General features: G+C 67.9%; 52 protein-coding genes, 3 tRNA genes and 1 pseudogene (1 of these 56 cut by a window edge). 25 read left to right on the forward strand and 31 right to left on the reverse strand.

Annotation, left to right across the window (positions count from 1 at the left end):
• On the forward strand, positions 1-965 hold the 3' portion of the coding sequence (locus AAHB17_RS03120; RefSeq protein ID WP_342129003.1) for a DEAD/DEAH box helicase. The gene continues 880 nt to the left of window position 1, outside the view; only the last 965 of its 1,845 coding nucleotides appear in the window; the start codon falls outside the window, past its left edge; it ends in the stop codon at positions 963-965.
• 9 nt (positions 966-974) lie between these two features.
• On the opposite strand, the gene AAHB17_RS03125 is transcribed toward AAHB17_RS03120, so the two are convergent.
• The 7 genes from AAHB17_RS03125 to AAHB17_RS03155 form a co-directional block, all read right to left on the reverse strand.
• Positions 975-1,799, reverse strand: coding sequence for a DUF3037 domain-containing protein (locus tag AAHB17_RS03125; protein WP_342129004.1), 825 nt, complete (start codon positions 1,797-1,799; stop codon positions 975-977).
• On the reverse strand, positions 1,796-2,533 hold the full coding sequence (locus tag AAHB17_RS03130) for a HipA family kinase (protein WP_342129005.1): 738 nt from the start codon (positions 2,531-2,533) through the stop codon (positions 1,796-1,798). The genes AAHB17_RS03125 and AAHB17_RS03130 overlap by 4 nt, the downstream gene beginning before the upstream one ends.
• A 14-nt stretch (positions 2,534-2,547) precedes the next feature.
• Positions 2,548-5,382, reverse strand: a complete 2,835-nt coding sequence (locus tag AAHB17_RS03135) for a DNA methyltransferase (protein WP_342129006.1) — start codon at positions 5,380-5,382, stop codon at positions 2,548-2,550.
• Positions 5,383-5,428: 46 nt separating this feature from the next.
• On the reverse strand, positions 5,429-7,243 hold the full coding sequence (locus AAHB17_RS03140) for a glutamine--tRNA ligase/YqeY domain fusion protein (RefSeq protein ID WP_342129007.1): 1,815 nt from the start codon (positions 7,241-7,243) through the stop codon (positions 5,429-5,431).
• Between the two features lie 62 nt (positions 7,244-7,305).
• Positions 7,306-7,665, reverse strand: coding sequence for a hypothetical protein (locus AAHB17_RS03145; RefSeq protein ID WP_342129008.1), 360 nt, complete (start codon positions 7,663-7,665; stop codon positions 7,306-7,308).
• The gene (locus AAHB17_RS03150; RefSeq protein ID WP_342129009.1) at positions 7,662-8,348 is read right to left on the reverse strand and encodes an RNA polymerase sigma factor; all 687 of its coding nucleotides are present in this window, start codon (positions 8,346-8,348) and stop codon (positions 7,662-7,664) included. Before AAHB17_RS03150 ends, AAHB17_RS03145 begins: the two co-directional genes overlap by 4 nt.
• A complete protein-coding gene (locus AAHB17_RS03155) occupies positions 8,345-8,851 on the reverse strand; it encodes a hypothetical protein (protein ID WP_342129010.1) in 507 nt (168 codons plus the stop codon). The genes AAHB17_RS03150 and AAHB17_RS03155 overlap by 4 nt, the downstream gene beginning before the upstream one ends.
• Before the next feature lie 162 nt (positions 8,852-9,013).
• Between AAHB17_RS03155 and AAHB17_RS03160 the strand changes: the two genes are divergently transcribed.
• On the forward strand, positions 9,014-9,373 hold the full coding sequence (locus tag AAHB17_RS03160) for a hypothetical protein (protein ID WP_342129011.1): 360 nt from the start codon (positions 9,014-9,016) through the stop codon (positions 9,371-9,373).
• 21 nt (positions 9,374-9,394) lie between these two features.
• Here AAHB17_RS03160 and AAHB17_RS03165 read toward each other — a convergent pair whose 3' ends face one another.
• Positions 9,395-10,009 carry a DUF924 family protein gene (locus AAHB17_RS03165; protein ID WP_342129012.1) on the reverse strand — a complete coding sequence of 205 codons (615 nt, stop codon included), beginning with the start codon at positions 10,007-10,009 and terminating at the stop codon, positions 9,395-9,397.
• Between the two features lie 106 nt (positions 10,010-10,115).
• Here AAHB17_RS03165 and AAHB17_RS03170 point away from each other — a divergent pair, with 106 nt between their 5' ends.
• From AAHB17_RS03170 to AAHB17_RS03200, 7 genes are all read left to right on the forward strand, one after another.
• Entirely contained in the window at positions 10,116-11,171 is a 1,056-nt protein-coding gene (locus AAHB17_RS03170; RefSeq protein WP_342129013.1) for an acyltransferase family protein, read from the forward strand.
• A gap of 125 nt (positions 11,172-11,296) precedes the next feature.
• On the forward strand, positions 11,297-11,710 hold the full coding sequence (locus tag AAHB17_RS03175) for a hypothetical protein (protein WP_342129014.1): 414 nt from the start codon (positions 11,297-11,299) through the stop codon (positions 11,708-11,710).
• A gap of 157 nt (positions 11,711-11,867) precedes the next feature.
• Positions 11,868-13,445, forward strand: a complete 1,578-nt coding sequence (locus tag AAHB17_RS03180) for an efflux RND transporter periplasmic adaptor subunit (RefSeq protein WP_342129016.1) — start codon at positions 11,868-11,870, stop codon at positions 13,443-13,445.
• A gap of 13 nt (positions 13,446-13,458) precedes the next feature.
• Entirely contained in the window at positions 13,459-14,178 is a 720-nt protein-coding gene (locus AAHB17_RS03185; RefSeq protein WP_342129017.1) for an ABC transporter ATP-binding protein, read from the forward strand.
• Between the two features lie 74 nt (positions 14,179-14,252).
• Positions 14,253-15,479, forward strand: coding sequence for an ABC transporter permease (locus tag AAHB17_RS03190; RefSeq protein WP_342129018.1), 1,227 nt, complete (start codon positions 14,253-14,255; stop codon positions 15,477-15,479).
• 12 nt (positions 15,480-15,491) lie between these two features.
• Positions 15,492-16,091: a hypothetical protein gene (locus AAHB17_RS03195; protein WP_342129019.1), complete on the forward strand. Its 600-nt coding sequence runs from the start codon at positions 15,492-15,494 to the stop codon at positions 16,089-16,091.
• Between the two features lie 11 nt (positions 16,092-16,102).
• Positions 16,103-16,933 carry an undecaprenyl-diphosphate phosphatase gene (locus tag AAHB17_RS03200; RefSeq protein ID WP_342129020.1) on the forward strand — a complete coding sequence of 277 codons (831 nt, stop codon included), beginning with the start codon at positions 16,103-16,105 and terminating at the stop codon, positions 16,931-16,933.
• Here AAHB17_RS03200 and AAHB17_RS03205 read toward each other — a convergent pair.
• From AAHB17_RS03205 to AAHB17_RS03240, 8 genes are all read right to left on the reverse strand, one after another.
• Positions 16,887-17,894, reverse strand: coding sequence for a sensor domain-containing diguanylate cyclase (locus AAHB17_RS03205; RefSeq protein WP_342129021.1), 1,008 nt, complete (start codon positions 17,892-17,894; stop codon positions 16,887-16,889). The genes AAHB17_RS03200 and AAHB17_RS03205 overlap by 47 nt on opposite strands.
• Before the next feature lie 88 nt (positions 17,895-17,982).
• Entirely contained in the window at positions 17,983-18,855 is an 873-nt protein-coding gene (locus tag AAHB17_RS03210; RefSeq protein WP_342129022.1) for an alpha/beta hydrolase, read from the reverse strand.
• A gap of 5 nt (positions 18,856-18,860) precedes the next feature.
• On the reverse strand, positions 18,861-19,685 hold the full coding sequence (locus tag AAHB17_RS03215) for a proteasome-type protease (RefSeq protein WP_342129023.1): 825 nt from the start codon (positions 19,683-19,685) through the stop codon (positions 18,861-18,863).
• Positions 19,682-22,333, reverse strand: coding sequence for a DNA mismatch repair protein MutS (gene mutS / locus AAHB17_RS03220; RefSeq protein WP_342129024.1), 2,652 nt, complete (start codon positions 22,331-22,333; stop codon positions 19,682-19,684). The genes AAHB17_RS03215 and mutS overlap by 4 nt, the downstream gene beginning before the upstream one ends.
• 130 nt (positions 22,334-22,463) lie before the next feature.
• Positions 22,464-23,336 carry an LOG family protein gene (locus tag AAHB17_RS03225; protein WP_342129026.1) on the reverse strand — a complete coding sequence of 291 codons (873 nt, stop codon included), beginning with the start codon at positions 23,334-23,336 and terminating at the stop codon, positions 22,464-22,466.
• 89 nt (positions 23,337-23,425) lie between these two features.
• A complete protein-coding gene (efp, locus tag AAHB17_RS03230; protein ID WP_342129027.1) occupies positions 23,426-23,980 on the reverse strand; it encodes an elongation factor P in 555 nt (184 codons plus the stop codon).
• A 249-nt stretch (positions 23,981-24,229) separates the two neighbouring features.
• Positions 24,230-25,456 (reverse strand): CaiB/BaiF CoA transferase family protein, encoded by a 1,227-nt coding sequence (locus AAHB17_RS03235; RefSeq protein WP_342129028.1) that lies wholly within the window; start codon positions 25,454-25,456, stop codon positions 24,230-24,232.
• A 124-nt stretch (positions 25,457-25,580) separates the two neighbouring features.
• Complete coding sequence (locus AAHB17_RS03240) at positions 25,581-26,561, reverse strand: Bug family tripartite tricarboxylate transporter substrate binding protein (RefSeq protein ID WP_342129029.1); 981 nt, start codon at positions 26,559-26,561, stop codon at positions 25,581-25,583.
• Positions 26,562-26,677: 116 nt separating this feature from the next.
• Between AAHB17_RS03240 and AAHB17_RS03245 the strand changes: the two genes are divergently transcribed.
• Positions 26,678-27,625, forward strand: coding sequence for a LysR substrate-binding domain-containing protein (locus AAHB17_RS03245; protein WP_342129031.1), 948 nt, complete (start codon positions 26,678-26,680; stop codon positions 27,623-27,625).
• A 22-nt stretch (positions 27,626-27,647) separates the two neighbouring features.
• On the opposite strand, the gene earP is transcribed toward AAHB17_RS03245, so the two are convergent.
• Entirely contained in the window at positions 27,648-28,709 is a 1,062-nt protein-coding gene (gene earP / locus AAHB17_RS03250) for an elongation factor P maturation arginine rhamnosyltransferase EarP (protein WP_342129033.1), read from the reverse strand.
• Positions 28,710-28,734: 25 nt separating this feature from the next.
• On the opposite strand from earP, the gene uvrC reads away from it, so the two are divergent.
• From uvrC to AAHB17_RS03265, 3 genes are read left to right on the forward strand one after another with little or no spacing between them, the layout of a single operon-like run.
• Positions 28,735-30,726, forward strand: coding sequence for an excinuclease ABC subunit UvrC (uvrC, locus tag AAHB17_RS03255; RefSeq protein WP_342129036.1), 1,992 nt, complete (start codon positions 28,735-28,737; stop codon positions 30,724-30,726).
• A gap of 39 nt (positions 30,727-30,765) precedes the next feature.
• Complete coding sequence (gene pgsA / locus AAHB17_RS03260; RefSeq protein WP_342129038.1) at positions 30,766-31,335, forward strand: CDP-diacylglycerol--glycerol-3-phosphate 3-phosphatidyltransferase; 570 nt, start codon at positions 30,766-30,768, stop codon at positions 31,333-31,335.
• A 32-nt stretch (positions 31,336-31,367) separates the two neighbouring features.
• Entirely contained in the window at positions 31,368-32,219 is an 852-nt protein-coding gene (locus AAHB17_RS03265; RefSeq protein ID WP_342129080.1) for a DMT family transporter, read from the forward strand.
• On the opposite strand, the gene AAHB17_RS03270 is transcribed toward AAHB17_RS03265, so the two are convergent.
• Positions 32,176-33,165: a LysR family transcriptional regulator gene (locus tag AAHB17_RS03270; RefSeq protein ID WP_342129039.1), complete on the reverse strand. Its 990-nt coding sequence runs from the start codon at positions 33,163-33,165 to the stop codon at positions 32,176-32,178. The two genes, AAHB17_RS03265 and AAHB17_RS03270, sit on opposite strands and share 44 nt — an antisense overlap.
• A gap of 65 nt (positions 33,166-33,230) precedes the next feature.
• On the opposite strand from AAHB17_RS03270, the gene AAHB17_RS03275 reads away from it, so the two are divergent.
• The 7 genes from AAHB17_RS03275 (at position 33,231) to AAHB17_RS03305 (ending at position 38,363) form a co-directional block, all read left to right on the forward strand.
• Positions 33,231-34,109 (forward strand): alpha/beta fold hydrolase, encoded by an 879-nt coding sequence (locus AAHB17_RS03275; RefSeq protein ID WP_342129081.1) that lies wholly within the window; start codon positions 33,231-33,233, stop codon positions 34,107-34,109.
• A gap of 11 nt (positions 34,110-34,120) precedes the next feature.
• Entirely contained in the window at positions 34,121-35,239 is a 1,119-nt protein-coding gene (locus tag AAHB17_RS03280; RefSeq protein ID WP_342129040.1) for a tartrate dehydrogenase, read from the forward strand.
• 252 nt (positions 35,240-35,491) lie between these two features.
• The gene (locus AAHB17_RS03285) at positions 35,492-35,764 is read left to right on the forward strand and encodes an HU family DNA-binding protein (protein ID WP_342129041.1); all 273 of its coding nucleotides are present in this window, start codon (positions 35,492-35,494) and stop codon (positions 35,762-35,764) included.
• Between the two features lie 24 nt (positions 35,765-35,788).
• Positions 35,789-35,864 (forward strand) — tRNA-Val (locus tag AAHB17_RS03290).
• 78 nt (positions 35,865-35,942) lie between these two features.
• The gene (locus AAHB17_RS03295) at positions 35,943-37,853 is read left to right on the forward strand and encodes a SurA N-terminal domain-containing protein (protein ID WP_342129042.1); all 1,911 of its coding nucleotides are present in this window, start codon (positions 35,943-35,945) and stop codon (positions 37,851-37,853) included.
• A 34-nt stretch (positions 37,854-37,887) separates the two neighbouring features.
• Positions 37,888-37,963, forward strand: a tRNA-His gene (locus AAHB17_RS03300).
• Between the two features lie 151 nt (positions 37,964-38,114).
• Positions 38,115-38,363, forward strand: coding sequence for a hypothetical protein (locus AAHB17_RS03305; RefSeq protein ID WP_342129044.1), 249 nt, complete (start codon positions 38,115-38,117; stop codon positions 38,361-38,363).
• A 15-nt stretch (positions 38,364-38,378) separates the two neighbouring features.
• Here AAHB17_RS03305 and AAHB17_RS03310 read toward each other — a convergent pair whose 3' ends face one another.
• From AAHB17_RS03310 to AAHB17_RS03325, 4 genes are all read right to left on the reverse strand, one after another.
• On the reverse strand, positions 38,379-38,726 hold the full coding sequence (locus tag AAHB17_RS03310) for a single-stranded DNA-binding protein (protein WP_342129045.1): 348 nt from the start codon (positions 38,724-38,726) through the stop codon (positions 38,379-38,381).
• A gap of 48 nt (positions 38,727-38,774) precedes the next feature.
• Positions 38,775-39,251, reverse strand: a complete 477-nt coding sequence (locus AAHB17_RS03315; protein WP_342129047.1) for a hypothetical protein — start codon at positions 39,249-39,251, stop codon at positions 38,775-38,777.
• Positions 39,252-39,312: 61 nt separating this feature from the next.
• Positions 39,313-39,528 (reverse strand): heavy-metal-associated domain-containing protein, encoded by a 216-nt coding sequence (locus AAHB17_RS03320; RefSeq protein ID WP_342129049.1) that lies wholly within the window; start codon positions 39,526-39,528, stop codon positions 39,313-39,315.
• Entirely contained in the window at positions 39,492-39,998 is a 507-nt protein-coding gene (locus AAHB17_RS03325; RefSeq protein ID WP_342129050.1) for an NUDIX hydrolase, read from the reverse strand. Before AAHB17_RS03325 ends, AAHB17_RS03320 begins: the two co-directional genes overlap by 37 nt.
• An 86-nt stretch (positions 39,999-40,084) precedes the next feature.
• On the opposite strand from AAHB17_RS03325, the gene AAHB17_RS03330 reads away from it, so the two are divergent.
• Positions 40,085-40,612, forward strand: a complete 528-nt coding sequence (locus AAHB17_RS03330; RefSeq protein ID WP_342129053.1) for a nucleoside 2-deoxyribosyltransferase — start codon at positions 40,085-40,087, stop codon at positions 40,610-40,612.
• A 22-nt stretch (positions 40,613-40,634) separates the two neighbouring features.
• Here AAHB17_RS03330 and AAHB17_RS03335 read toward each other — a convergent pair.
• The 8 genes and pseudogenes from AAHB17_RS03335 to AAHB17_RS03370 form a co-directional block, all read right to left on the reverse strand.
• Positions 40,635-40,722: transfer RNA gene (locus tag AAHB17_RS03335), tRNA-Ser, on the reverse strand.
• Positions 40,723-40,748: 26 nt separating this feature from the next.
• On the reverse strand, positions 40,749-41,417 hold the full coding sequence (gene ureG / locus AAHB17_RS03340) for an urease accessory protein UreG (RefSeq protein ID WP_342129054.1): 669 nt from the start codon (positions 41,415-41,417) through the stop codon (positions 40,749-40,751).
• The gene (locus tag AAHB17_RS03345) at positions 41,414-42,175 is read right to left on the reverse strand and encodes an urease accessory protein UreF (protein WP_342129056.1); all 762 of its coding nucleotides are present in this window, start codon (positions 42,173-42,175) and stop codon (positions 41,414-41,416) included. Before AAHB17_RS03345 ends, ureG begins: the two co-directional genes overlap by 4 nt.
• Positions 42,176-42,177: 2 nt before the next feature.
• A pseudogene (ureE, locus tag AAHB17_RS03350) lies at positions 42,178-42,708 on the reverse strand (urease accessory protein UreE); the annotation flags it as partial.
• A gap of 2 nt (positions 42,709-42,710) precedes the next feature.
• Complete coding sequence (gene ureC / locus AAHB17_RS03355; RefSeq protein ID WP_342129058.1) at positions 42,711-44,429, reverse strand: urease subunit alpha; 1,719 nt, start codon at positions 44,427-44,429, stop codon at positions 42,711-42,713.
• A 3-nt stretch (positions 44,430-44,432) separates the two neighbouring features.
• On the reverse strand, positions 44,433-44,738 hold the full coding sequence (locus AAHB17_RS03360; protein WP_342129059.1) for an urease subunit beta: 306 nt from the start codon (positions 44,736-44,738) through the stop codon (positions 44,433-44,435).
• On the reverse strand, positions 44,735-44,902 hold the full coding sequence (locus AAHB17_RS03365; RefSeq protein ID WP_342129061.1) for a hypothetical protein: 168 nt from the start codon (positions 44,900-44,902) through the stop codon (positions 44,735-44,737). The genes AAHB17_RS03360 and AAHB17_RS03365 overlap by 4 nt, the downstream gene beginning before the upstream one ends.
• An 8-nt stretch (positions 44,903-44,910) precedes the next feature.
• Positions 44,911-45,213, reverse strand: a complete 303-nt coding sequence (locus tag AAHB17_RS03370; protein WP_342129063.1) for an urease subunit gamma — start codon at positions 45,211-45,213, stop codon at positions 44,911-44,913.
• 57 nt (positions 45,214-45,270) lie between these two features.
• Between AAHB17_RS03370 and AAHB17_RS03375 the strand changes: the two genes are divergently transcribed.
• From AAHB17_RS03375 to AAHB17_RS03385, 3 genes are all read left to right on the forward strand, one after another.
• The gene (locus tag AAHB17_RS03375) at positions 45,271-48,669 is read left to right on the forward strand and encodes a hybrid sensor histidine kinase/response regulator (protein WP_342129064.1); all 3,399 of its coding nucleotides are present in this window, start codon (positions 45,271-45,273) and stop codon (positions 48,667-48,669) included.
• Positions 48,650-49,687, forward strand: a complete 1,038-nt coding sequence (locus tag AAHB17_RS03380) for a response regulator transcription factor (protein ID WP_342129066.1) — start codon at positions 48,650-48,652, stop codon at positions 49,685-49,687. The genes AAHB17_RS03375 and AAHB17_RS03380 overlap by 20 nt, the downstream gene beginning before the upstream one ends.
• A gap of 216 nt (positions 49,688-49,903) precedes the next feature.
• Positions 49,904-50,689 carry an N-acyl amino acid synthase FeeM domain-containing protein gene (locus AAHB17_RS03385; protein ID WP_342129069.1) on the forward strand — a complete coding sequence of 262 codons (786 nt, stop codon included), beginning with the start codon at positions 49,904-49,906 and terminating at the stop codon, positions 50,687-50,689.
• A gap of 207 nt (positions 50,690-50,896) precedes the next feature.
• Here AAHB17_RS03385 and AAHB17_RS03390 read toward each other — a convergent pair whose 3' ends face one another.
• Entirely contained in the window at positions 50,897-53,863 is a 2,967-nt protein-coding gene (locus AAHB17_RS03390) for an EAL domain-containing protein (protein WP_342129071.1), read from the reverse strand.
• A 281-nt stretch (positions 53,864-54,144) separates the two neighbouring features.
• On the opposite strand from AAHB17_RS03390, the gene urtA reads away from it, so the two are divergent.
• A partial coding sequence (urtA, locus tag AAHB17_RS03395; protein ID WP_342129082.1) for an urea ABC transporter substrate-binding protein occupies positions 54,145-55,407 on the forward strand: 1,263 nt, incomplete at its 3' end.

A 55,407-nucleotide genomic window follows, 5' to 3' on the forward strand; every position in this document is an offset into this window, starting at 1 on the left:
AGCAGCTCGCCCGCGTGATGGCCGCCAAAGGCATCGCCGACCGCGTGCACGCGGTGCACTTTCACAAATGGTGCCGCGACCAGCTCGTCGCCTTTGGCCAGACCCTGCCCGCCAACAACCAGTCCGTCGCTGACAAGATGGCCGACATGGTTCAGCGCGTCATCACCGGCGTGGACCGCAAACAGATCCCCAGCGGGCAATACCAGGCCCTGCTCATTGACGAAGGCCACGACTTCGCGCCCGAGTGGCTCAAGCTCATCACGCAGATGGTGGACCCCGCCACCAACAGCCTGCTCGTGCTGTACGACGACGCGCAGAGCATCTACGAACGCAGCCGCAGCAAGCAGTTCAGCTTCAAGAGCGTGGGCATCCAGGCGCAGGGGCGCACCACCATCCTCAAGATCAACTACCGCAACACGCGGCAGATTCTGCAAACCGCCAGCCTCGTGGCCGCTGATCTGTTGACCGCCGAAGACAAAGACGAAGACGGCATCCCCATGCTCAAGCCCGTGAGCTGCGGGCGCGACGGCGAAGCGCCGCTCATCATCCGCCTCCCCAGCCTGCGGGCCGAAGCCACGCGCGTGGCCGAGCTTTTAGGCTCAGCCCACCAGGAAGGCCACGCCTGGGGCGACATGGCCATCATCTGCCGGCACTACAGCGAGATGGACGAATGCGCCGGCGTGCTGCGCCAGCGCGGCCTGCCGCACCAGGTGCGCAAAGGCGCGGGAAGCTTCGACCCCGCCGCCGACACCATCAAGGTGCTGACCATGCACGCCAGCAAAGGGCTGGAGTTCCCGGTGGTGGCGCTGGTGGGCGCGGGCCACATGCCCGCCCCGGGCGAAGACGAGCGCGAAGAAGCCAAGCTGTTTTACGTGGGCGCTACGCGGGCCACGCAGCGGTTGATCATCGGGATGGGCGGGGAAGGGCGGTTTGGCGCGAGGCTTCAAACCGCCCAGGCGGGCTGAACGGACCTGTCAGTCGAGAGCGAAATCGGCGATCTGCCGTTCCGCGTTTTCGTCCACCGTCTGAACATCCAGCTGCCGCAGGTCGCTACAAATCTCGTTGTAGGCGGCGTGGCGTTTGGCATCGGCTTGCGGCGGTGCCTTGACGGCGAACAGCACAGCATCGGGCAACAGCCTGCGGTCGCGCAGGCGCTTGATTTTCTGCAACCAAGCGTCGCCGTGATCGTAGATGCCCACGGTTTCCGCCTGATTCAGGTGGAAGGGTTTGATGATCTTCGTCAGAACCCCGTCCTGCTCCTGTACCAGCTGGAACCGCGCATGAAACTCATCGTTTCCAACCCGCAGAGGCATGAAGGGCGCCGGTAGCTGCAGCCCGCCCAGCAGGGCCTTGATGCGCTTCTCCATCACCTGCTCCACGTACTCGGGCGTGGCGAACGCTCGATCCACATGGTGATCAAACTGGTTGTTCAGTTCGATCGCAGGGTCGGCCGTCATCACCGCCCGGGGCGCGCTGAAGCGCACCATGGCTTCGCGAGGGTGGATCAGGCTGTCGAAGACTTGACGCAGGTAGTCGGCGCGGCCGTGGCTGGGTGCATCGGCTACCACTTTGGCCATCCGCAGAAGTTCGTCTCTCATCGCCTTGACGGCGCGCACATAAAAATCACGTGGCAGTTCGTCAAAGAAATCGGTGATGCGTTTGGTGCGGCGGGTTTGAAGTTTGAAATCAAAGAAACCCGTCTCAGGGCACATCAGCACCACACCCGCGTTGGCGAACTCCCCCGTTTCGCGGTAAGGCGCGAACTGAACCACGGCGTATCGGCACGCGACCAGTTTCATACCGTTCTCCAGAAGTCAGGGTTTGCACACCGTTCCAGCACCCGCAGCGCCTCGGCGCGGTCAAAACGGGTGGGAATGTCGAACTCGGAATTTTCCCACAGCCACTCCTCTGGTGCACTCGCCAAGGCTTTGTGGGCCATGGGAAAGGCCTCGCTCAGGCGCTGAAGGTATTGCGCCTGCAACACAAGGTCCTGGGTCAGTGCTGGCCATTGGTCGGAAAACACATGCTGCGTCTGGAACTCAGAGGCCTTGAAATCCATGTCCAAAGCCAGGTTGTGGTCAATCACCACCAGCCCCTCGTGCTCGGTGTCCCAGAGCAAGTTGGTGTTGCCCCGCAGGCGGTCGGTGTTGCGCACCCACCAGTCGAACACCAACACATCACGTTGCAGACTGGCCGGCACCCGCTGGCTGATGCCAAGTTCCAGCCAGGTGGTGTGAGGCTGCTCGCGGGAGCCGAAGGCGGGCAACGAACCGATGGCCTGCTGATCCTTTGGCAGCTCTCTCACCAGTTCCGGGTCAAGTTGCACCAAGGCAAAAGGCGGCAGAGGCAGACCCAGCGCCCCGGCCAGGTGTCCACAAATCCACTCCCGCCACAGGCTCGCACGGTTGGTTTGTTGTCCCTTCACGTAGTAGCGGTGCCCATCCGCCCCACGACACAGCAAGGGGATCGACTTGCCTTGGGCGGCAGGGCCAATGACCTCAACTATCTGGATCACAAGAACGGGCGGATTCATCACGTTCCCTCCGGTTAATTTGTTGACACCGGGCGTTTACGTTTCGGTTTGCCGGTTGGCAGCAGGCTAGTGATGCGCTGGTACAGCTCGAACAGAAAGGCCACACGTTCGGCGTCGTTTTTCCAGCTCTTCTTGCCGCCGCACAGGGCGTAGGCGGCGTCCACTGCGGCGTCGAGTTTCTGGTGGGCCTTGAGCAGCGCGGGCGGCATGGTCAGCGGGTCGTACAGGTCGGCCAAGGATGCGTGCTGATCGCCTTGTTGGAACTGCGCGCGGGCATCGAGCACACCTTGTGCAGCCGTTTCGATGGCGGCGCGGGCTTTGTGCGCGGGCGTGCCGGGCGCGGCATCGGCTGGCAGATCGGGCCAGGGGTAGTTGTTGTAGACGATGTCCTTGGAGTAGCGGAAGTCACTCTTCAACCGACCGCATGTGTAGCGGACCCATGCGTTGTGCATGGTGCTGGAAAGCACGCCCAAGTGGTAAAGCGTGGCTTCAGGTGCGACCTTGACCAGGTTGCTGCACAAAGTGGCGGGTTGCTCGAATCCAAAAGGAATGAACGGCCTGCGCTCGGAAGACACTTCCGGCATCACGAGATATGGCTGGTCCGGCATGTTATGTACAAGAAAGCGTGTCGGCGTTGCAGCGATCTTGACGGTGGATGCTCGCTTGCTCTGCTGGCGAAAGCGTTGAACTGCCTGCACTCGTTTCATCGCCTCGGGCATGGCGCGCAGTTCTGCAGGTGGGCAATCACCCAGCCAGAGGCACCAGCGCTCATAGCCATTGAGAAACTCGACTGATCCCAGCCAGCGCCGGAACCACTTCGCGCTGCCTGGCTCTATGGCAATGAAAGCATCGCGCTCTTCAGTGCTGAACAGGTAGTTTCCGTCGTCGATGGGTTGACTGCCAATACCGATTTCGGGGACTTTACTGATCGGCTTGCTCCGTCGGCGCAGCACCACGTCTGGCGCGTCCACCAGATACGGGTTGATGTTGTGTGCCGGCACCGCCAGCGGCTCGCCCTTGATGTCCTCGTACTCATAGATCGTCTTGCCCGGCCGGTCTTCCAGACCGAAGCCGACGATCACGCAGTGCACGGCGGCCTTGCCCTTGGCCTCGTTCGTCCAACTGAAGGTGCGGTGCGCGAATTGGATGTGCACGCCTTGGGCCAGCATCCAGCCCCAGAGCACGCCCACCTGTTCGCCCTGCGAGATGCTGTTGGTGGACACGAAGGCGCACGCGGGTTGTGCCGGTTCGATTCCGGTTCGGGGCACCATCTGAATGTAAAGCGTGGCCTTGACGTACCAGGCCGCCACAAAGTCCAGCAAACCGGCGTTTTCGATGCCAATAAAAACCAGCCGCGTGTCTTCGCGCTGCGCGTCGTCCATGTACTTGGCGCCTACGAACGGCGGATTGCCCAGCACGTAGCTGCAGCGCTCGGCCGGCAGCACGTCGTTCCAGTCCAGTTGCAGCGCGTTGCCGTGCACCACATGCGGCGTGCTCTTGAGCGGGATGCGGGCGAAATACAGGCCGAACTCTTCGCTCACCCGCAGGTTCATCTGGTGGTCCATCAGCCACAGCGCCACCTGCGCAATCTGGGCCGGGAACTCTTCAATTTCGATGCCGTGGAACTGGTCCACGTTCAGGCTGATGAGCTGGTGCACGTCCAGCGTTTGCTGGCCGCTGGTATAGCTGGAGCGCAGCACTTCCAGCTCCAGCAGCCGCAGTTCGCGGTAGCTGATGACCAGGAAATTGCCACACCCGCAGGCGGGGTCAAAAAAGGTCAGCAGGCGCAGCTTTTTGTGGAACTCGAACAGGCGGTTCTTGTTGCTTTTGACCTTGTGGAACTCGGCCCAGAGCTCATCCAGAAACAGGGGCTTGATGAGCTTGAGGATGTTTTCTTCCGACGTGTAGTGCGCGCCCAGGTTGCGGCGGGCCTTTTCGTCCATGATGCTCTGGAACAGGCTGCCAAAGATGGCCGGGCTGATGGCCGACCAGTCGAGCGAGCAGGCGTCCAGAAACGCTTCGCGCATGGCGCGGCTGAAGTCGGCCATGGGCAGCGGTTCTTCAAACAACTTGCCGTTGACGTAAGGGAAGGCCGCCAGTTGTTCGTCCAGCGTGCGGCTGCGTTTGTCTTCGGGTGTGTTGAGCACCTGGAACAATTGCGCCAGCCGGGGGCCGAGGTCGGAGCCGTCTTCGCTGGTGCGTTCTTCCACAAACTGGCGCATGGCCTGCGCGGGCTGGAAGATGCCGGTGTCGTCTGCAAACAGGCAGAACAGCAGACGCACCAGCAGCACCTCCAGCGCATGGCCTTCGTAGCCGCTGGCCTTGAGCGCGTCGTGCAACTTGCCCATGCGCTCGGCTGCGCGGATATTGACCGGGTCTTGCGCCTTGATTTCCTGCGTTTTGTAGCCGGCGATGAAGCCGAACTGGCGCACGTGCTTGTGCAGGTCTTTCAGCGCGAACTCGCGGGTGTCGCCCGACGCGAGGTGGCGGACGCGGAAGTGGCCGAAGTCGCACACCACGATGACCTGCGGCAGATCACGCTCGGCAATGCCGGGCAGGTAGCCCATGGCCTGGTCTAGCGCCTTGCCCAGGTCCTTGCCGCGAGACTTGTGCTCCACCAGCAGCATGCCGGGCCAAAATAGGTCCACAAACCCATCGGTGCGGGCCTTGGCGCCCGGCAGCTTCTTGACCGCGTGCTCAAAGCTGGCGACGCGCTTGTCGCTGATGCCGAAGATTTCAAAAAAATCGATCCAGAATGGCTTGGCGTCCGAATCTTCCCGGGTGGCGTCCTCCCAGCGTTTGGAAAACGCCAGCGCTTTGTTTTTAATTTCGTTCCAAGAAAGTGGCATACCGTCCCTGATTTTTGTTTGCTGCTCACGCTCCCGCCTCGCGAGTCTATTTCCCCCACGAATCCTTCAACCCCGTCACCCGATTGAACACCGGCTTGGCACCCGCCACGTGATCCACCCGATCCGCCACAAAGTACCCAAACCGCTCGAACTGGAACTTCTGATCCGGCTGCGCGGCGGCCAGTGAGGGCTCCACGTAGGCGGTCACCACTTTCAGGCTGTTCGGGTTCAGGGCTTCGATGAAGTCCTTGCCGCCGGCGTCGGGCTGGGGGTCGCTGAACAGGCGGTCGTAGAGGCGCACTTCGGCGCTCACGCCGCTGGCCACGCTCACCCAGGTGATGGCGGCTTTGGCTTTCACGCTGTCGGCGCCGGGCGTGCCGCTTTTGGTGCCGGGGATGACTTTGGCGTGCACTTCGGTCACCAGGCCGTTGGCGTCGCGGGCGCAGCCGGTGCATTCGATGACGTAGCCGCCTTTGAGGCGCACCACGTTGCCGGGGAACAAGCGCTTGTAGCCCTTGGGCGGCACTTCTTCAAAGTCTTCGCGTTCGATCCAGAGGTCTTTGCCGATCTTGAACACGCGGTCGGGCGGCGGGGTCTGGCCTTCGGCGATGGCCGAGTGGGGCAGGGCGGGCTGGGTGCAGTCTTCGGTGTAATCGTCAGCGCCAAAGGCCTCTGCCCAGTTGGTCAGCACCAGCTTGACGGGGTCGAGCACGGCCATGCCGCGGTGGGCCTTGTTTTCCAGGTCTTCGCGCAGGCAGCCTTCGAGCGTGCCGTAGTCGATCCAGCTGTCGCTTTTGGTCACGCCGATGCGTTCGGCAAAGAGCTGGATGCTCTCGGGCGTGTAGCCGCGGCGACGCAGGCCGACGATGGTGGGCATGCGTGGGTCGTCCCAGCCGCTGACTTTGTGGTCATACACCAGCTGCGCGAGCTTGCGCTTGCTGGTGATGACGTAGGTGAGGTTGAGGCGGGCGAATTCGTACTGGCGCGGCGGCGGGCTGTGCAGCAGGCCGCCTTCGCACAGGCGCTCCAGCAGCCAGTCGTAGAACGGGCGCTGGTCTTCAAATTCCAGCGTGCAGATGCTGTGGGTGATCTGCTCCAGCGCGTCCTCGATGGGGTGGGCAAAGGTGTACATCGGGTAGATGCACCATTTGTCGCCGGTGTGGTGGTGGGTGGCGCGGCGGATGCGGTAGATGGCCGGGTCGCGCAGGTTGATGTTGGGCGAGGCCATGTCGATCTTGGCGCGCAGCACCATCGAGCCATCCTCGTGCTGGCCGTCGCGCATCTCGCGGAAGCGCGCCAGGTTCTGCTCGGGCGTGCGACTGCGAAACGGGCTGTCCACGCCGGGTTTGCCGAAGTCGCCGCGCGCCAGGCGCATCTGCTCGGCGGTCTGTTCGTCCACGTAGGCGTGGCCGGCCTGCACCAGGTACTCGGCCGCGCGGTACATGAAGTCGAAATAGTCGCTGGCCTGGTAGAGGTGGCTGCTGCCGTTGGCGTCCCAGTTGAAGCCCAGCCACTGCACCGCGTCGAGGATGGAGTTGACGTATTCGGTGTCTTCCTTCTCGGGGTTGGTGTCGTCAAAACGCATGTGGCACACGCCGCCGTAGTCGCGCGCCAGGCCAAAGTTGAGGCAGATGCTCTTGGCGTGGCCCACGTGCAGGTAGCCGTTGGGCTCGGGCGGAAAGCGGGTGCGGATCTTGGCCGGGTCGGGCTGGCCGGCCGCGTGGTGGGCGGCGTCGCCGGGGCTGCCGGCCCAGCGGCGGCTGGCGTAGGTGCCTTGCTCCAGGTCTTTTTCAATGATCTGGCGCAGGAAGTTGCTGACTTTGTGCTCGGCTTCGGCGGGGGAGGCGGGTTTCTGACTCATGCCCGGATTCTAGGCGCCACCCCGGCCCAACACCGGTGTGCTGCCGCCCGCAGCGCCCCGGTTTACAGCTCGCCCAGGCCCATCTGCGACAACACATCGGGCTGCAGCAGTTCCTCCAGCGTCGGGTCGGGGCGCTGGCTCCAGGCCAGGCCCAGCGCCAGGACCACCAGCAGGGTGCCGGCCAGCCACCAGCGTGTGGCCGGGCGGCGCCCGCCCGTGCTGCCGCCGGCCACGGCCCAGGCGGGGTGGGTGTGCAGGTGGGCGTGGCGCTGCTGCCACTGGGCCAGCACCCGTTGCTGCAGGGCTTCGGCTGCGGCATCGGCGTCGCTCTCTGCAGGAGCGGCATCGGCGCGGTGCAGCGATTGGCGCAGGGCAGCGCGCAGGTCGTTGACGGGCGGGGTGGGCTCGGTGGGGCGGTTCATGGCGCGTCCTGGGCTTGCAGCGCCTCGCGCAGGCCGCGTTTGGCGCGGAACAGCAGCTGGTGCGCGGCGTTGGGCGCGATCTCCAGCGCGCGGGCGATGTCGTCCACCTCGGCATCGGCATAGGCCCACATGGCCAGGGCCATGCGCTGGCGCGCCGGCAGCTGGCCCAGGGCGGTGTGCAGGCGGCCCGGGTCGTCCGTCAGCGCGGTGTCGGTGTGCGGGTCCTGTTGGTGCGCCTGTTGCTGGTCCTGCAGCATGTCCAGTTCGGCGGGCTCCAGTTGCAACTCGCGCTGGCGCACCAGGTGGCTACGGCAGCGGTTGAGCACGATGGTGTGGAAGTAGGTGGACAGCTGCGCCCCGCGCTGGTCGTCGGGCTGGGCGCTCCACAGGCGCAGAAAGGCGTCCTGCACCGCGTCTTCGGCGTCTTCGTGGCGGCGCAGCATCTGGCGCGCCAGGGCCAGTGCGGGCGGCGTGAGGTGGCGCACCAGGGCCTGCGCGCTGGCGGGATCGCCGCCGGTGGCCTGGCGCCACAGGGCCCAGCCGTCCAGCGGCAGGCCCAGGGCGCGGCGCGCGCGGTCGACCAGGCGGGTGGCGGCAGCCACCAGGGTCAGGCCAGGGGCCGCGGGGCCGGGAGGCGGCACCCAGGTCCACGCAGTGGGCAGGCGGTGGGGCAGGTGTGTCATCGCAGGGGCAGTTTCTCACGCAGGGCGGCCCGTTCGGCCGGGCTCAGGCGCTCCAGCAGGTCGCGCCGCTGTTGTAGCAGCTGGGCGCGTTCGGCCCGGCTCATGGCCTGCAGGCGGGCGCGGCGTTCTTCGCTCAGGGCGGCGCGTTCAGCGGGCGGTAGCTGCGCCCATTGCTGGCGGGTCTGGCCGGCCAGGGCCTGGCGCTCGGCCGGGGTCAGGCTGGCCAGCCGGTCGCGCAGTTCGCGCCGGAAGGCCCGGCGTTCGGCCGGGCTCAGCTTGTCGAGCTGGCGCTGGATGTCGGCGCGGCGTTCGGCCTGCTCGGCCGGGCTCAGACGGGCCCATGCCTGCGGGTCGGGCACGGTGGGGCCGGCCATCGCTGGCTGGGCCGCGCCGGCGGCCAGCAGCAGGGCAGTGGCGCAGGCCCGCAACCCGGGCCAGCGGCGTGGCGCGATGGTGGCGTGGGGGCTGACGGTGGACATGGTGACGGTTGAACCGCTCAACATGTGTTCTCTTACGCGGCCCGCGCAAAGCCCCGCGCTTGGGCTCGGACAAGGGCGCAGCGCCATAAGGCCAGCCGTTGCGGCGGGTTCAAACGGTACACGGGCAGCGGTGTTGAACCGGTGGTCGTGGGAGGTGAGTCCCGTGTTCTTTTTCAAGGAGTTGTCATGCGTCAATCCAAATCTTCCGTGGCCCTGCGTGGCCTCATGCTGGCCGTGCTGGCGACCGGCGCGGTCCAGGCCTGGGCCCAGGCGCCCGGCGATGCCCAGTCGGCCCGGGTGGATCGCCGGCAGGCGCACCAGGCCGAGCGCATCGAACAGGGTGTGGCCTCGGGCGAACTGACCCGTGGCGAGACCCGCCGCCTGGCGCGCGAGCAGCGCCACATCGCTCGCCTGGAACGCCGCACTGAGGCCGATGGTGTGGTCACCCGGCGCGAGGCGGCCCGGGTGGAGCTGGCACAAGACCGCGCCAGTGCCCGCATCGCCCACGCCAAACACGACCGCCAGGCGCGACCCGGGGCCCGTTGAGGCCGCGATGGCGGCCCGCGTTCACTGACCGAAGCGTGGGCCGTCCTTCAAAAATTCAAGTTCGGCCGCGCTGCTCTCGCGGCCCAGCACCGCGTTGCGGTGCGGGAAACGCCCGAACTGCGCCACGATGTCGCGGTGCAGCTGGGCATACCGCAGGTTGTCCGCCAGGGTGTCGCGCAGCGGGGGCGGTGCGTTGGCCAGCAGTTGCTCGAAGCAGGCCACACAGCGCTCCTGCAGCGCCAGGTCTTCGGCGTGCATCAGCGGCATGTAGACGAACAGGCGGGCCGCCCGGGGCAGGGGCATGTCCTCGCCCTGCGCCACGGTGCGCAGCGCCAGCGCCTGCGCCCGCGTGTCGCCGGCAAAGGCCTGCGCCTGGCCCCGGTGGATGTTGCGGGTGAACTGGTCCAGCAGCAGGATCAGCGCCAGCCGCCGCATGGGCGCGGTCTCCCAGTCGGCCAGGCCGCCAGCCACCGCCTGCGCCACCAGCGGGCCGAAGCGGGTGCTGATCTCGGCGTCCACGGCCGCGCCGCCCTGGAACCACAGGTCGCCCCGGTGCGGTTCGGGCCAGTCGCGTTTCAAGTCATCGCCCAGCCAGAAATGCAGGACGTCGGCGGCGGTGGCGGGCAGGGTGTTCATGGCAAGCGGGGGCGGTGGGGGGTATGGGGCCATTCTAGGAGTCTGGCGTGTAACATGCGCGCCGACGCTGGCCCCTGGTTTCCTCCTCTTCATCCCCTCCCGCAGCATGGCAAACGACAGCTCCCGGCTGGCCCTGATCGACGCTCTCAAGGCCGTGGCCTCGCAGTTCATCGTGCTGCACCACCTGGCCTTCTACGGGCCCATGTCCGACTTCACGCTCAAGCTGTGGCCGACCGTGGTGACCTGGCTGAGCCAGGATGCGCGCATCGCGGTGCAGGTGTTCCTGGTGATCAGCGGCTTCCTGTCGGCGCGCTCGCTGGCCCCGCACGGGGTCTTGCGTGGGCGGCATCCGCTGCGGCTGGTGCTGTCGCGCTACATCAAGATCAGCCTGCCCTACCTGGCCGCCCTGCTGGTGGCGGTCGTGTGCACCGAACTGGCCCGCCACTGGATGCGGCACGACTCCCTGCCCAATGCGCCCGACTTGCTGCAGTTTGTCGGTCATGCCTTGCTGCTGCAGAGCGTGCTGGGCATGGACGCGCTGTCGGCGGGCGTCTGGTACGTGGCCATCGATTTCCAGCTGTTCACGCTGTTCGTGGCCGTGTTGTGGCTGGCGCGGCGGCTGGGGGGCGGCTCGAACCACGTCACCGCCTACGCCGTCATGCTGCTGATGGCGGTGCTGGCCCTGGTCTCCCTGTTCTATTTCAACCGCAACGCGGACTGGGACAACTGGGCCCTGTATTTCATGGGCGCCTACACCCTGGGCGCGGTCACCTGCTGGGCCAGCCTGGACGGCGCCGACCGCGCCTGGCGCTGGCTGATGGCCGTCCTGGTGCTGGCCACGGCGCTGGCGCTGGCGCTGGACTTCCGCGAGCGCATTGCCCTGGCGCTGGCCGTGGCCGTGCTGCTGGGCGCGGCGCAGCACGGCGGCTGGCTCAAGACCTTTCCGCGCAGCCGGGTGCTGGCCTATCTGGGGCAGATTTCCTATTCGGTCTTCCTGCTCAATTTCCCCATCGGCCTGGTGGTCAACGCCGCCTTCACCCGGTTTGCCCCGGCCGACCCGGTGGTGCAGACCGTCGGGGTGCTGCTGGCCTGGCTGGCCTGCAACCTGGCCGGCGCGCTGTTCTATCACCAGGTGGAGCACCGCCTGCGGCGCCTGGGTTGACCGTCTCCCGCGGTGCCGGGGTTACGTTTTCTCACCGACTTGACAATTCGTGGGGCGCTCTCGTGACACAGCTGAGGTGCAATACGGGCATCGGCTGGAGAAGGCCGTCAACTGGAGCACCTCTCATGAACAACGCCCATTCTTTCGCACTTGACGTTCGAGGGCTGGCACGTGGCCTGGCCCGTGTGGCCGGCCTCTGCGCCCTGGGCGCCGCGGGCTTGGCGCAGGCCAACGATGTCAACTGGTCGATCGGCCTCAATTCCCCCGGCGTGTCGGTGGGCGTGTCCAACAGCCGCCCGGTGCTGGTCTACCCGCAGCCGGTGTACGGCGCCCCGGTCTATGGCGCGCCCGTGTACGTGCAGCCGCAGCCGGTCTACCAGGTCCGGCCCATGCCCAGCTACGGCTATGTGCAGCCGGTGGTGGTGCATCCCTATGCGCCGGTGACGGTGTGGGGGCCCCGGGGCCATGGCCACAAGCACAAACACCGCCATGGCCACGATCGTTGGGACCGCGACGACGATGGTCGTCGCTGGCGCTGAGTTACCCGCCTGATCACAGGCCCCTTCGGTTCCAAGGTCCCGCTGCGCCCCGCGCGCAGCGGGTTTTTTTGTTTCCGTGGCCGCGGCTTTGCACCACCTTGACGCACCCGATACCCCTGCGTCATGCGCTTGTCGTGGGGGTTCCTACAATTTGGCCATGAACCTCAAGAAGTGGAGCGCCGTGGCGCTGGTGGTGGTGCTGGTCGCAGGCGGCGGCTGGTGGTGGGCGCAGCGCGGTGATACGCAGGCGCTCGGCTACCGCACGGCCAAGCTCGAACGCGGGGGCCTGCAGGCCACGGTGTCGGCCAGCGGCGCCGTCAACCCCGTCACCCAGGTGTCCGTCGGCACCCAGGTCAGCGGCCAGATCCGCGACCTGTACGTGGACTACAACGCCGAGGTCAAGGCGGGCCAGCTGATCGCACAGATCGATCCCGAGACCTTCGAATACCGCGTGCGCTCGGCCCAGGCCGACCTGGACGCCGCTCGGGCCAACGTGTTGACGGCCCAGGCCAACGCCGCCGCCAGCCGCGCCAACGTGTCGCGCGCGCAGACCGACCTGGCCGAGGCCCAGCGTGGCCACGACCGCAACCTCAACCTGGTGGCCCAGGGCTTCATCTCCCAGAGCGAGGCCGACCGCACCCGTGCCCTGGTGGCCTCGGCCGGCGAGGCGCTCAAGTCGGCCCAGGCGCAGCTGGGCGTGAGCGAGGCGCAGATCAAGTCGGCCCAGGCCACGGTGGCCCAGCGTGACGCGGTCCTGGCCCAGGCCGGCGTGGACCTGGGGCGCACCCGCATCAAGTCACCGGTGGATGGCATCGTCATCAAGCGTGCGGTGGAGCGTGGCCAAACCGTGGCCGCCAGCCTGCAGTCGCCCGAGCTGTTCGTGATCGCGCAGAACCTGTCGGACATGCAGGTCGACGCCAGCATCGACGAGGCCGATGTGGGCCGCATCCGCACCGGCCTCAAGGCCAGCTTCACCGTGGACGCCTTCCCGGGCCAGACCTTCGAGGGCGAGGTGCGGCAGGTGCGCAAGGCGGCGCAGAACGTGGCCAACGTGGTCACCTACATCGCCGTGGTGCGTTTTTCCAACGCGGCCGGCCGCCTGCTGCCGGGCATGACGGCCAATGTGCGCATCCTCACCGACTCGCGCGAGAACGTGCTCAAGGTGCCCAACGCGGCGCTGCGCGTGCGCCTGCCCGGTGTCGAGCCGGGCGGGGCCACGCCGCCGGCCGACGGTTCGCCAGCGCCGGCCGTGGCCGCGGGCCCGGGCGGCCGCAACCCCATGGGCGAGTTCCGCGAGCGGCTGATCAAGCAGCTGCGCCTGACCGAAGACCAGATCGGCAAGGTCGACGGCATCTTCGCCGGTGCCCGTCCGCAGTTCGCCGCCCTGCGCGAGCTGGCCGAAAAGGAGCGGCCCAAGGCACGCGAACGCATCATGATCGACGTCCGGGCCCGCATCAGCGACCTGCTCACGCCGGAACAGAAACCCATCTACGCCACCATGGTGGCCGAGCTGGCAGGTCGCCAGAGCACCCGCGGGCGCCTGTTCGTGCTCGGGGCCGACGGCAAGCCCCAGGCCTTCGACGTGCGCCTGGGCATCAGCGACGGCAGCATGACCGAGCTGCTGCTGGGGCCCGACTCGCCCGCGACGGCGGCGCTCAAGGCGGGCACCGAGGTGGTGGTGGGCACCCAGGCCGCCGCGCCCCGCACGGCCAGCGGCCCGCGTTTCTCGTTCTGAGCGGAAGCGCGCCATGGCACTGATCCAAGTCGAGCACCTGCGCAAAAGCTACACCCTGGGCGGACAGACCGTGCGCGCGCTGGACGACGTGAGCCTGTCCATCGAGGACGGCGATTTTGTGGCCATCATGGGTGCCTCGGGGTCGGGCAAATCCACGTTGATGAACATGCTGGGCTGCCTGGACCGGCCCGACAGCGGCAGCTACCACCTGGCCGGCGAAGCGGTGCAGGCCATGACGCCCGACCAACTCGCCACGGTGCGCAACCGGCGCATCGGCTTCGTGTTCCAGCAGTTCAACCTCTTGCCGCGCACCACGGCGCAGGAAAACGTGGAGTTGCCCATGGTCTACGCCGGCGTCAAGCCGGCCGAGCGCCACGCGCGGGCGCTGGCCGCGCTGCAGCGCGTGGGCCTGGGCGAGCGCGTGGGTCACATGCCCTCGGAGTTGTCGGGCGGTCAGCAGCAGCGGGTGGCGATCGCGCGCGCACTGGTCAACCAGCCGCAGCTGATCCTGGCCGACGAGCCCACCGGCGCGCTCGATTCCCACACCAGCGAGGACATCATGTCCCTGCTGGCCGAACTCAACCTGCTGGGCATGACGGTGGTGCTGGTCACCCACGAAGCCGACGTGGCGGCATGGGCGCGCCGCTGCCTGGTGTTCCGTGACGGCCGGCTGGTCGAGGACCACCGCCAGCCCGGGCGTGCCGCGGTCGCGACGAGCGAGGTGGTGCCGTGAACCGCCCCGCCGCCGGGCCGCCCCAAGGCGGGGCATCCCCCTGGGGGGGCAGCGCAGTACACGGCGTGACAAGCGTGGGGGCTTCTGTACGTTCCGCCTGGCGCGCCCTGCGCGCCAACCTGCTGCGCAGCCTGCTCACCATGCTGGGCATCATCATCGGGGTGGCCGCCGTCATCACCATGATTGCGGTGGGCCAGGGCGCCACCGAGCGGGTGCAGGAGTACATGAAGGTGCTGGGCTCCAACATCATGCTGGTGCTGCCGGGTGGCGCCAATGCCGGCGGCGTGCGCCAGGGCGCGCAGACCGCCCAGGGCCTGACCGAGGAGGACGCCAAGGCGATCGCGCTGGAGGTGCCCGAGGTGCAGGTGGCGGCGCCCAACTCGCGCGCCACGGTGCAGGCGGTCTATGGCAACAGCAACTGGAGCACGCCGGTGTTCGGCGCCACCAACGACTACCTGGAGGCGCGCGACTGGCCGCTGGAGAGCGGGCGCATGTTCGAGACCGCCGAGCTGCAGGGCGCGGCCAAGGTGGCGCTGATCGGCAAGACGGTGGCGCGCGAGCTGTTTGGCGAGCAGGACCCGATCGACCAGGTGGTGCGGCTGCGTTCGGTGCCGGTCACCATCGTGGGCGTGTTGTCGGCCAAGGGGCAGAATTCCTGGGGCTCCGACCAGGACGACATCATGCTGGTGCCCATGTCCACCTTCCGCAACCGGCTGCAGGGAGACACCTCGGGCCGGGTCAAGCGGGTGAGCACCATCTCGGTCAAGGTGCGCGATGGCGCCGACATGAAGGTGGCCGAGGAAAGCATCACTGAACTGCTGCGCCAGCGCTTCCGGGTGCAGCCCGGGGCCGACGAACCCTTCCGCATCCGCAACCTGACCGAGATGCTGCAGACCCAGGAGGCGTCGAGCCGCACCATGACGCTGCTGTTATCGGCGGTGGCCGGCGTGAGCCTGATCGTGGGCGGCATCGGCATCATGAACATCATGCTGGTCAGCGTGATGGAGCGCACCCGCGAGATCGGCCTGCGCATGGCGGTGGGCGCGCGCGGGCGCGACATCCTGGCCCAGTTCCTGATCGAGGCGGTGACCTTGAGCCTGATCGGCGGCGCGGTGGGTGTGCTGCTGGGGGCGGTGGCCACCTGGGCGGTGGGCGAGTTCGCCGGCTGGAAGGTCAGCATGACGCTGGATTCCATCGTGCTCGCGGCCGGTTTTGCCGCCGGCGTGGGCGTGTTCTTCGGCTTCTACCCGGCGCACAAGGCCTCGCGCATGATGCCGATCGACGCCCTGCGGCGCGAGTAGACTCGGCGGCGCATGTCCGAATTTTTCTTGCCATCTCCGGTCGCCGGCCGGCCTGTCCTGCGCCGCGTCGCCTTGCTGGCCATGGCCTCGCTGCTGGTGGCCTGCGCGGGCGGCCTGTCCGGCCCACGCACATTCACCCTGACCGAGGCCCAGCTGTCGCAGCGGGTGGCCGAGCAGTTTCCGCTGCGCAAGCGCTACCTGGAGCTGTTCGATCTCACGCTGAACACGCCCGAGATCCGCCTGCTGCCGGAGCAGAACCGCATCGGCACCCGGCTTGCCTACTCGCTGGGCGACCTGTGGGGCGGCACGCGGCGCTTTGACGGCGCCATGAGCTTCAGCTACGGCCTGCGCTTCGAGCCCAGCGACGCCAGCATCCGCCTGAGCGACGTGCGGGTCGAGAGCTTCGATGTGCCGGGCGTGGGCTCGGCGCTGGCACCGCAGGCACGGCGCCTGGGCACGCTGGTGGCCGAACAGCTGCTGCAGGACGTGAGCCTGCACCGCTTCAAGCCCGAGGAGCTGCGCAGCGCACAAGGCCTGGGCTGGCAGCCCGGCGCGCTGCGCGTGGTGCCCGGCGGGTTGCAGCTTGAACTGGTTCCCATCAATTCCCGATAAAAAACGAAACCATGGATGTTGTGTTGTTGCTCAAGGCCGCCGCGATGGGGGTGGTCGAGGGCCTGACCGAGTTTTTGCCCATTTCGTCCACCGGCCACCTGATCCTGGCCGCCGCGCTGCTGGATCTGGAGGGCGACAAGATCAAGCTGTTCGAGATCGTGATCCAGACCGGGGCCATCCTGGCGATCGTGGCCCTCTACTTCCAGAAGCTCTGGTGGACCGCGCGTGGCCTGGCCACCGAACGCGAGGCCCAGCGCTTCACGCTCAATGTGTTGATCGGCTTTCTGCCGGCGGCGCTGGCCGGCGTGTTGTTCATCGGTTTCATCAAGCGGGTCCTGTTCAACCCGCAGGTGGTCGCGCTGAGCTTCATCGTCGGCGGGCTGGTCATCCTGTGGGCCGAGCGCCGGCAGGCGTCCGCCGCGGCGGCACGGGTCGACAGCGTGGACCACCTGGGGTGGACCGATGCGCTCAAGGTCGGCCTGATCCAGTGTGTGGCGCTGGTGCCGGGCGTCAGCCGCTCGGGCGCCACCATCATCGGCGGCATGTTGATCGGCCTGTCGCGCCGCGCGGCCACCGAGTTCAGCTTTTTCCTGGCCATTCCCATGCTGTTTGGCGCGGCCGCCTACGACCTTTACAAGCACCGCGATCTGTTGAGCGCGGGCGATCTGCCCTTGTTCGCGGTGGGCCTGCTGGCGTCCTACCTGTCGGCCTGGATCTGCGTGCGCTGGCTGCTGCGTTTCGTGGCCAGCCACACCTTCGTGTCCTTCGCCTGGTACCGCATCGTCTTCGGCGGCTTTATTCTGCTGTCGGCTTGGGCGGGCTGGATTCGCTGGTCGGCTTGAACAGACCCACCACGTTGCCGCCGGCGCGGGACGCGGCCTCGCTGGCCTGGCTGGCGTATTCGAGCAGGCTGAACACGTTGTCGCCGTGCAGGGGCGACATGGCCACGCCGATGCTGGCGGACACCTGCAGCCAGTGGCCATCGACCACCAGCGGTTCGCTCACGTGGTGGCGCAGCTTGTCGGCCACGGCCAGCGCATCATCGGTGCCTTCCACGTCCTCGAGCAGCAGCACGAATTCGTCGTTGCCGGTGCGGGCCACCGAGTCGGACGCCCGGGTGCAGGTCGCCATGCGGCGGGCCGCCTGCTTGATGACCTGGTTGCCCATTTCCTGACCCAGTGCCTCGTTGATCGGCTGCACGCCGTCCAGGCGCACGCCCATCACCACCAACTGGCGGCGGTTGCGCCGGGCGGCGGCCAGCGCGTGCTCCAGCCGGTCGGCCAGCAGCGCCCGGTTGGGCAATTCGGTCAGCGGGTCGCGTTGCGCCATCACGCTGAGCTGCTCTTCGGCTTCCTTGCGCTGGTGGATGTCCATCAGCACGCCGGCCACGCTGTCGGGCTGACCGCCGGCGGCGCGGGCGAACACGCGGCCACGCCACAAGACCCAGGCCCAGCGGCCGGGCCCGCGCGACAGGCGCACCTCGCACTCCATGCGGTCGTGCACGCCCGTCAGGTGATCGCGCCAGCGTTGTTGCCAGCGTTCCAGGTCTTGCGGGTGCATCAGCAACTCGACCGCTGCCAGGCTGGACGGCGCGGTGTGGCTTTCAGGCGATTCGGCCAGCGCGCTGGCGCGGGCGTCCAGGGTCAGTTGGCCGGTGGGGATGTGCCATTCCCACATGCCGACCAGGCTGCAGTCCAACGCATGGCGCAGGCGGGCCAACTCCGCTGCCGCGTCTTGGACGGGCGCTGCGGGAGCGGGTGAATTCGACGGTGGCGTGGCGCGGGCGCGCCCCTTGGTGCTCATGGGTGCTGACTGGGCCTCTCCCCGGACCTTCCGGCGACTGGGCTAATTGTGACCAATTATTTCTCTATCGCCTTGTTGACACAATGTGTTACGCCCCGTCCCGGTGCGCCTGAAGCAGATCCAGCAGGGCATTTTCGATGGCGGCGGCCGTTTCCACCGGTTTTTCCATCGGAAACAGGTGGCTGCCTTCGAGCATCTGCAGCCGCTGCGGGTGTTCGCGGCCGACCAGGCGGTGTGTCATGGCCATGCCCACCTGCTGCATTTCCTGCGATCCGGTCCCGCCGATGAAGGCCGCCGGGCAGCGCAGCGGGTGCCGGCGCAGCAAGCGGTCGAGGTGGTGGGGCAGGGTGTTGTAGATCGCGGTCTCGATGTCGCGGTCGAAACCCAGCACCCGGCGCACGCCCTGGGCCGTGGGCTGGTCGTGGGTGCCGTGGGCGATGTAGTCGCGCAGCACCTGCGGGTGCCAGTGGGCAAAGGCCCGCTTGTGCTGGAAGTGGGCGAGGGCGTCCTCGGCGCTGGGCCACTGGTGGCGCCGGCGCCGGCTGACCTTGCCGGGCGACACCGAACCGACCAGCTGCACGCCCTTGATCAGGGCCAGGGTGCGGGCGCGCCAGCCACCCAGCAGGGGCGCGTCCAGGAGCAGCACACCTTGCACGCCGCGCCCGCCCAGTTGCGGGTGTTGCGCTGCGCACATGGCGCTCAGGAAGCCGCCCAGCGAGTGCCCGACCAGGAAGACCGGGCCCCGGTGTTTTTCGATCTCGGGGCCGGCGAAGTCGGCCAACTGCTGCACCAGGTGCGGCCAGTTGCTGCTGACCGGGTAGCGCGGGTCGTGCCCGAATTTCTCGACCGCCTTGACCGCGAAACCCCGGGCCCGCAGGGAGCGGAACAGCAGGCTGTAGGTGCCTGCCGGGAAGCTGTTGGCGTGCGAGAAGACGATCAGCGGGGTGTGTCCGGTCGGCATCGCGCTCAGATCAGCTTGTCCTTGGGCGTCGTGATTTTTTTCAGCGCACGCCGGCTGTTGGCGGCCATCAGCGGAATGGTCGTGTGGCTGCCGTCCCAGGTCGGGTGTTCGATGCTGTCGAAGACCTCGCGCAGCTTCTGCCCCCAGGTGTTGTGCAGCATGCGGAAATAGGGGTTGTTGTCGTCGATGCAGGTGATGCGGTCGGTCTTGAGCTGATCGGCCTCATAGACCGCCAGGTCCAGCGGCAGGCCGACGGACAGGTTGGACTTGAGCGTGGAATCCATGGACACGAGGACGCACTTGGCGGCTTCATCCAGCGGCGTGTCGGGCGTGATCACGCGGTCCAGCACGGGCTTGCCGTACTTGGATTCGCCGATCTGGAAAAAAGGCGTTTCGGCTGTCGCCTCGATGAAGTTGCCGGCCGAATAGACCTGGAACAGGCGCATGCCTTCGCCGGCCACCTGACCGCCGAAGATCATGGAGACGTTGAAATCGACCCCGGCGCGCTTGAGCGACTCGCCGTCGCGTTCGTAGACGTGGCGCACCGCCGCGCCCAGCACGCGGGCGGCGTCGAACATGCTCTTGGCGTTCCAGATGGTGATGGCCTCGTCGGTCTCCGGGTCCTTGAGTTGCTCGACCTGCAGGATTTCACGCACCGACTGCGAGATGCTCAGGTTGCCCGCCGACAGCAGGCACATGAAGCGGTCGCCCGGCTTCTCGTAGACGATCATCTTGCGGTAGGTGCTGATCTGGTCCAGCCCGGCGTTGGTGCGCGAGTCGGACAGGAAGACCAGCCCGGCATTGAGTTTGACGGCGACGCAGTAGGTCATTTCTTTTCGCTCAGTTTCTTCAGTGTGTAGACCAGCTCCAGGGCCTCCCGGGGGCTGAGTGTATCGGGGTCGATCTGCGCCATGGCCCGGTCCAGCGGGCTGGGTTCGGGTTCGGCGGCCACGGGTGGCGGGGCGAAGAGGTCCACCTGGCTCTGCGCCTGCTGGCTGTGGGCCTCCAGCGCCGCCAGCGCGTGTTTGGCGTGTTGCACCACCGCGCCCGGCACGCCGGCCAGGCGCGCCACCTGCACGCCGTAGCTGCGGCTGGCCGGGCCTGGCTCGATCTGGTGCAGGAAGACGATGTCGCGCCCGCCGGATTCCACCGCGCTCACATGCACGTTCTGTGCCGCGTGGTGGGTGGCCGGGAACTCGGTCAATTCGAAATAGTGGGTGGCGAACAGGGTGAAGGCGCGCACCTTGTCGTGCAGGTGGGCGGCGATGCCGCCGGCCAGGGCGAGGCCGTCGAAGGTGGAGGTGCCACGGCCGATCTCGTCCATCAGCACCAGGCTCTCGGGCGTGGCGCTGTGCAGGATCTGCGCCGCCTCGGTCATCTCGAGCATGAAGGTGGACTGGGCATTGGCCAGGTCGTCGGCCGCGCCGATGCGGGTGTGGATGGCATCCATCGGCCCCAGCCGGCAGCTCTGCGCCGGCACGTAGCTGCCCATGCTGGCCAGCAGGGCGATCACCGCCACCTGGCGCATGTAGGTGGACTTGCCGCCCATGTTGGGGCCGGTGATGACCTGCATGCGGGCCTTGGGGCCCAGCGCGGTGTCGTTGGCGATGAAGCCACCACCGCTGGTCTCGTTGAGCCGCGCCTCCACCACCGGGTGGCGCCCGGCGCGGATCTCGATGCAGGGTTCCTTGACGAATTGCGGCGCGTTCCAGTTCAGCGTGAGCGAGCGTTCCGCCAACGCGCTCAGCGTGTCCAGCGTGGCGAGGGCGCGGGCCACGCGGTCCAGCGTCGGCAGGTGGACCTGCAGCGCGTCCAGCAGCTGCTCGTACAGCCACTTCTCGCGCGCCAGGGCGCGTTCCTGGGCGCTCAGGGCCTTGTCCTCGAAGGCCTTGAGTTCGGGCGTGATGAAACGCTCGGCGTTCTTCAGCGTCTGGCGGCGGCGGTAATCGTCGGGCACGCGGTCCAGGCCGCTGGTGGTGACTTCGATGTAGAAGCCGTGCACCTTGTTGTATTGCACCCGCAGGTTGGTGATGCCGCTGCGGGCGCGCTCGCGGGTCTCCAGGTCGAGCAGGAAGGCGTCGCAGTTGGTCTGTATCGCGCGCAGCTCGTCCAGGTCGGCGTCGAAGCCGTCGTTGATGACGCCTCCGTCGCGCACCAGCGCGGCCGGCTCGGGCAGCAGGGCGCGGTGCAGCAGCACGGCGCAGTCGGGCGGCGGTTGCAGATCGGCGGCCAGGGCCAGCAGCAAGGCGGGTGCATCGGCCGGTGGCAGCCACATCCGCAGTTGCTGCGACAGCTCGGCCGCCTGCGCCAGCGTGTGGCCCAGGGCCACCAGCTCGCGCGGGCGCACCTGGCGCAGCGCCGTGCGCGCGGTGATGCGTTCGACGTCGGCCGCGCCCTTGAGGGCGTCGCGCAGGCGTTCGCCCCGGAAACCCTCGCGCAGCCAGGCGATGGCGGCCAGGCGCTGGCGTGCCGGTTCGCGGTCGCGCGTGGGCTCCAGCAGCCAGTGGCGCATCAGGCGGCTGCCCATGCCGGTGCGGCAGGTGTCCAGCAGCGAAAACAGGGTGGGCGAGCTCTCGCCGCGCAGGGTCTGCGTGAGCTCCAGGTTGCGCCGCGTCATGGCCGGCAGCTCGATCAGCTCCTGCGGCCGCGCCACCTTCAGCTGGCGCACGTGGGCCAGGGCGCGGCCCTGGGTGTGTTCGGCAAAGTCCAGCAGGGCCGAGGCGGCGGCGTGGGCCAGCGGCAACTCTTGCGCGCCCCAGCCGGCCAGGCTGCCGGCATCGAGCTGGGCCAGCAGCTTGCGCTCGCCCAGGGCCGGGTCGAACTGCCAGGCCGGGCGCGGCGTCAGGCTGGGCCGGCCACCGCCGCCGGGCAGACCGAAGCCCTGCTCGAAGGCCGGCGGCGCGTCGGCGCTGTAGAGGATTTCGCTCGGGTCCAGGCGCTGGAGCCAGGCTGGCCAGTCGTCCTTGTCGCACTGGGCCAGGTGCAGGGTGCTTTGAGTCACGCTGAGCCAGGCCAGGCCCAACTGCGCGCGCGGGCCGTGGTGGACCGCCAGCAGCACCGATTCGCTCTTGTCGGACAGCAGTTCGGCGTCGGTCAGGGTGCCGGGCGTGACCACCCGCACCACCTTGCGCTCCACCGGGCCCTTGCTGGCGCCGACCTCGCCGACCTGCTCGCACACCGCCACCGACTCGCCCAGCTTGATCAGGCGCGAGAGGTAGCTTTCCACCGAGTGGAAAGGCACGCCGGCCATCACCACCGGCTCGCCGGCCGACTGGCCGCGCCGCGTCAGCGTGATGTCGAGCAGGCGCGCGGCCTTCTCGGCGTCGTCGTAGAAGACCTCGTAGAAGTCCCCCATGCGGTAGAACACCAGCGTGCCGGGGAAGTTGGCCTTGATGGCGAGGTACTGCGCCATCATGGGGGTGTGCTGTTCCAGCGGGGCGGCGAGGGCCTTTTCGGTCAGCGTCGGGGCGTCGTTCATGTCAGGGTTTCATGGCGGGCTGGCCGGACCGAGCGAGCCCGCCCAACCGGGGGCACCGCCGGGTTGGCTTTGCCAGACGGCTGGTGCCGCCCCCTGGGGGGGTGACGCGCAGCGGCGCGGAGGGGCAAATTCATGCTTCAGGCAGCTGGTAGAACGTGCGTATGCCTTCCCAGGCCTGCATCGGATCGTCGATCAGGTGGAAGAGCTTGAGATCCTGCTCGGAGATCGTGCCTTCTTCGACCAGCACCTGGAAATTGATGAGGCGCGACCAGTAGGCGCTGCCAAAGAGGAAGATGGGCAGGGGCTTGGCCTTGCCACATTGCACCAGGGTCAGCACCTCGAACAGCTCGTCCAGCGTACCGAAACCGCCGGGGAAGGCGAGCAAGGCCTTGGCGCGCATCAGGAAGTGCATCTTGCGCAGCGCGAAGTAGTGGAACTTGAAGCTCAGCTCGGGCGACACGAAGGGGTTGGCCTGTTGCTCGTGGGGCAGGGCGATGTTCAGGCCCACGGTGGGCGCGCCGACGTCGTGGGCGCCGCGGTTGGCGGCTTCCATGATGCCCGGGCCGCCGCCGGTGCAGATGAACAGCTGGTCGGCCGGCTTGCAGCGCTGGCTGTATTGGGCCACATGGCGGGCGAAACTGCGGGCGTGGTCGTAGTAGGCGGCGTTGCGCAGCGCCGTCTGGGCCTTGCGAATGGCCTGCTCGTTGCCGCCGCGCTGGGCGTGTTCGAGTTCGCGCTGGGCGTCCTCGGGTGCTGAAAACCGCGCGCTGCCAAACACCACGATGGTGTTGTGGATGCCGCGCATGGTCTGCTCCAGGTCGGGCTTGAGCATCTCGAGCTGGAAGCGGATGCCGCGGGTTTCGCGGCGCAGCAGGAACTCGGGGTCGGCAAAGGCGAGTCGGTAGGCATCGGCCTGCAGGGGAATGCCCTGGTCGGCATGGGCCTGCAGTTCGGCCCAGGCGTCTGCCAGGCGGCCTTCATTGAGGTTTTGGGTCGTTTCCATGAGGCGACTTTATCAAGCTGGCGCACCCGTTTGGGCGGCTGAAACTAAAAGGGCTCCACGAGGGAGCCCAGTTTGCCGGAGGACCGCGATCAGACGCGCTTGCGGTATTCGCCGGTGCGGGTGTCGATTTCGATCTTGTCGTCCTGGGCCACGAACAGCGGCACGGCGACTTCAAAGCCAGTGGCGATCTTGGCCGGCTTGAGCACCTTGCCCGAGGTGTCGCCCTTGACGGCGGGTTCGGTCCATGTGATCACGCGCACCACGCTGGTGGGCAGTTCGACCGAGATGGCCTTGCCGTCGTAGAACACCACTTCGACGGTCATGCCGTCTTCGAGGTAGTTCAGGGCGTCGCCCATGTTCTCGGCTTCCACCTCGTACTGGTTGTAGTCGGTGTCCATGAACACGTACATCGGGTCGGCGAAGTAGGAGTAGGTGCACTCCTTGTGTTCCAGGATGATCTGGTCCATCTTGTCGTCGGCCTTGAAGACCACTTCGGTGCCCATGTTGTTCAGCAGCGCCTTGAGCTTCATGCGCACGGTGGCGGCACCGCGGCCGCCACGGGCGTATTCGGTTTTCAGGACGATCATCGGGTCCTTGCCGTGCATGATGACGTTGCCGGCGCGGATTTCTTGAGCGATTTTCATGGTGAGTCTGGTGTCCGGTCTGGATGTTGGTGCCGCTGCTGGAAGCGTCCACCCCATGTGGCGCTTCGGTCGGCGAGGTTTGCGACAGACCCGCAGCGGCTTGAGCCAAGCCATCCCGTCCGGGGCCGGCGCGCCGCCTGCCGGGCCATCCAAGGCCTGCGGCTGGACCGTCGCCATTCGCAAAACCCCCTATTTTACCGAAGAATGCAGGCCGCCATTTCCGCCACGCCGCGACCCCAGCCGGCACCGTTACCCGAGCCGGATCGCCCCCTGCGCCTGCAACTGCCGAATCTCGGCGATGGAAACGCCCAGCCCGTCCAGGATGTGTGCCGTGTGTTGTCCCAGCCGGGGGGCGGGCGCCAGGGCCTCGCCGGCCACGCTGTCCGCCAGGTAGCCGCTGCCGAAATCGCGGATCAGGCCGCCGGGGTAGCGGGTCTGCCGCACCGGGAGCGTCATGCGGTCGCCGGGGGTGACGGCGGCGAGGGCTTCGCTGATGGTGCGCACGACCGAGCAGGGCACGCCCTGGGCGGTGAGCGCGGATTCCAGCTCGGCCTTGGGGCGCTGGCGCATGGCGGCGCCGATGAGGGCATGCACCCGCTGGCCATCCCTGGCGACCAGGAAGCCGCCGCTGGCCAGGGCTTGCTGGTCGATCAGGTCGGGGTCGTTGGGCACTCCGTGCAACGCCAGGGTGTCACACAGGGCCCGGAACTGGGCCTGGGTGTTGGCGGCGGTCGACAGCCAGCCGTCGGCGCATTCGAAGATCGCCGCGCCGGGACTGCCCGAAAACCCCCGGTTGCCGACCCGCGCGGAGTCCTCGCCGCTGTGGCCCACCTTGCAGACCTCGGGCCACATGAGTTGCAGCGCGGCCTGTGACATGGAAATGTCCAGGTGGGCGCCGCGCCCCGTGCGCAGCCGGCGGAACAGGGCCGTCACGATGCTCTGGGCGGCCAGCATGCCGGTGGCGGTGTCGATCACGGGAAAGCCGACCTTCATGGGTGCCTGGTCGGCATCGCCCTGCAGGCTGCCCATGCCCATCGCCGACTGCACCACGTGGTCGTAGGCCGGTCGGTCCGCCCAGGCGCCCTGCTGGCCAAAACCCGAAATCGAGGCGTAGACGATGTCGGGCCGCAGCGCCGACACGCGCGCATGGTCCAGCCCGAGCCGCGCCACCGCGCCGGGCCGGTAGTTTTCGATGAACACATCGCACTGGCCGATCAGGCGCTCCATGAGCTGCAGCGCGCGGGGGTGTTTGAGGTCGATGGCCAGCGACTGCTTGCCGCCGTTGATGGCGGCGAATCCGACCGAAACACCGTCGTCCAGGGCCTGTGCGGGCCGGCCGCCGCGCAGGATGTCCCCCCGGTCCGGGGGCTCGACCTTGATCACCTCGGCGCCTTCCAGCGCCAGGTAGTGCGAGGCGGTGGGCCCGGCGATCACGTGCGAGAGGTCCAGCACACGGATGCCTTCAAGTGCGTTCATGCCCATGTGCCGCCTCCCGCCGGGCCGCCACAGCGCAGGCTGGCACGGCGCTTTGCCGGTGCATGGAGGCCAGCCCCCTCGGGGGGCAGCGAATACACGAAGTGATGAGCGTGGGGGCGCATCTTCAGTCCGCCTTCACGCCAGCGATCTGGATCAGCTTGGCCCACTTGGGCGTTTCCGCCGCCATGAAGCGCGCGAACGCCTGGGGCGATTCGGAGGCCTCGATTTCCGAGCCCGTGGCCTGGTAATGGCTGCGCAGTTCCGGGTCCTGCAGGGCCTTGTGTGTGGCCGCGAACAGCTGCTGCACCACAGCGGCCGGCGTGCCGGCGGGCACCCACAGGCCGCCCCAGGACTCCTGCACCAGCAGCTCATCGTTGTAGATTTCCTTGAGCGTGGGCACGTCCGGCAGCGAGCCGAGGCGCTTGGCGCCGGTCACGGCCAGGGCCCGGGCCTTGCCCGACTTCACGTGGGGCACGGCGGTGCCAGCGATGGGAAAGGCGAACTGGATCTGCTTGCCCATCAGCGCCGGCATCAGCTCCACCGAGCCGCGGTAGGGCACGTGGATGGCCTGGAGCTTGAGCTGGCTGGCAAAGGCGGCGCCGGCCAGGTGCGCCGCCGTGCCGATGCCACCCGAGCCGTAGTTGAGCTGGCCGGGCTGGCTTCTGATCAGGGCTTCCAGTTCCTTGACCGACTGGATCGGTGAATCGGCGGGCACCACCAGCACGGCGGGTGTGCTGCTGGTCTGGGTGACGGGAATGAAGGTGGTCAGCGGGTCGAACTGGGCCTGGGGACGCAGCAGCTTTTGCACCACCTGGGAGACCGAGCCGGCCAGCACCGTGTAGCCGTCCGGCGCCGCCTGGGTGACCACCTCGGCGGCCAGGATGCCGGCCGCGCCGACGCGGTTTTCCACCACGATGGGGCCCCCCAGCGCCTGGGCCAGCTTGGGTGCCAGGCGCCGCGTTTCGATGTCCGGTCCGCCACCGGCCGCAAAGGGCACGACGATCTTGATCGGGCGGCTGGGGTAGGGCTGCGCGGCGGCCTGGGTGGCCGACAGGGCGCCCAGCAGGCACAGGCCGGTCCAGGTCAGTTGTTTGAGCAGGCGCATGGGGTTTTGTCTCCGGGTGGTCGTCGTGAAAGTCCGCCGTGGCGGTGCGATGAAATCTAAACTGCGAACCCATCAAAAACAATTGCCAAGTTGCTATGGAGACATCACGAAATGAAATGCCAGAGACGCTCAACCAGCGCATTGAACGGTTGAAGATCCGTCATTTCCGCCTGCTGGACCTGGTCGCCCGGCGTGGGTCGCTCAGCGCGGCGGCCGAGGCCCTGGGCATCAGCCAGCCCGGTGCCACCAAGCTGCTGCACGAACTGGAGGACGCGCTGGGCCTGCCGCTGGTGGAGCGCACCGCCCGGGGCGGGCACCTGAGCGGGCAGGGCTTTCGTGTGCTGGACCGGCTGCGCGTGGCCCTGGGGGCGGTGGATGCCACCGCCACGGCGCTGGACGTGGGGCCGGACCTGCCCCTGGCCCGCGTGGGGGTCTTGCCGCTGGTGGGCATCGACGCCCTGTGCCGGGTGGTGCGGGATCTGACGGACGCGGGCACCTTGCCCCGGCTGGTGCTGCAGCTCGGCACGGTGGAGCACCTGGTGGGCCTGTTGCGCGAAGCCGAGGTGGATTGTGTGATCGGCGTGCTGGGCGGCGACGTCACGCCCCAGGCGCTGGAGCGCTTCCGCATCACGCCGCTGTGGAACCAGTCCATGGTGGCGGTGGCCGCGGGCGACCACCCGCTGACGCGCCGCCGCCAGGTGCCGCTGCAGGACCTGCTGGCCAGCGAATGGGTGCTGATGCCCAAGGACAGCGCCAGCCGCAAGGCCTTCGATCGGGCCTTTCTGGGGGCCGGTCTGGTGCCGCCGTCGCCGCGCATCGAGACCGAATCCTTCCACATCGCCATGGGCCTGGTGGCCCGCACGCGCATGCTGGCGGTGGTGCCCATCGGCGCGTACCGCCAGCAGGCGGCTGACCTGGGCCTGGTCCGCATGGCGCCCGCGTTCCAGTCGACGGCGGTGGTCATGCTGACCCCCCGGTCGTCACCGGAGCTGCCGGTCGTGACTGTCCTGCGCGACGCCTTCTTGGCGGTGGCCCCCGCCATGCAGCGGGATGCCGGCGACTGACGCTGGGTCGAGCCGGAGGGGTTCAGGAGGCGGCCACGCGGGCCAGCAGCTGCGACACCAGATCGGGCTGGGCCCACAGCCGCTGGCGCGCCGCTGCCACGGCCGGCGCCCAGGAGGCCGGCTCGTGGGCGGGCTGGGCGATCGGCTCGCCGGCGTTCCAGAAACGGTGCTGGGCACACATGTCGGGTGGCGCGCCCAGCAAGTCCAGGAAGGCCTGCAGCTTGGCGTGGTGGGCGCCGTCGTCCTGCGGGTAGATGTGCCAGATCAGGGGCTGGCCCGCCCAGAGTGCGCGCACCAGCGAGTCCTCGCCGCGCACCACGTTGAGGTCGCTGGCCCACAGCACCTGGTCGAACTCGGCCTGGCCACAGTGGGGGCGCCAGGTGATGTGCAGCGGGCCGTGGTGTTCGGCCTCGCCCAGGTGGCGGCGCACGGCGGCGGCCGGCCGGCCGGGCGCCACCAGCAGCCGGGTGGGGGCTTGCCCGGGCTGGCGCAGGGGGTCCAGCCAGGCGCCCAGGTTGACCGGCTCGTAGCAGAACAGGCTGACGATCCGCTCGCCCGACCAGCCCGGCGCGTGCTGCCGCAGCCAGGCGCCGCGGTCGAAGCGGGCCTGGCGCGCCAGCAGATCGGGTTCCCGCAGCAGCCCACCGGTGGCGGGCGTGAAGCCGGGGTAGAAAAAATGCTTGGTGCGCCCGGCCAGCGGGCCGCTCATCACCGGCGAGGGCAGGCCGTGCATGCGCTCCACATAGGCCTCGGCGCTCAGGTATTCGAGGTTGATCCAGGGGCCGGGCCGGGGCGCCACGGCCAGCACCCACTCGGGCGGGATGTCGCAGCCAAAGGCCTCGACCAGCACATCGCCCGGCGGCAGGCCGGTGGGCGGCTCGCCGCGCCAGGGCCGCACCGCCACGCCCGCGACACCGTCGGGGGCCATCCAGGCCAGCGCGCTCGCATCGTCCACCCACAGGCGCACCCGCTGGCCGCGCTGGGCCAGCTGGGCCGCCAGCCGCCAGCACACGCCGAGATCGCCGTGGTTGTCGATGACCTGGCAAAAGATGTCCCAGAGCGGGCGGGGTGGCGCGAGCGGCATGGCGCGCATTGTCCACAATAGGGCCATGTCCGACCAGCCCGCCGACCCTGTCACCCCCGAACCCGGCAGCCCCCACAGCGATGCCCTGCTGGCCGAGGTGGCGGCCTTGCCCGCCCTGCCCGGCGTCTACCGCTATTTCGACGCCGCCGGCGGCCTGCTCTACGTGGGCAAGGCGCGCAACCTCAAGAAGCGCGTCTCGAGCTATTTCCAGAAGAACCACGACGGCACGCGCATCGGCCACATGGTGGGCAAGATCGTGCGGATGGAGACCACCGTGGTGCGCTCCGAGGCCGAGGCGCTGCTGCTGGAAAACAACCTCATCAAGACGCTCAATCCGCGCTTCAACATCCTGTTCCGCGACGACAAGAGCTACCCCTACCTGCGCCTGAGCGGGCGCTGGCCGGCGCGTGGCGAACAGGACGGCCGGGCCCACGCGGGCGACTACCCGCGCATGAGCTACTACCGCGGCGCGGTGGACAAGAAGCACCAGTACTTCGGTCCCTACCCCAGCGCCTGGGCGGTGAAGGAGTCCATCCAGCTGCTGCAGAAGGTGTTCCGCCTGCGCACCTGCGAGGACACGGTGTTCAACAACCGCACCCGGCCCTGCCTGCTGTACCAGATCAAGCGCTGCTCCGGTCCCTGCGTGAACCTGGTCACGCCCGACCAATACGGTGACCAGGTTCGCCACGCCAGCGCCTTCCTGCTGGGCGAAACCCAGGCGGTGCTGGACGACCTGCAGGCGCGCATGCTGGCCCACGCGGAGCGGCTCGAATTCGAGCAGGCGGCCGAGATCCGCAACCAGATGACGGCCTTGTCCAGGGTGCTGCACCAGCAGGCCATGGACAACGTGTCGGACAAGGACGTGGACGTGCTGGCCGTCAAGGTGCTGGGCGGGCGAGCCTGCGTCAACCTGGCCATGGTGCGTGGTGGGCGCCACCTGGGCGACCGGCCCTATTTCCCGGCCCATGTGGAAGACGCGGCGGCCCTGGCCACGCTGGACGCGGACGAGGGCACCGCCCCGCTGCCGGTGGAGCAGCAGGTGCTGGAGGCCTTCATCGCCCAGCATTACGTGGACACCGCGCCGCCTCCCACCCTGGTGCTGGGCCACGCCGTGCGCCCCGAGCTGATGGCGGCGCTGACCGCGCAGACCGGCATCAAGGTCCACACCGTGCACCAGCCGCGCGAGCAGCGCCGCGCCTGGCTGGAGATGGCGCAGACCAATGCCGACATCCAGCTGGCGCGCCTGCTGGCCGAGGAAGGGTCGCAACAGGCCCGCACGCGCGCGCTGGCCGACGCGCTGGACCTGCCCAATGAAGCGCTGGACAGCCTGCGCATCGAGTGTTTCGACATCTCGCACACGGCGGGTGAGTCGACCCAGGCCTCGTGTGTGGTGTTTGAAACCCACAAGATGCAAGGCAGCCAGTACCGGCGCTACAAGATCGAGGGCATCACGCCCGGCGACGACTACGCCGCCATGCGCCAGGTGCTGACCCGGCGCTACAGCAAGCTGGCCGAGGCCGCGCGCGAGGCCGGTGGGACCGATGGCGCCGGCAGCGTGGCCGGCCAGCGCCTGCCGGATCTCGTGCTGATCGACGGCGGCAAGGGCCAGGTGGGTGTGGCGCGCGAGGTGTTCGAATCGCTGGGCCTGGAGCTGGGACGCATCGTTGGCGTGGAAAAAGGGGAGGGCCGCAAGGTCGGCCTGGAGGAACTGGTGTTTGCCGACGGCCGCGAGAAGGTCTACCTGGGCAAGGACTCGGCCGCGCTGATGCTGGTGGCCCAGATCCGCGACGAGGCGCACCGCTTCGCCATCACCGGCATGCGCGCGCAGCGCGCCAAGGTGCGCACCGGTGGCAGCCAGCTCGAGGACATCCCCGGCGTCGGGCCCAAGAAGCGCGCGCGCCTGCTGCAGCGCTTCGGCGGCGTGCGAGGCGTGGCGGCGGCCAGCGTGGACGACATGGTCACGGTCGAGGGCATTTCGCGCGAGCTGGCGGAGACGATTTACAAGGCTCTCCACTGAACCGTCGGACCGTTTTGCAGACAAACGCATAATCGCCCCATGTTCTTCAACCTCCCGACCCTGCTGACCTGGGCGCGCATCGCCGCCATTCCGCTGATCGTGGGGGTGTTCTACCTGCCCTCGCTGGACGGGCCGACGCAGAACCTGCTGGCGACCTGGATGTTCATCGTGTTCGCCCTGACCGACTGGGCCGACGGTTACCTGGCCCGCCGGCTCAACCAGACCTCGGCCTTTGGCGCCTTTCTCGATCCGGTGGCCGACAAGTTCCTGGTCTGCGCCTGTGTGCTGGCCCTGGTGCACATGGACCGCGCCGACGTGTTCGTGGCGCTGATCATCATCGGGCGTGAAATCGCCATCTCCTCGCTGCGCGAATGGATGGCCATCATCGGCGCCACCAAGAGCGTGGCGGTGCACATGATCGGCAAGCTCAAGACCACGGTGCAGATGGTGGCGATTCCCTTCCTGCTGTTCGACGGCCGCCTGTTCGGCGTCATCGACACCCGGCTGTGGGGCACCTGGCTGATCTGGATCGCGGCGGTGCTGACCGTCTGGTCCATGGTGTACTACCTGCAGAAGGCGCTGCCCGAGATCCGCGCCCGCGCCCGGTGAACGGCCCGCAGGACAACGCATGGCTGCGCGCCATGCCGTGGGTGTTCGTGCTGATCTGGAGCACGGGCTTCATCGTCGCCCGCTACGGCATGCCCCACGCGCCGCCGTTCAAGTTCCTGGCGGTGCGTTATGCCTTGTCCATCCTCTGTTTCCTGCCCTGGATCTGGCTGGCCCGCGTGCGCTGGCCGCTGAACCGCGCGCAGTGGGGCCACCTGGCCGTCACCGGCATCCTCATGCACGCCGGCTACCTGGGTGGCGTGTGGGCGGCGGTCAAGGCCGGCATGGGCTCGGGCCTGTCCTCGCTGATCGTGGGCCTGCAGCCGGTGCTGACCGCGGTCTGGCTGTCGTCCACCGGCGGCCACGTCACGCGCAGCCAGTGGCTGGGCCTGCTGATGGGTTTCACCGGCCTGGTGCTGGTGGTGTCGCGCAAGTTCGGCGCCGGTGGCCCGGGCGACCAGGCCAACTGGATCAACCTCGCCTTGGCCGTGGGGGCGCTGTTCAGCATCACCGTGGGCACGCTCTACCAGAAGCGTTTTGTGGCGCCCTGCGACGTGCGCAGCGCCAACGCCGTGCAACTGGGCGCGGCCCTGCTGGTGACCCTGCCGCTGGCCCTGGGTGAAGGCGAGGCCATGCGCTGGAACGGTGAGCTGGCCGGGGCCATGGCCTGGTCGGTGCTGGGGCTCACGCTGGGCGGCAGTTCGCTGCTCTACATGCTGATCCAGCGCGGCGCGGCGGCGTCGGTCACCAGCCTCATGTACCTGGTGCCGCCCTGCACGGCCCTGCTGGCCTGGCTGCTGTTCAGCGAGCCCATCACCGCCGTCACGCTGGCGGGCACGGCGCTCACCGCTTTTGGCGTGGCGCTGGTCGTGCGGCCGGCGCGCTGAGCGGCTTCCAGGGCTCGCCGGCAAAACGCTGTGCGAGCACCTCCACCAGCAGGCGTATGCGCCGCGGCACCTGCGCGCGGTAGGGCGCCAGCCAATGCACGTCGGCGTCCGGCATGGACCACTCGGGCAGCACCCGCACCAACTCGCCCGTGGCCAGCTGCGGCGCGATGTCCCACAGGCTGCGCAACATGATGCCGTGGCCGTCCAGGCACCAGTCGCGCACCAGTTCGCCCGAGTTGCTGGACAGCGGGCCGGCCACCGGTGTGTGGTGCACCTGCGGGTCGCCGGCGCGCTGCAGGCGCCAGTGGTCGAAACGCGGCGGCGCGCCCGTGCCCGCGCTGCCGCTGACGCCGCCGTTTTCGCGCACCACCAGGCAGTGGTGATCGCGCAGCTCGGCCGGGCCACGGGGCGTGCCGTGCCGGCGCAGGTAGCCGGGCGCGGCCACCAGCACGCGCTGGTTGTGCGCCAGCTTGCGCGACACCCATTCGCTGGCGCGGTCGCTGGGCGCGGTCCACAGCCAGATCGCGCCGTCAAAACCTTCGACCGCCAGATCGGGCAGGTGTTCGGTGAGCTGCAGCTGGATGTCGACCGCCGGGTGCCGGCGCTGGAAGGCGGCGAGGGCCGGCCCCAGCCAGCGCCGCCCGAAGCCGAAGGTGGCGGCCAGGCGGATGGGGCCTGCCGGCTCGGCCTGGCGCTCGCGCAGCTCGGCCTCCACCGCGGCGAAGTCGCGCAGCAGCGCACTGGCGCGCTCGCACAGCGTGTCGCCTTCGGCCGTGGGGCTCACGCGCCGCGTGGTGCGCTGGAACAGCCGCAGGCCCAGCTGGGCTTCCAGCGCGGCCAGCCGTTTGGTGACCACGGGCGGCGCCAGGTGCAGGCTGCGTGCGGCGGCGGCCAGGCTGCCGTGGCGGCGCACGGCCAGCACCAGCTCGAGATCCGATCGTTCCATTGTTGCTTTCGTGGAAGTAATGGATTGCCTAATTATTGCCTTTGATAAGCGTAAGCTTGGTGTCCATGTTGGCGCAGTTTTCTTCTCTGGATGTGGTTCGCAACGGCGTTCGGCTGCGCGTGCGGGTGGCCGGCGAAGGTCCGCCGCTGCTGCTCGTGCATGGGCACCCCCAGACCATGGCGATGTGGCATCGCGTCGCGCCCGCGCTGCTGCCCCATTTCACCGTGGTGCTGATGGACCTGCGCGGTTACGGTGATTCCGGACGGCCCGCGCCCGACGCGGACCACCAGGCCCACAGCAAGCGCCAGATGGCGCTGGACGCCCTGGCGGTGATGGCCCACCTGGGGCACGCGTGTTTTGCCGTGCTGGCCCACGACCGTGGCGCCCGCGTGGCGCACCGCCTGGCGGCCGACCACCCCGACGCCGTGTCGCGGCTGCTGCTGCTGGACATCGCGCCCACGCTGGCCATGTACACCCACACCAGCGAGGCCTTCGCGCGCGCCTACTGGCACTGGTTCTGCCTGATCCAGCCGCCGCCGCTGCCCGAGGCGCTGATCGCGTCCGATCCGGCGCGTTATGTGCGCAGCGTGATGGGCGGGCGGCACGCCGGCCTGGCGCCTTTCGATCCCGCCGCGCTGGCCGAATACGAACGCTGCGCCGGCCTGCCCGGCACGGCCGAGGCGATCTGCGAGGACTACCGCGCCAGCGCCGGCATCGACCTGGCGCACGACCGCGCCGACGTGGCGGCCGGGCGCCGCCTGGCCATGCCGCTGCGTGTGCTGTGGGGCGAACATGGCACGGTGGGCCGCTGTTTCGATGTGCTGGCGCTGTGGCGCGAGCGCGCGTTGGACGTGAGTGGCCACAGCCTGCCTTGCGGGCATTACCTGGCCGAAGAATTGCCCGAGGCCGTGGTGGCCGAGACCCTGACGTTTTTCACACCCTGAAGGAGAGATACATGAGCGCAACGCACCGCATCGCGGTCATCGCCGGCGACGGCATTGGCAAGGAAGTCATGCCCGAGGGCCTGCGCGTGATGGAGGCCGCGGCCAGCCGTTTCAACATCCCGCTGCAGTTCGACCACTTCGATTTTTCGAGCTGGGACTACTGCGAGAAACACGGCAAGATGCTGCCCGACGACTGGAAGGACCAGATCGGTGGCCACGACGCCATCTACTTCGGCGCCGTAGGCTGGCCCGAGAAGATCGCCGACCACGTCTCGCTGTGGGGCTCGCTGCTGCTGTTCCGGCGCGAGTTCGACCAGTACATCAACCTGCGCCCGGCACGCCTGATGCCCGGTGTGACCGCGCCCGTGGTGCGCCGCGACGGCAGCCCGCGGCTGCCCGGTGAAATCGACATGATGATCGTGCGCGAGAACACCGAGGGCGAGTACTCCAGCATCGGCGGGCGCATGTACGAGGGCACGCCGCGCGAGATCGTGATGCAGGAGACGGTGATGTCGCGCTTCGGCGTCGACCGTGTGCTCAAGTTCGCCTTCGAACTGGCCCAGTCGCGGCCCAAGAAGCACCTGACCAGCGCCACCAAGAGCAACGGCATCGCCATCACCATGCCCTACTGGGACGAGCGTGTGGCCGAAATGGCCCGCGCCTACCCGGGCGTCAACGTGGACAAGTTCCACATCGACATCCTGACCGCCCACTTCGTGCAGCGGCCCGATTTCTTCGACGTGGTGGTGGCCAGCAACCTGTTCGGCGACATCCTGAGCGACCTGGGCCCGGCCTGCACCGGCACCATCGGCATCGCGCCCAGCGCCAACCTCAACCCCGAGCGCACCACACCGTCGCTGTTCGAGCCGGTGCACGGCTCGGCGCCCGACATCGCCGGCAAGGGCATCGCCAACCCCATCGGCCAGATCTGGTGCGGCGCCATGATGCTGGACTTCCTGGGCCACCGGCAGGCCCACGACGCCGTGCTGGGCGCCATCGAGGCCGTGTTGCTGCCCGGCAGCGGCGCGCCGCGCACGGCCGACCTGGGGGGCACCGCGGGCACGGCGGACGTGGGCCGCGCCATCGAACAGGCCCTGCGGGCCGCGCCCGGCCTCGGTGCACGCGCCTGAGGCGCGCGAAATCGGGGCTTGTACGGGGCAGGCCACAGAGGCTTTGCGTCTAGAATGCGCGGTCGTTCAAGGGCGGTGTGCAAAACTGCAACCGTGTATTGACAGTGTCCTTGGGCCGTAGGTGTAATGGGCAAACGCTGTTCCTGGGGGTCGCCCCGGCATCAGCGTTTTGCGTTTTTTCTCGCCTCAGCTTGCGGTGGCGCACCGCGGCCCGGTCATTCATCCAATCCAAATCTATTTGAGGGGCTTCTTGTGAACAAAACTGAACTGGTGGAACACATCGCCAACCAAGCCGACATCTCCAAGGCTGCTGCTGCACGCGCGCTGGACGCCGTGATGGGAGCGGTGCGCACCACGCTCAAAAAGGGCGGTACGGTTTCGCTGGTGGGTTTTGGCTCGTTTGCCGTCACCAAGCGCCCGGCGCGCACCGGCCGCAACCCCCGCACCGGCGCAGCGATTAAAATCAAGTCCGCCAAGGTGCCCAAGTTCCGTCCAGGCAAGGCGTTGAAAGACGCGCTGAACTGATCCGGCCGAAGCAATGTCCCGGTGGGGTCCTTAGCTCAGTTGGTAGAGCGGCTCCTTTACACGGAGTAGGTCGGCGGTTCGAGACCGTCAGGACCCACCACCCCAACAGAAAGGCGAACCCCGGTTCGCCTTTTTGCTGTTGCCCACAAGGCTTCATGCATTAACCGCAGGTCCACGCATGTTCGATTCCATCCGCAACCACAAAAAGTACCTGATGGGCTTTTTGTTGCTCTTGATCATCCCCTCGTTCGTGCTCTTCGGCATCGACGGCTACACCCGCTTCACCGAAGGTGGACAGAGCGTGGCCCAGGTCGCGGGCAAGGACATCAAGCAGCAGGATTGGGATGCGGCGCACCGGCGTTTTGCCGACAACCTGCTGGCCAACTCACCCAACCTTGACCGTGGCTTGCTGGACACGGACCAGGCGCGCTACGCCAGCCTGCAACGCCTGGTCGACGAGCGGTTGCTCGCCACCGCCGCCGACAAGCTGCGCTTCGCCACCAGCGACCAGCGTCTGGCGCGGGAGCTGCAGCAGGATCCGACCATCGCCACCTTGCGCAAGCCCGATGGCAGCCTGGACATGGCGCAATACCGCCAACTCCTCAGCACCCAGGGCCAGACGCCCGAAATGTTCGAGGCCAATGTGCGCGCCGACCTGTCGCGCCGCCAGGTGCTGCAGGGCGTGGCCACGTCCGGCTTCGTCACGCCCAGTGTCTCCAAGGCCATGGGCGATGCCTATTTCGAGCGCCGCGACATCCAGTGGCTGCGCCTGGCCCCGGCCGATTTCGAGCGCCAGGTCAGCGTGAGCGATGCCGACGTTGAAAAGTACTACCAGGCCAACGCCGCCCAGTTCCAGTCGCCCGAGCAGGCCGACGTGGAATTCGTGACCCTGGACCTGGCCGCCGTGGCACAAGGCATCGTGCTCAACGAAGCCGACCTGCGCGCCTACTACGAGCAGAACCTCAAGCAGCAGGCCAGCACCGAGCAGCGCCGCGCCAGCCACATCCTGCTGACCGTGGCCTCGGGGGCATCGGCCGACGACAAGGCCAAGGTGAAAGCCAAGGCCGAAGCCCTGCTGGCCCAGCTGAAAGCCGCGCCGGGCAAGTTCGCCGACATCGCCCGCGCCGAATCGCAGGACCCGGGCTCGGCCCGCAACGGCGGCGACCTCGACTACTTCTCGCGTGGCGCCATGGTCAAGCCTTTCGAGGACGCGGCCTACGCGCTGGAAAAAGGCCAGATATCCGGCGTGGTGGAGTCCGAGTTCGGCTTCCACATCATCCAGCTCACCGACATCAAGCGCCCCGCGCAACGCAGCTTCGAGGCCATGCGCGCCGAGATGGAACCGGAGCTGAAGAAGCAGCAGGCCCAGCGCAAGTTCGCCGAAGCCGCCGAACAGTTCAGCAACCTGGTCTACGAGCAGGCCGACAGCCTGGCGCCCGCGGCCGAGAAGCTCAAGCTCAAGCTGCAGACGGTCAAGGGCCTGGGCCGCCAGGGTCAGCCCGGCGTCCTGTCCAACCCCAAGCTGCTGACCGCGCTGTTCGCCGCCGATTCGGTGCAGAAGAAGCGCAACACCGAAGCCGTGGAAACCGGCCCCAGCCAGCTCACCGCCGCGCGCGTGGTGCAGTACGCGCCCGCAGCCACCCAGCCGCTGGCGGCCGTGGCCGCCCAGGTGCGCGCCCGCCTGGTGGCCGAGCGTGCGGCCGCCCTGGCCAAGGCCGACGGTGAGGCCAAGCTCGCGGCCTGGCGCAAGGACATCGGCAGCGCCAAGCTGCCGGCCGCGATCACGGTGTCGCGCGACAAGCCCGAGGGCTTGCCGCTCAAGGTCCTGACCGCTGCGTTGTCGGCCGACCTGACCCAGGCGCCGGTGCTGGTGGGGCTGGACCAGGGTCGCGAAGGCTATGTGCTGCTGCGTGTCAACAAGGCCGTGCCGCGCAACCCGCCCACCGCCGAGACCGCCCGCCTCGAAGCCAACGAGCTGGCGCAGATGTGGAGCAGCGCCGAGGGCGCCGCCTACCTGAGCTACCTCAAGACCCAGTTCAAGGCCGAAGTGAAGGCGCCCAAACCCGGTCCGGCCAAGCCCGCCTCGTGAGGTCCTGGAGTCAGGCTATAATCTTGTTTTCGCGGTGGCTGTAGCTCAGTTGGTAGAGTCCAGGATTGTGATTCCTGTTGTCGTGGGTTCGAGTCCCATCAGCCACCCCAAGTGATTCAACAACAAAGCCCGGTTTCGACCGGGCTTTGTTGTTTCTGGCCCCGCTGGAATGCCCAGCATGGCCATGGGGTGGGTGGGGAGGTGATGCCCATGTGCCACCACCTTCTCCTACGATGGCGCATCACCCGCGGAGGTCGCGCCATGAACGGAGTCATCACCCAGCTCAATGCCCGACGGGGCCTGTTCATCGTTCAGATCGAGGGCGGTGACTGTGCTGTTTTTGAGTTGCTCGACAGCCTGGAGGTGTCCGTGGGCGATCGGGTCAGTGGCAACCTCCATGCCCTGGGCAGCGAGAAGCTCCTGCACCTTCGCAAAGGACAGGTGTTCCATGTGCACGGGCAGAACGGCCCCGGCAGCCTGAAGGCATGCCAGCGGCTGCTCGCCACATGAGCCGTGGCCCGAGGTTCAGCGCGACCCGGCGTCGCGCCCGCTGTCCATTGCCTCGCGCTTGTGGTCCACGTGGTAGGCCGTCATCACCTGGGCGGCGATCAGGTCCAGGCTGGGGCGGGTGTTGCCTTGTTTGTCCGTCCACACCTTGGGCGTCAGTGGGCCGGCAATGGTGAGTGCCTCGCCGTCCTGGAGCGCCAGCAAGGCCGCGCAGGGTGCGTCGTCGAAGGCGATGACGTTGACGATGAATTCCTCGTCGGCCTTGCTGCGCGCCAGCATCCTGGCCACGATGTAGGTGCGTCCGGCCTTGTCGACACGGCGCGAGGCGTCGCCCATCAGGCGACCGGCGATCAAGCCATCAATCATGTGCAGGCCGTTCCGGGTGACGAAGGGGAGCACCCATGGAGGTGGGGCTCATCGCGGGCGCTCGAAGTTGGCTTCGACCCACGCCTGGGCGCTCTGCACCCCCAGCTTGAAGGTGGGCGGCACGGGCACGCGCGCCAGTTCTTCATCCAGCTCATCCCGCGCGCAGAGCGTGGCCGTGGCCCCGTCTTCGTCGGGCACGATGGCCAGCGCCACGTGGATGCGACGCCCGGCGACGGTCACGGTGACGTTCTTGTTGAGTTCGGCGTGGCGTTGCTGCTCGGAGCGGCGGATGACCTCCCTGGCGGTCTTCACCAAGGTGTTGAAGGCGGCGGTGTCCAGTGGCTTGGGGTTTTTCTTGTCGCGGCCCATGGTCCAGGGCCCGACCAGGGCGGGCTCGGATTCGCCGTCCAGGTACATGGCCACGGCCCAGCCGTCATCGTCCTCGTTCTTGATCACGCGGGCGGTCCATTGCGCGTCGCTCCAGGTGCGGTCTTCGTGGATGGGGTCTTGGGTGTCGAGGGTCATGTGGACGGGAGGATAAGGGGTGATCCGCCGCGGGCGGTTCTGAAGGGGATGGGGTGTTCGCTCAAGCCGATCGCGGCGTGGCGGGATGGCCCGCTGCCTCCAGCGCAGCGGCGATGTCTTCCGGCGCAATCATGCCGGTGTGGCTGACCCAGGCTTCCCGCGTGTGCAGGTTGACGTCGGCCTGGTTCACGCAGGGCAGGTCCTGCAGTTCAAACATCACCGCATCGGCGTCCGCCTGTGTCAGCAGCGTGGGGATGTGAAAGGTGGTTTCTGGCATGGTCGTGTGGATGGCTGTGGTTCGAGTTGCCGCCTGGCGTGGGCCAGGAGCCCCCGCACACACAAGAGGCGGTGCATGCTGTGTGCCAGCAGGCGGGGCAGTGCCGCATGGTCCGCCCAGGCATAGGCATCGATCTCCGGCAGCATGGTGTGGTGGACGGGGTGTTCGAAATGGCTGGCACAGGCGCAGCCTTCGAGCGGGGTTTCCATGCGGGTGGTGGCCACCCCGAACAGATGCAGGTCCTTGCCCCGGTAGTAGGCGTGCCGCCCCAGGTCCTGCAGCCGTTCGGGCGCAAAGCCCAGGCCGAACTCCTCCCGGGCTTCGCGCAGCGCGCAGCCCAGGGGGTCTTCGCCCGCATCGATCAATCCCTTGGGCAGGTCCCAGAAGCTGCTGCCGGTCGAATGCCCCAGCAGCAATTCACCGTCTTCATTGAGCACGATCAACCCACACGACAACACCGTCTTCTGCATGCCCCGATGCTACGACGCCGTGCCGATAATGGGTGCCTGTGTGTGCTGTGGAACTGCTGGTGCCGATGAATCTGGATACTGCCCCCGTGCCGAGGAAAAAAATCTACCTGGCCGGTCCCGATGTCTTTTATCCCGATGCCCTGGCCCGTGGGCGGCACATGCGTGCCCTGTGCGCCGAGTACGGATTTGAAGGCGTGTACCCCCTGGATGCCCAGATCGACGCCACCCGCGCTGGGGTGTCGCTGGCCATCTTCGAGGCCAACCGGGCCTTCATCGACGGCGCCGATGCCCTGGCCGCCAACCTGCGCGATTTCCGGGGCTTCGAGCCCGACAGTGGCACCGTCTGGGAGGTGGCCTACGCCCTGGCCCAGGGCAAGCCCGTGGTGGGTTACCTGCCCACGTCGCGCAGCCTGCGCGACCGCATGGCGGGGCATGAGCATGAAGGCATGGACCGCGACGGCTGCGTGGTGGAGGATTTCGGCCTGCCGCTGAACCTGATGGTCGCGCACAGCGTGACGGCCCTGGTGGTGGGCGACGAGGACCGTTTCGAGGGATTGCGTGCGGCGTTGGCGCATCTGAAGGCTGTCCTCGTCTGTCCTGACGCGCGGGCATGAAAAAGCCCCTGACGGGGCCATCTGGCGGAAGCGGTGAGATTCGAACTCACGAACCCTTGCGGGTTGCCGGTTTTCAAGACCGGTGCAATCGACCACTCTGCCACGCTTCCTGCAGCGGCGATTGTACCGGTCCCCGTCAGCGGGCCTCGGCCGTCAGCATGCCCCGTGTCTCGATGAATCGCACCACCTCGTCCACTCCGGTCTGGGTCTTGAGGTTGGTCATGACCCAGGGGCGGCGTTGGGCGTCGGGGCGCATGCGGGCGGTGTCGGCCTTCATCACCTCCAGGTCGGCGCCCACATGGGGGGCGAGGTCGGTCTTGTTGATCACGAAGAGGTCGCTTTTGGTGATGCCGGGGCCGCCCTTGCGCGGGATCTTCTCGCCCGCGGCGACGTCGATCACGTAGATCGTGAGGTCGCTGAGTTCGGGACTGAAGGTGGCGGCCAGGTTGTCGCCGCCGCTCTCGATGAAGACCACGTCGGCGTTGGGAAACTCGCGCAGCATGCGGTCGATGGCTTCGAGGTTGATCGAGGCGTCTTCGCGGATCGCGGTGTGCGGGCAGCCGCCGGTTTCCACGCCCAGGATGCGCTCGGCCGGCAGCGCGCCGCTGACGGTGAGCAGGCGCTGGTCTTCCTTGGTGTAGATGTCGTTGGTGATGGCGATCAGGTCGTAGCGCGAACGCATGGCCTTGCACAACATCTCCAGCAGGGTGGTCTTGCCCGAGCCCACAGGGCCGCCTATGCCCACGCGCAGCGGGGGCAGGTGTTTGGTGCGGCCGGGAATCTGGTGCATGGCGGGTGCGTTCATGATCGGAACAGGCGTGAGTACTGGGTTTCGTGCTGGGCCGAGAGGATGGCCAGCATGGGGCAAAAGGACTGGCGCTGACTGTCGCGCAGAGCCTGCGCGCTGTCCACCACGGCGGGGATGTTGGCCATGAGCCGCGCCAGCACGCGCTGACCGGCGGCCTGACCCAGGGGCACGGCCTTGAGGGCGGCCTGGACCATGTTCTCGGCCCAGCCAAAGGCAAAGGCCAGCAGGCTGTCGCGCACGGAGGTGGTGGCCGGGGTGTGCAGCGCCAGCGCCAGGCCGAAGGCCACCGGGTAGCAGGGCGACCACAACGCGGCCGGTATCTGCAGGGCGTGCAGGGCCTCGGGTTGCACGGTCTTGAGCCACTCAACCAGCGAGCGGCCCATCTGTTCGGTCTGCAGGCGCATTTCGGCGCTTTCGCGGGTCTGGCGCACCCAGTCGTCCAGCTCGCCCAGGCGCGCCCAGTCGGCGCGGCGCCACGCGGGCAGGGCGCGTGCCAGCACCGGCAGGTCGGCGCGCGCCAGCGACAGGTGCAGCTGGTCCAGCAGCCAGGCGGCGGCGCTGGTTTCGTCGAACACCCGAGCGGCGTCCACCGCCGCTTCCAGCCCTTCGGAATAGGAAAAACCGCCCACCGGCAGGGCCGGCGAGGCCAGCCAGATCAGGGGCAGCAGGCTGGCGGGGCCTGTGGTGCTGACCGCTTCATGAGGTCGCGCGGCGCGGCGCGGCGACCGCCTCGGGGGCATGGCCAGGCGGCGCATCAGTGGCTGTGGGGGTGGCCGCCGCCGTGGTCGTGTGCATGCCCATGGTCGTGGCCGTGGGCATGACCGCCGTGGCCGCCCTGGCCGTAGGCGCCGCTTTCGGGCTCGAAGGCCTCGCGCACGGCGTTCACGGTCAGGTGCATCTGGCGCAGCATGTCGGCCAACACGTGGTCGGGCTCGATCTTGAGGTGGTCGGGCTGCAGCTCGATGGGCACGTGCCGGTTGCCCAGGTGGTAGGCGGCGCGGATCAGGTCGAAGGGGCTGCCGTGCTGGGCGCAGGCGGTGATGCGCAGCACGTCCTGTGGCGCGGCTTCCACGCGGATCAGACCACCGTCCTGCGTCAGCAGCACGTCACCGCCGCGCACCACCGTGCCCCGTGGCAGGAACACGCCCACGCGGTGACCGTTGCTGTCCTCGGTGTCGAAGCGGCTTTTCTGGCGCAGATCCCAGTCCAGCGTGATGCTGGGCGCGCGGCGCACCAGCACCTCGGCCAGGCCCTGGCCTTGCGGGATCAGCTTGGAGACTTGTTTCATCGTCAAAAGAGAAAGTAGCGCTGCGCCATCGGCAGGCGCGTGGCCGGCTCGCAGGTCAGCAGCTGGCCATCGGCGCGCACGGTGTAGCGTTGCGGGTCGATGTCCATCACCGGCAGGTGGCTGTTGTGCACCATGCTGGCCTTGGTCACGCCGCGGCAGCCTTGCACGGCCACGGCGGTCTTGCGCAGGCCGTAGCGCTGCGCCACGCCGGCGTCCAGCGCCGCCTGCGACACGAAGGTGAGGCTGCCGTGCGCCAGCGCGCTGCCCAGGGCGCCGAACATGGGCCGGTAGTGCACCGGCTGCGGCGTGGGGATGGAGGCGTTGGGGTCGCCCATGGCGGCCAGCGCGATGCTGCCGCCCTTGAGCACCAGCGCCGGCTTGACGCCAAAGAAGGCCGGCTTCCAGATCACCAGGTCGGCCCATTTGCCGGCCTCCACCGAGCCGATGATGTGGGCCATGCCGTGGGCGATCGCCGGGTTGATCGTGTACTTGGCGATGTAGCGCTTGATGCGGACGTTGTCGCTGCGGCTGCTGTCCCCGGGCAAGCTGCCGCGCTGCGACTTCATCTTGTCGGCCGTCTGCCAGGTGCGGATCACCACCTCGCCCACCCGCCCCATGGCCTGGCTGTCGCTGCTCATGATGCTGATGGCGCCCATGTCGTGCAGGATGTCCTCGGCCGCGATGGTTTCGCGGCGGATGCGGCTCTCGGCGAAGGCCAGGTCCTCGGGGATGCTGGGGTCCAGGTGGTGGCACACCATCAGCATGTCCACGTGTTCGTCCAGCGTGTTCACCGTGTAGGGCATGGTGGGGTTGGTGCTGGAGGGCAGGAAGTTGGCCTCGCCCACCACCCGCATGATGTCGGGCGCGTGGCCGCCGCCCGCGCCTTCGGTGTGGAAGGCGCACAGCGTGCGGCCCTTGGTGGCGGCGATGGTGTTCTCCACGAAGCCCGACTCGTTGAGCGTGTCGCTGTGGATGGCGACCTGGGTGTCGGTTTCCTCGGCCACGTCCAGGCAGGTGTCGATGGCCGAGGGCGTGGTGCCCCAGTCCTCGTGCAGTTTGAGGCCGATCGCGCCGGCATGGATCTGCTCGCGCAGGGCCTCGGGCCGGCTGGCGTTGCCCTTGCCCATGAAGCCCAGGTTCATGGGCAGGCCGTCGGCGGCCTGCAGCATGCGTTCGATGTGCCAGGGCCCGGGGGTGCAGGTGGTGGCGAAGGTACCGGTGGCCGGACCGGTGCCGCCGCCCAGCATGGTGGTGACACCCGAGGCCAGGGCCTCGTCCACCTGCTGCGGGCAGATGAAGTGGATGTGGCTGTCGATGCCGCCGGCGGTGACGATGTTGCCTTCGCAGCTGATGATCTCGGTGCCCGGGCCGATGACGATGTCCACGCCCGGCTGGGTGTCGGGGTTGCCAGCCTTGCCGATGGCGGCGATGCGCCCGCCCAGCAGACCGATGTCGCACTTGACGATGCCCCAGTGGTCGATCAGCAGGGCGTTGGTCAGCACCGTGTCCATGGCGCCCAGGGCCCGCGTGCGCTGGCTCTGCGCCATGCCGTCGCGTATGGTCTTGCCGCCGCCGAACTTGACTTCCTCGCCGTAGCCACCGGCGCGCAGGGTCAGGTCCTGCTCGACCTCGGCGATCAGGCCGGTGTCGGCCAGGCGCACGCGGTCACCCACGGTGGGGCCGAACATGTCGGCATAGGCGCGTTTGGGAATGCTGGCCATCGCTTAAAGCTTTCCTTGTGTGAGCGCCCTGAACCCGTACACCACGCGGTCGCCGGCGTAGTCCACCAGCTCCACCGTGCGCTGCTGGCCGGGCTCGAAGCGCACGGCCGTGCCGCTGGCGATGTTCAGGCGCATGCCACGCGCGGCCGCACGGTCGAAGTCCAGCGCGGCGTTGGTCTCGGCGAAGTGGTAGTGCGAGCCCACCTGCACCGGGCGTTCGGCGGTGTTCTTCACCACCACCGTCAGGGTGCGGCGGCCCAGGTTGAGGGCGTGGTCGCCGTCGTCCACGAGCAGTTCGCCGGGAGTCATTTGCCGCCTCGGGTGAACCACAGGAAGGCGGCCGCCAGCGCGGCCACGGCGACAAAACCCAGCGCATCGCTGGCGTGCCAGTGGCTGCCGAACAGGCCGTGGCCGTCGTGGGCCAGGGCGGGCAGGGTGCTCAGTGCGGCGGCGAAAAAAACGGTGGTTTTCATGGCGGGCTTCAAACGATCGGTTGGTGGACCGTCACCAGTTTGGTGCCGTCCGGGAAGGTGGCTTCGACCTGGATGTCGGGAATCATCTCGGCGATCCCGTCCATCACGTCCTCGCGCGTGAGCACCTGGCGGCCTTCGCTCATCAGCTGCGCCACGGTCTTGCCATCGCGTGCCCCTTCCATGACGGCCGCGCTGATCAGCGCCACCGCCTCTGGGTGGTTGAGCTTGAGCCCGCGCGCGCGCCGACGCTCGGCCAGCAGGGCGGCGGTGAAGATGAGCAGCTTGTCTTTCTCGCGCGGGGTCAGTTCCATGGGCACCTTTCAGCAAGAGACGTGCCGGGATGGCACGGAAGCTGCACTGGCAAGACGGTGAATGTCACGCCGCCGTCAGCCACCTCCACCGCCCCCCAGCGCATCATCAAGGTGCGCCGCGATTACAACAGCTGGGTCGCCAGCGAGACGCTGGAAGACTACGCGCTGCGCTACACCCCGCAGCGCTCGCGCCAGTGGTCGGTCTGGCGCGTGGCCAACACCGCTTTTGGTGCAGCGTCCTTCCTCATCCTCGAGGCCGTGGGCGCCACCTTGCTGGTGCAATATGGCTTCATCAACGCGGCGCTGGCCATCCTGGCCACCGGCTTGATCATCTTCCTGGCCGGCCTGCCCATCAGCGTCTACGCCGCGCGCTACGGGGTCGACATGGACCTGTTGACCCGCGGGGCCGGCTTCGGCTACATCGGCTCCACCATCACCTCGCTGATCTACGCCAGCTTCACCTTCATCTTCTTTGCGCTGGAGGCGGCCGTCATGGCCTACGCGCTGGAACTGGCCTTCGGCATCCCGCCGGCCTGGGGCTACCTGGTCTGTGCGGTGGTGGTGGTGCCGCTGGTCACACACGGCGTGTCGGTCATTGGGCGGCTGCAGGTGTGGACACAGCCGCTGTGGCTGCTGATGCTGGTCGTGCCCTTTGTGTATGTCTGGATGCACGAACCGGGTGCATTTCGGGGGGTTGTGCACTACGGTGGTGAATCCGATCAGGGTGCCGCTTTCAATCTGCACTTCTTCGGTGCGGCGCTCACCGTGGGCATCGCGCTGATCACCCAAATGGGGGAGCAGGCCGACTACCTGCGCTTCATGCCGGCGCGTGAACGGGTGGGGCGCTGGCGATGGTGGCTGGGGGTGCTGGCGGGCGGGCCAGGCTGGGTGCTGCTGGGCGTGCTCAAGATGCTGGGCGGCGCGGTGCTGGCCTACCTGGCCATCACCCACATGGTGCCGGTGGACCGCGCGGTGGACCCCAACCAGATGTACCTGGCCGCCTACGAGTACGTGTTCCCGCACTACGGCTGGGCGGTGGCCGCCACGGCGCTGTTCGTGGTGGTGTCGCAGCTCAAGATCAATGTCACCAACGCCTACGCCGGCTCGCTGGCCTGGAGCAACTTCTTCTCGCGCCTGACCCACAGCCACCCTGGGCGCGTGGTGTGGGTGGTGTTCAACACGCTGATCGCCTTCATGCTGATGGAGATGAACGTGTTCCAGGCGCTGGGCGAGGTGCTGGGCCTGTACGCCAACATCGCCATCGCCTGGATCATGGCGGTGGTGGCCGATCTCGTGGTCAACAAACCCCTGGGCCTGTCGCCCAAGGGCATCGAGTTCAAGCGCGCCCACCTCTACGACATCAACCCGGTGGGCGTGGGCGCCATGGCCCTGGCGTCCGCGCTGTCGGTGGCGGCCCACATGGGCGTGTTCGGCGCGCTGGCGCAGGCGTTTTCGGCCTGCATCGCCATGGTCACGGCCTTTGTGGCTTCGCCGCTGATCGCATGGCTCACGCAAGGGCGGTACTACCTGGCGCGCACGCCGGCGGATGGCGGCGGCCATCAGCGGTCGCGCCTGCAAACCTGCGTGATCTGCGAACGCGATTACGAAGGCCCCGACATGGCCCATTGTCCGGCCTACCAGGGGGCCATCTGTTCCCTGTGCTGCACGCTGGACGCGCGCTGCGGCGACCTCTGCAAGCCGCAGGCGCGCCTGTCCTTCCAGTGGGGGCAGGCGCTGCGTGCCCTGCTGCCACGGGGCCTGTGGCCCTATCTCGACGCCGGCCTGTCGCACTACCTGCTGCTGATGGCGGTGGTGGCGCCTATCCTGGCGGCCGTGCTGGGCTTGCTCTACCACCAGCAGATTGCGCCCGAGTTCCTCAAGGTCTACGCCGTCCTCTTGCTGATCTCGGGCCTGGTGGCCTGGTGGCTGGTGCTGGCCCACAAGAGCCGCGAGGTGGCGCAGGAGGAGTCGAACCGGCAGACCCGCCTGCTGATGCACGAGATCGAGTCCCACCGCCGCACCGACGAGCAGCTGCAGCAGGCCAAGCGTGTGGCCGAACAGGCCAACCAGGCCAAGACCCGCTACATCAGCACCATCAGCCACGAGCTGCGCACGCCGCTCAACAGCATCCTGGGCTACGCGCAGCTGCTGCAGGAGGACACCGGCATGGCGCCCCACCGCGCCCAGGCCATCCAGGTCATCCACCGCGGCGGCGAACACCTGCTATCGCTGATTGAAGGCACGCTGGACATCGCCCGCATCGAGTCGGGCAAGCTGACGCTGGACCTGCGGCCCATGTGTTTCCAGGCGGTGATGGCCGAGGTGGCCGGCATGTTCGAGCTGCAGGCGCAGGACAAAGGCCTGCGCTTTCGTTTCGATACCCAGGGCACGCTGCCCGCCGTGGTGCGTGCCGACGAAAAGCGCGTGCGGCAGATCCTCATCAACCTGCTGGGCAACGCGGTCAAGTTCACCAGCCTGGGCGAGGTCGGCCTGCGCCTGCGTTACGCCCGCGAGATGGCCCACATCGAGGTGCATGACACCGGCCCGGGCATGCCGGCGGCCGATCTGGATCGGGTGTTCGAGCCCTTTGCCCGTGGCCAGAGCCAGGCCGGCAGTGGCGTGCAGGGTTCGGGCCTGGGCCTGACCATCGCCAAGATGCTGACCGACCTGATGGGCGGCGAGATGCGCGCCCACAGCACCCCGGGCGAGGGCACGGTGTTCACCGTGCGCCTGTTCCTGCCCGAACTGCAGGGTGCCGCCCAGCCGGCCGCCGCGCTGCCGCCGCCGCGCAGCGGCTACGCCGGTTCGCGTCGGCGCGTGCTGGTGGTGGACAACGAGGAGGCCGACCGCGACCTGATCGCGCGCTGGCTGTCGCCCCTGGGCTTCGAGGTCACCCTGGCCACCCACGGCGAGGACGCCCTGCGCACCGTGGCCAGCGGCCTGCGACCGGACGCCGTCTTCATGGACCTGGCCATGCCCGGCATCGACGGCTGGGAGACCCTGCGCCGCCTGCGCGCGCTGGAGCTCTCGCCGGCCCCGGTGGTGGCGGTGGTGTCTGCCAACGCCTTCGACAAGGGGCTGGACAACGACCTCGATCTGCCGCCACGCGATTTCCTGGTCAAGCCGGTGCGCCGCGACGACCTGCTCGACTGGCTGGGCCAGCGCCTCGGCCTGGCCTGGGTCGACGCCTTGCCCGCTACCGACAGCGCCACGCCAGTGCCGATCGCGCCTCGCGCCGCCATGGTCCTGCCGTCGCCGGCGCAGCTGCAGGCGCTGCGGGACGTGGCGCGCCTGGGCTACTACAAGGGCATCGCGCGCCAGATGGACGACCTGCTGGCGCAGCGGCCCGAATGCGCCGCCTTCGTCCAGCGCGTGCTGGCCCTGGCGCGTGGCTTTCGCTTCGAGGCCATCGAACACCTGATCGAGGAGTTGCGGCATGACACCCGCCTGGTCTGACACGCCCGCCCTGTCGGCGCGGCGCGACGGCGCGCCGGTGGTGCTGATCGTGGACGACGTGCCCGACAACGTCGCCGTGCTGCACGATGCGCTCGACGAGGCCGGCTACACCGTGCTGGTGGCGCTGGACGGCGAGAGCGCCCTGGCCCGCGCCGCCCAGGCCCTGCCCGATGTGATCCTGCTCGACGCGGTGATGCCAGGGCTGGACGGCTTCGAGGTGGCGCGGCGGCTGAAGGCCGACCCGCTGACCCAGGCCATCCCCATCATCTTCATGACCGGCCTGACCGAGACCGAACACCTGGTGGCGGCGCTGGACGCCGGCGGTGCCGACTACGTGACCAAGCCCGTCAAGCCGCGCGAGGTGATGGCCCGCATGGGCGTGCACCTGCAGACCGCGCGCCAGGCCCGCGAGGGCGTGCGCGAGCGCCAGCAGGCGCGCAACGCGCTGGACGCGCTGGGCTATGCCGCCATCACCGTGCGCGCGGCCGATGGCCGCCTGATGTGGCAGACGCCCCTGGCGCGGGAGTGGCTGTTGCGTTACTGCGGCACCCAGGCACCGGTCACGCCGGCGCCGGTGGTGGCCTGGCTGCAGCGCCACCTGCGCGAGGCGCGCCAGCAGCTCGAGCCGCCGCGCCTGAGCCTGGAGCTGGGGCCGCGCCGGCTCACCTTCCGTCTGCACCAGCAAGTGGACGACGGCGACGCCGCAGCCGACGCCGGTGGCGAGACCCAGGCGCCCAGCGGCGACTGGCTGATCGTGATGCAGGAAACCTCCGACACCAGCGTCATCGAGGCGCTGGCGCAGACCTTCGGGCTGACCGCCCGCGAGGCCGAGGTGCTGTACTGGGTGGCCAAGGGCAAGATCAACCGCGACATCGGCGACATCCTGGGCGCCAGTCCGGCGACGGTGAAAAAGCACCTGGAGCGCATCTACGCCAAGCTCGGCGTGGAGACCCGCACCGCGGCCGCCGCCATGGCGATCAACCGCGTGCGCGCGCTCGGGCCCACGGGCGGAATGTAAGCCTCTGTTCGCGGTCCGAAGGGGTTGCGCGGCGAAATGTAACCAGCGCCGCGACGAGCGGTGTCATTCTGCTGCAGGTGTTTCCGGGTGTCAGCCTGACGGCCTGTAGGAAAAAACCTGACACGATTTTCAGTGCAACACCGACTTCAGAACAGGGTGTGGAAATTTACATTGACATCGCGTCTTGCAATTTTTCACAAATAGAAAGGTGTTGCCATGATCGAGTCGTTCAAGGATGTGCGCCCCAGCTCCCCGGCCGCATTCCCACCCATCCAGGTGCGGGAGCCGCAGTTTTACGCGCTCAACTCGGGCGCCGTCAAGGAGGAGCGCCTGCCTTTCACGGTGCGCCTGGTGCGCAACGAGGACGATCTGCGCAAGGCGGTGAACATCCGCCACTCGGCCTACGCGCGCCACGTGCCCGAGTTCGCCGAGAAGCTCCGCACGCCCGAGGCCTCGGACTACGACGATGGCGTGGTCGTGCTGCTGGCCGAGTCCAAGCTCGACGGATCGCCGCTGGGCACCATGCGCATCCAGTGCAACACCTTCAAGCCGTTGAGCCTGGAGCAGTCGGTGCAGCTGCCCGAATGGCTGCGCGGCCGTTCGCTGGCCGAAGCGACCCGCCTGGGCATCACCGACGACCGCGCCGGCCGGCTGGTCAAGACCATGCTGTTCAAGGTTTTCTACCAGTACTGCCTGCTGCAGGAAATCGAATGGATGGTGATCGCCGGGCGTTCGCCCATCGACCGCCAGTACGAACGCCTGCTGTTCAAGGACGTGTACCCGGGCATGGGCTACATCCCGCTGCGCCACGCCAACAACATGCCGCACCGTGTGATGGCCTTCCATGTCGACAGCGCGCAGGCGCGCTGGGCCGAGGCGCACCACCCGCTGCTGGACTTCATGTGCCACATCCACCACCCCGACATCGACCTGGGCGAGACCACCGTGCCCTTCATGCCGGTGTGGCAGCCACCGGTGGAGCGCACCGGCACCTACGCCTGAGTCCGCACCACCCGCCTCATACAAAAAGCCCGCCAGACACGTTGTCTGGCGGGCTTTTTCGTGGCTTCATGTTCTGGCCGGCGTGTGACCCGCAGCACATGCAAGGTCCCCCTGGGGGACACCGCCGGGCCGGCTTTGCCGGACGGCTGGTGTCGCCCCCTTGAGGGGGGATGTGGCCACGCGAAGCGGGCAAGCGACGGGGGGGCTTCAATGCAGATTGCTGGCGGGTGAATTGCCGGTGAACAGGTCGTTCTGGCCGATTTCGAAGACCTGCGGCTGCAGGTTCTTGACGAAGGCCTGCAGGGCCGGATCGCGGATGAAGCTGGCCGACGAAACCGCCTGCAGCAGCAGGTCCGGGTGCTGGGGCCGCGCCACCACGAAGCCTTGCACGTAGTCGACGCCAATCTCCACCAGCGTCTGCACGGTGGCGCAGTCCTCGGCCCATTCGGCGATGGTCTTCATGCCCAGGTTGCGGGCCAGGCTGACGATGGCCTCCACGATGGCGATGTTGGCCGGGTGCTGGTTCATGTTGACGATGAAGCTGCCGTCGATCTTGAGCAGGTCGCCCGGCAGGTCCTTCAGGTAGGAGAAGGAGGTGTAGCCGGCACCGAAATCGTCCAGCGCCACCTTGGCGCCGTACTGGCGCACCTGGTCGATGAAGCGGCGCGTGTTCTGCAAGTCGTGCAGGGCCACGCTTTCGGTGATCTCCAGGCACAGGTGCTTGGCGATGTGGATGTTCTCCTCCAGCGTGCTGAACACGTCCTGGATGAACTTCTCGTCGTTGAGCGAGGCGCCGCTCAGGTTCATGCAGACGAACTGGGTGTTCTTCAGGTGCTTCTTGTGGCGGGACAGCCACTGCACGGTGTTGGACAGGACCCAGCGGTCGATCACGCCCATGCGGCCGCTGTTCTCGCCGGCCGAGATCAGGCGGTCGGTGGGAATGCGCTCGCCGTTGGCGTCGAGCATGCGCAGCAGCACCTCGAAGTTGAGCGACTCGGTGGGCGCGGTCAGCGACATGATGGGCTGCATTTCCAGGAACAGGCCCTCGATCTCGGCGTGGGCCGAGAGGTGTTCCACCAGCTTGAGTTCGGCCTCGTGCTCCAGGAAGACGCGGGCGTTTTTCTCGAACACCACCAGACCGCTGTTGTTGCTCTTGGCCTCGCGGCAGGCGCGGTCGGCGGTGGACACCGCGTCCTTGGTGGAGGTGCTGGGCGCGACCTCGATCAGGCCGATGGAGCCGCGCACGTGGAAGGCGCGCTCGCCCACGCGGTAGGGTGTCTGGCCGATGCTGGAGACGATGCTCTGGCACAGCAGGCCGGCCAGCGCGACCCGGGTGTCGGGCATGACGATGACGAACTCGTCGCCGCCGACGCGGCCCAGGCTCATGCTGCCCGACAGCATGGCCCCGACGCGGGCGCAGACCTGCTGCAGCACCTCGTCACCCGCGCTGTGGCCGAACAGGTCGTTGATGAGCTTGAAGCGGTCCAGGTCCAGGTAGGCCAGGGCCAGGGGCTTGCCCTGGCGCGCGCTGGCCATGGCGGCGTCCAGCGCCTTCTCCACTCCGCGGCGGTTGAGCACCTTGGTCAGCGGATCGTTGTGGGCCAGGAACTGCAGGTGCTCGTTGGCGCGCGACTTTTCGGTCACGTCCTGCAGGGAGCCTTCGATCCGGTCGCGTGCCAGGGTGGCCTTCACCATGTAGCGCCGGGGCTCGTTGCCCTGCGCGTCGGGCAGGCCCTCGATTTCCAGTTCGGCGTCGCTCTGCGTGTTCACCAGCTGGTGCAGACGCGTCCAGGCGCCCTGGCGGAAGAAGCGGAACCAGTCGTTCTGGCCGTCGTCCTGCACCTGCTGCCCCAGCATGTTGCGCAGGGCCGGGTTGGTGCTGACGAAGCGGCCCTGCATGTCCAGCGTGAACAGGCCGATCGGCATGGCCTCGTAGGTGTGCTGCAGTTCGGCCTGGATCTCCAGGCGCTGGTCGTGCTCCTGCTTCATCTGCGCGGCGATGGCCAGCGAGGCCATGAGGCTGGATGCCAGCGCGGCCGTCACGCTGTTGACCGCGCCGATCAGCCCCTTGAAGCCCAGCGAGGCCGAGATCACTTCATAGAGGCTGGCGAACAGCGCCACCGCGATGGAGGCGCTGTACCAGATGGCGACCTGCGAGCGCGACTTGTGCAGGATGTGGCCCATCAGGTAGACCAGCATGGCCACGCCCACCCCGGTGGTCACCCACATCAGCGGCAGGAAGATGGGGTAGGACAGGAAGAAGGACAGCAGCAGCAGCGGTGGGCAGGACCAGCGCGCCACGTCCACCACCCGCCGGTGGCCGACCACTTCGAGGTCGTCCTTGAACAGGGTGGTGAACAGGCTCAGCGTGAGCACGTAGTAGAGCGTGATCGTGACCAGGCGGCCCTGCAGCAACAGGTCGTAGGGGATGGTGCGGCCCAGCCACTGGTGGTCCCAGCCGGCCGACAGCGCGGCCATGCGCAGGTTGACCACCAGCCAGGCGGAGAACAGGATGTAGGTGCTGTTGCGGTTGATCAGCGCGGTGATGAAGACGAACAGCGCCAGCACGATGAGGCCGCCGTCGAGCAGGCCGGCGTTGTGGTGGAACTCCTGGGTCGCGGCGGCGAGTCCGGCCTCCGACCATTGCAGCACGCTCAGGCGCGCCGGGCCCACGAAGCGCGCCTTGCAGACGATGCCCGCCGGCGTGGGCGTCGTCAGCTCCAGCTGGAAGCCGGCCTTCACGGGTGAGATGGCACCCGAGGTGTCCCGCCGGTTGGCCTGGCCGAGGACCTCGCCGCTGCCGCTGTTCCAGCAGGTGGTCTCCATGGTGTGGCGCGAGGCGAACTCGATCACCGGGTGGGTGGCTTCCGGTGCCGGCAAGGCCTTGAACACAAACCAGTAGGGCGATTCCGACAAGCGGTTGTCGGTGAAGCTGACCTCGGGTTGATCGCGCAGGGCGGCCTGCGCGGCGGCCAGGTCCCAGCGGCCGCCCACGTCTTCGGCGACACGGAAGGGCACCACCTTGGCGTGGGTTTCGGTGGGGTACTGCGGCACCCAGGCGATCAGCGCGACAATAGAAAACAGGGCGATGGCCAGCGGGATGGCATAGGCCGACAGGAAAAACAGGCCCCGATCCAGACCGGCATTCCATGCCTCGAAGCCAGGGTGTTTCACGTTTTTCGCCAAATGTGACATTTACAGCAGGTTGGGTCCCGGTATGTGCGTAATTTGCGCTTAGTTGCAATTCACACGGCCATTATGCGGTGAATGTCAAGATCATGAGCGGTTGACTGCAACAACATGTGTCAGCGGGCCTGTACGCCACCCGGCGTACATACGTCCCATCGGGTTCTCCCTAGCATCCATCCATCCCCTGACGCACGGTCCGCACAGGCCGGGCCACGGGGACACAAGCCCTCATTTGTGTTGTCTGGAAAACTGGAGAAATCCCCATGCTGCAACGTCGATTCACCCTCAAGGCCCTGTCCGCGGCCGCCACCGTCATGGGCCTGGGCCTCACCGGCCTGTCGGCCCACGCGCAGGAGACCATCAAGGTCGGCATCCTGCACAGCCTGTCGGGCACCATGGCCATTTCGGAAACCGTGCTCAAGGACACGGTGCTGATGGCCATCGACGAGATCAATGCCAAGGGCGGCGTGATGGGCAAGAAGCTGGAGCCGGTGGTGGTTGACCCGGCCTCCAACTGGCCGCTGTTCGCCGAGAAGGCCAAGCAGCTGATCAGCCAGGACAAGGTGGCCGTGGTGTTCGGCTGCTGGACCTCGGTGAGCCGCAAGTCGGTGCTGCCGGTGTTCGAGGAACTCAACAGCCTGCTGTTCTACCCCGTGCAGTACGAGGGCGAAGAGCTGAGCAAGAACGTGTTCTACACCGGTGCCGCGCCCAACCAGCAGGCCATCCCCGCGGTGGACTACCTGATGAGCAAGGACGGCGGCGGCGCCAAGCGCTGGGTGCTGCTGGGCACCGACTACGTCTACCCCCGCACCACCAACAAGATCCTGCGCGCCTACCTCAAGAGCAAGGGCGTGAAGGACAGCGACATCGACGAGAAGTACACGCCCTTCGGCCACAGCGACTACCAGACCATCGTGGCCGATGTGAAGAAGTTCTCGCAGGGCGGCAAGACCGCCGTGGTGTCCACCATCAACGGCGACTCCAATGTGCCCTTCTACAAGGAACTGGGCAACGCCGGCCTCAAGGCCAAGGACGTGCCGGTGGTGGCGTTCTCGGTGGGTGAGGAAGAGCTGCGCGGCGTGGACACCAAGCCGCTGGTGGGCCACCTGGCCGCCTGGAACTACTTCATGAGCATCAAGAACCCGTCCAACACCGAGTTCACCCAGAAGTGGGCCGCCTACGCCAAGGCCAAGAAGATCCCGGGCCACATGGACAAGCCGCTGACCAACGATCCGATGGAAGCCACCTACATCGGCATCAACATGTGGAAGCAGGCGGTCGAGAAGGCCAAGTCCACCGAGACCGACAAGGTCATCGCCGCCATGGCCGGCCAGACCTTCAAGGCACCCTCGGGCATCGTGAGCAAGATGGACGAGAAGAACCACCACCTGCACAAGTCGGTGTTCATCGGCGAAGTCAAGGCCGACGGCCAGTTCAACGTGGTCTGGAAGACCCCCGGCCCGGTCAAGGCCAAGCCCTGGAGCCCCTACATCGAAGGCAACGACAAGAAGCCCGACGAGCCGGTGCTG

Source organism: Hydrogenophaga sp. OTU3427 (genome assembly GCF_038440225.1).
In the GTDB taxonomy this organism is placed as follows: domain Bacteria; phylum Pseudomonadota; class Gammaproteobacteria; order Burkholderiales; family Burkholderiaceae_C; genus Hydrogenophaga.

Coding starts and splice junctions, on each gene's coding strand:
- AAHB17_RS03125 (WP_342129004.1), bottom strand. CDS start 1,799: ATGAAACTGGTCGCGTGCCGATACGCCGTGGTTCAGTTCGCGCCTTAC.
- AAHB17_RS03130 (WP_342129005.1), bottom strand. CDS start 2,533: ATGAATCCGCCCGTTCTTGTGATCCAGATAGTTGAGGTCATTGGCCCT.
- AAHB17_RS03135 (WP_342129006.1), bottom strand. CDS start 5,382: ATGCCACTTTCTTGGAACGAAATTAAAAACAAAGCGCTGGCGTTTTCC.
- AAHB17_RS03140 (WP_342129007.1), bottom strand. CDS start 7,243: ATGAGTCAGAAACCCGCCTCCCCCGCCGAAGCCGAGCACAAAGTCAGC.
- AAHB17_RS03145 (WP_342129008.1), bottom strand. CDS start 7,665: ATGAACCGCCCCACCGAGCCCACCCCGCCCGTCAACGACCTGCGCGCT.
- AAHB17_RS03150 (WP_342129009.1), bottom strand. CDS start 8,348: ATGACACACCTGCCCCACCGCCTGCCCACTGCGTGGACCTGGGTGCCG.
- AAHB17_RS03155 (WP_342129010.1), bottom strand. CDS start 8,851: ATGTTGAGCGGTTCAACCGTCACCATGTCCACCGTCAGCCCCCACGCC.
- AAHB17_RS03160 (WP_342129011.1), top strand. CDS start 9,014: ATGCGTCAATCCAAATCTTCCGTGGCCCTGCGTGGCCTCATGCTGGCC.
- AAHB17_RS03165 (WP_342129012.1), bottom strand. CDS start 10,009: ATGAACACCCTGCCCGCCACCGCCGCCGACGTCCTGCATTTCTGGCTG.
- AAHB17_RS03170 (WP_342129013.1), top strand. CDS start 10,116: ATGGCAAACGACAGCTCCCGGCTGGCCCTGATCGACGCTCTCAAGGCC.
- AAHB17_RS03175 (WP_342129014.1), top strand. CDS start 11,297: ATGAACAACGCCCATTCTTTCGCACTTGACGTTCGAGGGCTGGCACGT.
- AAHB17_RS03180 (WP_342129016.1), top strand. CDS start 11,868: ATGAACCTCAAGAAGTGGAGCGCCGTGGCGCTGGTGGTGGTGCTGGTC.
- AAHB17_RS03185 (WP_342129017.1), top strand. CDS start 13,459: ATGGCACTGATCCAAGTCGAGCACCTGCGCAAAAGCTACACCCTGGGC.
- AAHB17_RS03195 (WP_342129019.1), top strand. CDS start 15,492: ATGTCCGAATTTTTCTTGCCATCTCCGGTCGCCGGCCGGCCTGTCCTG.
- AAHB17_RS03200 (WP_342129020.1), top strand. CDS start 16,103: ATGGATGTTGTGTTGTTGCTCAAGGCCGCCGCGATGGGGGTGGTCGAG.
- AAHB17_RS03205 (WP_342129021.1), bottom strand. CDS start 17,894: ATGAGCACCAAGGGGCGCGCCCGCGCCACGCCACCGTCGAATTCACCC.
- AAHB17_RS03210 (WP_342129022.1), bottom strand. CDS start 18,855: ATGCCGACCGGACACACCCCGCTGATCGTCTTCTCGCACGCCAACAGC.
- AAHB17_RS03215 (WP_342129023.1), bottom strand. CDS start 19,685: ATGACCTACTGCGTCGCCGTCAAACTCAATGCCGGGCTGGTCTTCCTG.
- mutS (WP_342129024.1), bottom strand. CDS start 22,333: ATGAACGACGCCCCGACGCTGACCGAAAAGGCCCTCGCCGCCCCGCTG.
- AAHB17_RS03225 (WP_342129026.1), bottom strand. CDS start 23,336: ATGGAAACGACCCAAAACCTCAATGAAGGCCGCCTGGCAGACGCCTGG.
- efp (WP_342129027.1), bottom strand. CDS start 23,980: ATGAAAATCGCTCAAGAAATCCGCGCCGGCAACGTCATCATGCACGGC.
- AAHB17_RS03235 (WP_342129028.1), bottom strand. CDS start 25,456: ATGAACGCACTTGAAGGCATCCGTGTGCTGGACCTCTCGCACGTGATC.
- AAHB17_RS03240 (WP_342129029.1), bottom strand. CDS start 26,561: ATGCGCCTGCTCAAACAACTGACCTGGACCGGCCTGTGCCTGCTGGGC.
- AAHB17_RS03245 (WP_342129031.1), top strand. CDS start 26,678: ATGCCAGAGACGCTCAACCAGCGCATTGAACGGTTGAAGATCCGTCAT.
- earP (WP_342129033.1), bottom strand. CDS start 28,709: ATGCCGCTCGCGCCACCCCGCCCGCTCTGGGACATCTTTTGCCAGGTC.
- uvrC (WP_342129036.1), top strand. CDS start 28,735: ATGTCCGACCAGCCCGCCGACCCTGTCACCCCCGAACCCGGCAGCCCC.
- pgsA (WP_342129038.1), top strand. CDS start 30,766: ATGTTCTTCAACCTCCCGACCCTGCTGACCTGGGCGCGCATCGCCGCC.
- AAHB17_RS03265 (WP_342129080.1), top strand. CDS start 31,368: ATGCCGTGGGTGTTCGTGCTGATCTGGAGCACGGGCTTCATCGTCGCC.
- AAHB17_RS03270 (WP_342129039.1), bottom strand. CDS start 33,165: ATGGAACGATCGGATCTCGAGCTGGTGCTGGCCGTGCGCCGCCACGGC.
- AAHB17_RS03275 (WP_342129081.1), top strand. CDS start 33,231: ATGTTGGCGCAGTTTTCTTCTCTGGATGTGGTTCGCAACGGCGTTCGG.
- AAHB17_RS03280 (WP_342129040.1), top strand. CDS start 34,121: ATGAGCGCAACGCACCGCATCGCGGTCATCGCCGGCGACGGCATTGGC.
- AAHB17_RS03295 (WP_342129042.1), top strand. CDS start 35,943: ATGTTCGATTCCATCCGCAACCACAAAAAGTACCTGATGGGCTTTTTG.
- AAHB17_RS03305 (WP_342129044.1), top strand. CDS start 38,115: ATGAACGGAGTCATCACCCAGCTCAATGCCCGACGGGGCCTGTTCATC.
- AAHB17_RS03310 (WP_342129045.1), bottom strand. CDS start 38,726: ATGATTGATGGCTTGATCGCCGGTCGCCTGATGGGCGACGCCTCGCGC.
- AAHB17_RS03315 (WP_342129047.1), bottom strand. CDS start 39,251: ATGACCCTCGACACCCAAGACCCCATCCACGAAGACCGCACCTGGAGC.
- AAHB17_RS03320 (WP_342129049.1), bottom strand. CDS start 39,528: ATGCCAGAAACCACCTTTCACATCCCCACGCTGCTGACACAGGCGGAC.
- AAHB17_RS03325 (WP_342129050.1), bottom strand. CDS start 39,998: ATGCAGAAGACGGTGTTGTCGTGTGGGTTGATCGTGCTCAATGAAGAC.
- ureG (WP_342129054.1), bottom strand. CDS start 41,417: ATGAACGCACCCGCCATGCACCAGATTCCCGGCCGCACCAAACACCTG.
- AAHB17_RS03345 (WP_342129056.1), bottom strand. CDS start 42,175: ATGCGCCGCCTGGCCATGCCCCCGAGGCGGTCGCCGCGCCGCGCCGCG.
- ureC (WP_342129058.1), bottom strand. CDS start 44,429: ATGGCCAGCATTCCCAAACGCGCCTATGCCGACATGTTCGGCCCCACC.
- AAHB17_RS03360 (WP_342129059.1), bottom strand. CDS start 44,738: ATGACTCCCGGCGAACTGCTCGTGGACGACGGCGACCACGCCCTCAAC.
- AAHB17_RS03365 (WP_342129061.1), bottom strand. CDS start 44,902: ATGAAAACCACCGTTTTTTTCGCCGCCGCACTGAGCACCCTGCCCGCC.
- AAHB17_RS03370 (WP_342129063.1), bottom strand. CDS start 45,213: ATGGAACTGACCCCGCGCGAGAAAGACAAGCTGCTCATCTTCACCGCC.
- AAHB17_RS03380 (WP_342129066.1), top strand. CDS start 48,650: ATGACACCCGCCTGGTCTGACACGCCCGCCCTGTCGGCGCGGCGCGAC.
- AAHB17_RS03385 (WP_342129069.1), top strand. CDS start 49,904: ATGATCGAGTCGTTCAAGGATGTGCGCCCCAGCTCCCCGGCCGCATTC.